The sequence below is a fragment of the Belliella alkalica genome, assembly GCF_022549785.1.
GTDB classification, from domain to species: domain Bacteria; phylum Bacteroidota; class Bacteroidia; order Cytophagales; family Cyclobacteriaceae; genus Belliella; species Belliella alkalica.
Genome location: NZ_JAKZGO010000025.1, coordinates 1 through 51818, shown reverse-complemented (window position 1 = coordinate 51818; position 51818 = coordinate 1). Strand labels below are relative to the sequence as shown.

The window sequence follows — 51818 nt, the reverse complement described above, 5'->3', positions numbered from 1 at the left end:
AGACAACATTCGGTACAAATTTTTTGACGAAGAAAAGTGGGCTACGCCCCCAAGAGTAACCCAAATGTATTTATGAGTATTTTTGGTTTTTTTAAATTCAGCAAGAAAACATACAGTTTTTTAAAAATCAATAACCTGCGTATCCAAATTAAGGGGCGTAGCCCTTTAATCTTCGTAGCAAAACGGAGCCATCCTCTTCCAGGAGGGGCGTTAGCCCTGAAATCTCAATTCAAATCATGATGCTTTCATAAATCAGGGCTACGCCCCTCGGGATATCAATCGGTGCAAATTTTTCTACGAAGAAAAGTGGGCTATGCCCCCGATGGTATCATATAACATTAATTTTTCTACGAAGAAATAATGGCTACACCCCCAAAGGTCAGTCGCAGGATAATTATTGACAGGTTAGAATCTGAGTTCAGGATTGAAACTAAAACTTATTGCTTTTATCTTATTTACCTCTAACTTTTTATAAAATGGCAAATCTCAAACATTTTAATCCTTTTAAAAAATCTTGCCATCCAAATAGGGGCATAGCCCTGCGATCTTCGTAGTAAAATGAGATTCCCGTACACCACGAGGGGCGTTAGCCCTGAAATCTCAATTCAAATCATGATGCTTTCATAAATCAGGGCTACGCCCCTCAGGATATCAATCGGTCCAAATTTTTCTACGAAGAAAAGTAGGCTACGCCCCCGATGGTATCATTTAACATTAATTTTTTTACTAAGAAATAATGGCTACGCCCCCAAAGGTCAGTCACAGGATAATTATTGACTGGTTAGAACCTGAGTTCAGGATTAAAACTAAAACCTTATTGCTTTTATCTTATTTACCTCTAACTTTTTAAAAAATGGCAAATCTCAAACATTTTCATCCTTTCAAAAAATCTTGCCATCCAAATAGGGGCGTAGCCCTGCAATCTTCGTAGTAAAATGAGATTCCCGTACACCACGAGAGGCGTTAGCCCTGATTTCTTATCTTTTTTGCCTTTTATTAATTGTTTTGAAAAAATCTTAAAAATTCTTAAAAAATAGAGGTGTCATTTTTGACTTTTTTGCCTTTACTATTTGTAAGACAACTCAAAGCCTATTTATAAATGTATACGAAAGAAAGTTTTTTAATGAATCCCGAATTTGTTAAGTGGGTCAAATCACCTAATGAAGAGCTAGAGATTTATTGGAAAAATTGGTTGGAATCTAATCCAGAAGCATTACCTGCTTTTAAAGAAGCGAGGGAATTAATAAGTGGGTTGAAGTTTGAAGATAAAATCCCTAATGAAGCATTAAAGAAAGATATTCTAACAAAAATACTAAAAGAGACCGCAATACACGATGCCGATTTAGTTGAGAAAAAAAGCATATTTAGATGGTTTAATCTCAAGCAGTTTTCTAGGGTTGCAGCCATTTTCATTTTCGCAGTATTGATTTCTTGGTCCTTTTATTCTTGGAATTATTCTTTACCAGAAGCAAAAGAGATCCTGTTCATTGAAAAGAAGGCTGGAGTAGGAGAAAAACTGAGTTTTACGCTGCCTGATGGGACAAGGGTATGGTTAAATACCAATAGTAAATTGATTTTTCCGGAGATTTTTTCTGATACTACTAGAGTAGTAGAGCTCATTGGAGAAGGTTTTTTTGATGTAGCCAAAGACGAAGAAAAGCCCTTCAAAGTGATTTCTAAGAATAGTATTACAACTGCCCTTGGGACTTCATTTAATATCAATACCAAAGAGGAGGGATATGTAAAGATATCGCTCTTGACAGGAAAAGTAGAAGTGGATGATTTGAAAATAGAGATTGAAAAAATGATTTTATATCCAAGTGAAGAAATAATCATCAATTGGGTTGATAATATTTATGAAGTAAAAAACTTTGATTCTTTGGCAGTTTTATCATGGAAAGAAGGGAGGTTAATATTTTACAACAACTCGCTGGAGGAAGTGAAAGAAAAACTGGAAGAATGGTATGGAGTAAATATCAAATTGATCAATTCTACCGGTGTAGTTTGGGGGTTTTCTGGCGAGTATCAGAATCAATCCTTGGAAGTTGTACTCAAAAGCATGTCTTATGTAGAGCATTTTGATTTTAAAATAAAAGATAAACAAGTGGAAATCAAATTTTAGTACTATGAAAAGATAAGAAAATACAAAAAAGAAGGTCAGCAGATACAGGTATCTACTGACCGGAATTGGGTTTGGCAGATAAGCAACATTGGGGAATGGAATTATCTGCAAACCGAGTTATCGAATCGTTCAATTCAATAAACCATTAAAATATGAAAATAAATTTAACAAAAGTCATTTATATGTTTTCCAAATATTTTATATATGGATTTGCATTTCAATTGTTGACGCTCAATTTTGTTCTTGCCACAGCTGCCAATGGACAATATAAGTCTATAGACAAAGTGAGCATCGAACTCAAAAATGGAGGTCAAAGCCTTGGTCAATTCTTCAATCAAGTTGAAAGTCTCACGCCTTATAATTTTTCTTTTGACAGGAAGGATATCAAACTTGATACAGAAATTACCATTTCGAAGCGTGCAGGCACAGTAGAATCATTTCTTGTAGAAGTAGCTAAGCAAACTTCACTTTCATTCCGACAAGTCAACAATAGTATTGATGTCAGAAAGGACAGGAAAAATTCAAGTTCTGTTATTCCAATTTTAGAAAAAATAACTGTAAAAGGAACTGTTATTGATGGTACCGGCGAACCTCTTCCAGGTGTGACGATAGTTATTGAAGGGACTACCAATGGAACTGTTACAGATATAGATGGGAATTATTCCATTGAAGTAGAGGAGGGTCAGGCATTGGTGTTTTCATTTGTAGGTTTCGAAAAGCAACGATTTGTAGTAGGTAATTCAGATACTATCAATGTAGAGATGCTTGAAGATCAAACTTCCTTGGATGAAGTGGTAGTGATCGGGTATGGTACCATCAAAGAAAGGGATTTGACTTCATCTATATCTACTGTAAAGACAGAGGATATTGTGAAAACGCCAAATGCTCAAGCCATGCAATCTTTGCAAGGTAGGGTAGCAGGTGTTCAGATAGTTTCCAATGGTGCACCTGGTGCTTCTCCAACAGTTCGTGTCAGAGGTGTAGGTTCATTCGAAGGGGGTGGAGCACCTCTTTATGTTGTAGATGGGATGTTTTTTGACAATATTGATTTCCTTAACCCAGGAGATATTGAGACTATCAATATATTAAAAGATGCTTCTGCTGCTGCGATTTATGGGGTAAGAGCTGCCAATGGTGTAGTTTTGATCGAAACCAAGTCTGGAAAATATAACCAAAAACCAGAGATAATCTATGATGGTTATGTTGGGATTCAGAATCCTCAGAATGTATTGAAAATGGCTAATGCACAACAATATGTTGGGTATGTTAATGAGACTGGCAGTGCAGCAGATATTGCTTTTGTAAACAATGCAATCCAACGATATGGAAGAAGCAGGATTGATCCAAGTCTGCCAGATGTAAATACAGATTGGTATTCTGAGGTCATGAGTCCGGCATCTATTCAAAATCATTCATTGACTTTTAATGGAGGTGGTGAAAAAACCAGATACTCGATTGGAGGTAGTTATTTCGAACAGCAGGGATTGTTGAATGAAACAAGAAATGAATATAAAAGGCTGAATTTCAGAGTGAAATTAGATTCTGATTTAAGAGATTGGCTATCTGTGGGAGGTAATGTAAACATCAGTACTGCTAGACAATTCAATGCAGATAATGGTGCTTGGTTTAGATCATATTTTGCAGTGCCTATACTTCCGGTATATGATCAGTTGAATACTGCAGCCGAACCTTTTGGTCTATCCAATGCCCAACAAATAGGCTATAGAAATAACCAAAACCCATACTACAGCTTGTTATACACTGACAGAAGAAATCATGTTGCAAAAGTAATGGGTAATTTCTTTGCAGATTTTGAAATTATTCCAAACAAATTGAAATTCAGGACTGCTTATAATTATAACATTGAAGTGGTTAATGCAAGAAATATGAGTTTTGCATATAATGATGGTGTTACTGAAAATCAGTCAGGAATGAGCAGAAGAAATTTTGCTGCATATAACCAAATAATAGATAACTTCTTCACTTATACAGATGGGTTTGGAAAGCATGATTTTACTGTAGTCCTTGGACAATCATTTCGATCTGAATACAACGAGGTTTTATTTGCAGCAGGCCAAGGTCTAAATCCTGAGCCTAATAGAGACCAAGAAGAGTTTTGGTATCTTTCAAATTCCACCAACTTCAATCTAAATGGAATAGGTGATGGAGGTGCTAGTCTAAACTTTATGTCATACTTCGGTAGGGTGGCCTACAATTATGACGATAGATATTTGCTCTATGCGACATTAAGAAGAGATGGAAACAACAAGTTCCAAGAGAAATGGGGAAATTTCGCAACTTTTGGTGCTGGATGGGTTTTGACCTCAGAGAGTTTTTTCAATGTCAGAGGGATAGATTTCTTGAAGCTGAGAGGTTCTTGGGGGCAATTAGGTAATGATGCTATCAACCCGGCTGTAGGGCGTCCTACTTACGGTCAGAATAGTGTAGCACTCAATAATGCATTGGTTTTTGGAAGAAGACTCAATCCTACCTTTGATTTGATTGACAGATGGGAGACTACCGTTGAAACCAATATCGGGATCAATGCAAGATTCTTAAATGACAAATTAACCTTGGATGCAGATTACTTTATCAGAGATACTAGAAATCTTGCAGTGAATATTATTCCTCCGGTATTTAGGGCAACGGAAAGAAGAAGTGTTGGAGAAATCCGTAACAAAGGTCTTGAAGTTACTTTAGGATGGAATGACCAAGTGACAGAAAACTTCTCCTATTATGTCTCAGGTAACTTAGCTACTTTGAAAAACTCAGTTTTGAGCCTTGGTGGACCTCAATATTTGGATGGTGGATCAGCTGAGTTTCGTCAGAGATCCATTGTTGGACAGCCATTCGAAGCTTTTTTCGGATATGAAGTAGATGGAGTTTTCCAAAATCAAGCTGAAATAAACAACAGTGGATACACACAGGAATTTATTGCAGAGAATAACATTCAACCTGGAGATTTTAGGTTTAAGGATTTGAATGGTGATGGGATTATCAATGATTTGGATAGAACAGTGTTGGGTTCTTTCCTTCCAGAATTGACGTATGGTTTCAATGCTGGCTTTAGATACAAGAATTGGGACTTTTCTGCATTGTTTCAGGGTCAGTCAGGATTTAGTATTCTTAACAGAAAAAGAGGGGAAATGATCTTTACAAATGATACCAATATCGATGCGAATTTGGCAGACAATCTTTGGAGAGGTGAAGGCACATCAAATTTATATCCTTCAGCAGCAGGATTGAGAAAAGGTTGGAATCAAAATATGAGCAGTTATTTTGTTGAAGATGGGTCATATTTTAGAATCCAAAATGTAAGGGTTTCCTATTCTATAATTGACAAACCTCTTTTCGGATTGCAGATGCCTGAAACAAGAATTTCCTTTACTGCAGAAAGACCATTGACTTTGTTTAATTACAATGGTTTCAATCCAGAAGTTGCCAATGGTATAGATAGAGAAGTTTATCCAATCCCTGCAGTTTATACAGTAGGATTAAATGTTAAATTTTAAGAAGGGAGACATATCATGAAAAATATTAAATATATAAAAAGTGGAATGGCAATCATTTTTGCAGGAATTTTGAGTTTATCCTCCTGCTCTGATAAATTGGATCAGCCTTTACAAAATCAAGTTATTGCAGAAGAGACAGATTATTCACAGTCTGAAAACATGATTCTGTTATTATATGGAGCTTATGCCGAATTGTACGATTTACAATGGGAAACATTTCCAACATTAAGTGTAAGGGGAGATGATGTGACACCTGCGGGCGATCAGTTTCCTCTTACCGAAACAGATATGTTCAGATATGACAGGAATTTCTGGATGTACAATTCTTCTTGGCTGAACCTTTACACGGATATTCTTTATTGGAATGGCGCAATGGAAGAAATCAGAAAGTACCAAGAAGCAGGTGCAAGTTCCGCTACTGCTGAGCAGTATATTGCCGAAATCAAAGTGATGAAAGCTTTTGAGTTGCTCCAATTGGCCAAACTTTGGGGAACGATATTGATTCCTGAAAGCTCTCAGCCTACAGCTTTGTTTGACGTGGAGTTATCTAATTTTGAAGAGGTAATGACTTATATCTCGACACAGATGGATCAAGCAATTCCTTTGTTGCCAAATGTACATCCTAACCAGAGATCTGATATCAGAGGTGGAATGACAAGAGCAACTGCATTGGCGATAAAGGCACAAGCAAATTTGGAAATGAAAAACTGGCAGGGAGTAGCAGATGCCACCAGTCAAATTATCAGTTCAAACCAGTTTGCCTTAGAGTCTGACTATTATGAATTGTTCAAAATACCGGGAAAGTTAAACAGAGAAAATGTTCTAGAATTCCAGTATTCTGATTTTGGTACAGCAACAGGTACAGTTACTGAATATAATTTCTCATTTTTTGGACCTTCTAGTTGGACTCCGGCAAGAGCAGGGGCTTCTACAGGATGGGGTTTCTGGGCACCCACTTCAAAATACGTCAAGTTTATGCTAGATAGAAATGAAAGAACCCGATTGGAAACGACTGTGATCTTTACCCCAGATGGAATTGCTGAAATCGAATCAGATCCAAACTATGCAAATTTACCTTCTTGGATTTCCAATGTTACTCCTGACGGAGATGTATTCAACAACCACCCAAGGTATAACTTCATGAGCGGAAAGCATTATCTTCCAAGTAACCAGCTTACCCCAGGAAGATTTACTTATGGAACAAATAAAAACTTGACTGTGATCAGGTATTCTGAGATTCTTCTCATGCATGCTGAAGCTATTGTCAATGGAGCCAACTCATCATCCTTGTCAGCAGCTGAGGCGGTTAATCTTGTAAGAAGTAGAGCTGGTTTGGGACCTGTAAGTACTGTTACACTCGATGTAGTTCTGGATGAGAAATTTGCAGAGTTTGGTATGGAATGGGGTATCAGATTCTATGATCTGATGAGATATGATAGAGGAAGTGAATTGAATTTTGGTGGCAGAAATTTCCAGCAGAGTATCCATAAATACTTGCCATATCCATTGGAGCAAGTAGATATATTACCTCAATTGACTGGTGATACTCCTCAAGGTTAAGTGTTGATTGAAAAACCTAAAGAAACTAAAAATGAAAAAATTAAATATATATCTAATTGCATTGGGTTTGATAGCCTTTGGATGCGATGGAACATACACAGATGATATCGTACCCGTAGCTCCTGGTTCTGATGAGGCAGCTCCTACAGTAGTGATAAATTTCCCTCTAGAAGGAACCCAGATCAGAGTTCCTGATGAAACAACTACATTAAATATCAATTTTGTGGTGTCTGACGATATCGAAATAGAATCAGTAGTAGTAAGATTAAATGGAACAGAAATCCTTCAGGTTAGTGAATTTCTTGATTATAGAAGATTTGTAAAAACTTTTGTCCATGAGCAATTGGGAAATGGGAATCATGTACTTGTGATCGAAGCAAAAGATCTTTCAGGGAAATCCACCACAGAAACTGTTAACTTCGAAAAAGTAGAGCCATATTCGCCAGTTTATGACAATGAAGTTTTCTACCTTCCATTTGATGGTGATTACCTTGAGCTAGTAAGTGTAGAAGAAGCAACGATCGTCGGGTCTCCAGGTTTTGCTACAGCTGGTGTCGTAGGAAGAGCGTATCAAGGTAGTAGCAGTGGTTATTTGACACTTCCTACCACTGGTCTTACTAATGACGAGTTCTCAGCTGTGTTTTGGTACAAAGTTAATCCTAGTCCTGATAGAGCAGGTATTTTGGTGATGGGGCCACCAGATCCAAATAATCCTACCAACCAAAATTTTAGAAATCATGGATTTAGATTGTTTAGGGAAGCAGCAGGGTCTATGCAAAGGATAAAATTGAATGTTGGAAATGGTTCTGGCGACAACTGGTTTGACGGTGGAGCGGCAGCAGATATTGACCCAAGCAAAAATGAATGGGTACACATCGCTTTTTCAATTTCAGGTTCAAATGTAGCTGTCTACTTAGATGGTGAGGTCGTAAGCCAAGGTTCTTTTTCAGGAATTGATTGGACAGGATGTGATCTTTTGTCGGTAGGTTCAGGGGCTCCGAGATTTTCAGAGTGGGGACACCTTTCTACACAAAGTTTGATAGATGAATTGAGAATATTCAATAAGGCATTGACACAAACTGAGATTCAAACTATAATTGAAGCTGAGAAGCCATAATGAATAATTAATTCTCTAATTTTGACATACAGGGAGGGTTTGGTGTGTCCAGATCCTCCCTTAATTAATTGCAAATCACCTCACCCTTAATATGTCATGAATATTTCAAAATTTTACCTGCCATTATTTATTCTTCTTCTTTTTTCATGTAAAGAAAATAAGGAATTACCAAATATTATCCTTACCGACTTTCTAATCGATAATAGTACTCCAATAGTAAACAGTTTAGTTTACCAAGATATTCCACTTGATAAACCTTTAGTTTTTCGTTTTTCAGGGGCAATAGATGCTGCTTCGACACAAAACAACATCAAATTGTCTGTAATGGGTCAATCTGCTTTTGAAGATGTAAATTTTTCATTAAGCCTTGTATCAAATAATAGAGAAATCATTATATATCCAGACGGCTTATTGCAGCAAAACTCTATTTATAGAATTGAATTTGTGGGATTAAAAGGTACTAATGGAGAGCTTGTTTCTCATACTGAGATAACTTTTCAAACGATAAAAAGTGGAGTGGAAATAGAGTCTATTGATCTTTTTGGATCAAAAAGGACTAGCTCAGGTAAGTATATAGATGCATATACGTCTTCTATAATAGTAGCAAGGTTTTCAAGTGTTATAGACAAGAATCAAAATTTTGAAAACATCTTTAAAATAGAAGGTAACTCAAGTGTTAAGTTAGAGGTTGAATCAATAAATGAGGTTTTTGTTTTTTTAAAGCCTACAACACCTCTAGATTATTTTGCAAAATATCAATTCATCATTGAACCTGGGCTGAAAAGTGAAGATGGAGATTTAAAAGAAAGGGTAGTAATTGATTTTTATACAAGAGCGTCGGAGGAGGATGTTTTTCCAAGATTACCTATAGATGATTTGTTGACTAAAGTCCAAGAGCAAACTTTTAGGTATTTTTGGGATTTTGCTCATCCAAATAGTGGCATGGCTCGAGAGAGAAATACTTCTGGCAATTTGGTGACTGTAGGTGGTTCAGGGTTTGGTGTGATGGCTATTTTGGTGGGTATTGAGAGAGGTTTTATTAGCAGGCAGCAAGGGATAGAAAGGATTTCCAAGATTGTAAACTTTTTGGATAATGCCGATAGATTTCATGGAGCATGGTCACATTGGATAGATGGAAATACAGGCAGAGCTTTACCCTTCTCGGAATTCGATAATGGAGGAGATTTGGTAGAAACAGCATTGATGATTCAAGGCTTACTCACAGCAAGGCAGTATTTGGACGATTCGAACCCTTTGGAAAAAGCAATACAAGAAAAGATTACAAAAATATGGGAAGAAGTGGAGTGGAGCTGGTATACTAGAGGAAATCAAGATGTGCTTTATTGGCATTGGTCTCCAGAGCATCAATGGGCGATGGACCTGAGGATTTCTGGATATAATGAATCACTTATTACCTACGTCCTTGCAGCTGCTTCACCTACATATCCAATTAGCAAACGAGTTTATGATTCAGGTTGGGCTAGAAATGGCTCAATGCGAAACGGAAATAGATTTTACAATGTAGAATTACCACTGGGGGAAGATTTTGGAGGCCCAATGTTCTTTTCTCATTATTCATTTTTAGGGCTAGATCCAAGGAATCTATCAGATCAGTATGCTGATTATTGGAAACAAAGCAAGCATCATACATACATCAACAGAATGTATTCCATAACTAATCCTTTGGATTATGCTGGGTATAATGAAAACTCTTGGGGACTCACGGCTAGTGATAATCATGAAGGATATTCTGCACATTCACCATTGAACGACAGAGGAGTGATTACCCCAACTGCTGCACTTTCTTCTATGCCATACCTACCTACGGAATCCATTAAAGCACTCGAGTTTTTTTACTACAAAGTAGGAAATAAGCTTTGGGGTGATTATGGTTTTTATGATGCCTTTAACCTGACAGAAAATTGGTTTGCAGATTCTTACCTGGCAATAGATCAAGGGCCAATTATATTGATGATAGAAAATTATAGGACAGCCTTGCTTTGGGATTTGTTCATGAAAGATGAAGAAGTCAAAGCAGGTTTAGATAAATTGAATTTTAGTTATTAAATCACCCAAACAAAATGAAGAAATTAAGTTTAGCAATACTATCAATTTTATTTTTTGCGGCTTCTTGCAATCAAAAGAATAAAAAGCAAGAAATGACTGACCTTGAATCAACAAGAATTTCCGATGATTCATTAATGACTTTAGTTCAATACCGTACTTTCCAATATTTCTGGGAAGGTGCAGAGCCAACATCTGGTTTGGCAAGGGAAAGGATTCACATGGATGGGGAGTATCCTGAAAACGATCAAAATGTAGTGACTACAGGTGGTTCTGGATTTGGTATCATGGCTATTTTGGTTGGTATTGAGAGAGGTTTTATCACTCGAAAAGAAGGATTTGATAGATTAAATCATATCGTAGATTATTTGGGAAAAGCCGATAGGTTTCACGGAATTTGGTCTCACTGGATACATGGTGAGACAGGTAAAGTCAAGCCTTTTGGAGCGAATGATGATGGAGGGGATGTTGTAGAATCTGCATTTTTGATTCAGGGATTGTTGACAGTTAGGCAGTATTTCCAAGATGGAAATGAAGAAGAAAAGACAATGGCCAATAAAATTACGCAACTCTACGAGGAGATGGAGTGGTCATGGTACAAAGCCAAAGATGAAAATGTTTTGCTATGGCATTGGTCTCCAAATATTGAATTCAAAATGAATCATGGATTGCGAGGATATGATGAAACGATGATAGCCTATGTTCTTGCAGCTTCTTCACCAACATACACAATCGACTCAATATTGTATCATGAAGGATGGGCGAGAAAAGGAGCTATTAAAAAAGAAACAGAGCCCTATGGACATCTATTGGAATTGAAGCATAATGGTGCTGAAGAGTTGGGTGGTCCGATGTTCTGGGCACATTATTCTTTTTTGGCTTTGGATCCTAGAGGACTAAAAGATCAATATGCAGACTATTGGAGGCATAATGTAAACCACACTTTGGCAAATCGTGCATGGTGCATCGAGAATCCAAATGGTTATGAAGGCTATGGTTCAAATTCTTGGGGATTGACAGCGAGCTATTCTGTCAATGGATATGCTGCACATGCACCCGGAGAAAATAAAGACAAAGGGGTTATTTCTCCTACAGCTGCACTTTCTTCATTTCCATATACACCTGAGCCCAGTATGGAAGCGATGCGGTTTTGGTATGAAGAATATGGAGAAAAGTTGTTTGGAAAATATGGTTTCTATGATGCATTTAGCGAAACAGAAGATTGGTTTCCTCAAAGGTATCTGGCTATTGACCAAGGACCAATAGTGGTAATGATAGAGAACCACCGTACTGGTTTGCTTTGGGATTTGTTTATGTCGTCACCTGAAATCAAAGTTGGATTGGGAAAATTAGGGTTTGAAAGTCCAAACCTGAAATGACCGAGTAAAAATGCGAAAGGATAAAATTGAGGATCTCAGAAAAATAATACAATTATGATGAAAAAATATGCAGTGTTCCTTTTAGTACTTGGAGGTATATTCAGTTCTTGTTCGAATGTTGCCAATAATCAGGAAGATTACTATTCCTCGAGAGCAGATTCCGTTCTATCACTGATGACCTTGGAAGAAAAGTTGGGTCAATTGAATTTACCAGCAGCTGGAGATATTACCACAGGACAAGCAGAAAGCTCCAATATAGCCGAAAAGATCAAACAGGGTAAAGTAGGAGGATTATTCAACTTGAAATCCGCTTCAAAAATCAGAGAAGTGCAAAGAATAGCAGTTGAGGAAAGTAGATTGAAGATTCCATTGCTATTTGGGATGGATGTGATCCATGGATATGAGACGTTGTTTCCAATCCCTTTGGGTTTATCAAGTTCTTGGGATATGGAATTGGTAGAGAAAAGTGCTAGAATAGCTGCTATAGAAGCAAGTGCGGATGGGATCAATTGGACATTTTCACCTATGGTAGATGTATCTAGAGATCCACGATGGGGGCGAGTATCTGAAGGAAATGGTGAAGATCCCTTTCTTGGTGCCCAAATAGCCAAAGCAATGATTAAAGGTTACCAAGGTGATGACTTGACTTTAGAGAATACCATCATGGCATGTGTGAAGCATTTCGCTTTGTATGGAGCTCCAGAAGCTGGCAGAGATTATAACTCAGTAGACATGAGCAGACAGCGGATGTTCAATGAATATTTTTTGCCATACAAAGCTGCTGTAGAAGCTGGTGTTGGTACTGTGATGACTTCTTTCAACGATATAGATGGTATTCCAGCCAGTGGCAACAAATGGTTGATGACAGACTTACTAAGAGATCAGTGGGGCTTCAATGGATTTGTAGTCACAGACTACACTGCAATCAATGAAATGATAGATCATGGTATGGGAAATCTGAAGGAAGTATCAGCGATGGCTCTAAAAGCCGGGGTTGAAATGGATATGGTTGGGGAAGGATTTTTGACGACTTTGGAGAAATCACTGGAAGAAGGCAAGGTCTCTCAAAACCAAATTGATGAAGCGGTGCGGAGAATTTTGATAGCAAAGTTCAAACTTGGGCTTTTTGAAGATCCTTACAAGTATGCCGATCCAGAAAGATCAAAAAGAGATGTGTTCAATGCTGAACATAGAAAAACAGCAAGGGAAATTGCTTCTCAAACATTCGTATTACTAAAAAATGAGAATAATATTCTTCCTATCAAAAGAGAAAGTACCATTGCTCTCATTGGTCCTATGGCCGACAATAAAGAAAATATGGCAGGAACTTGGAGTGTAGCAGGGAATTTTGAAAAAGCGATTTCCCTGAGAGAAGGACTTGAGAATGCAGTTGAAGACAAAGCAAAAGTAGTCTATGCAAGGGGTTCAAATATTACTTCTGATTCTGTTTTGGAATCTAGGGTAAGTATTTTTGGGAAACCTACCTATCGCGACGATAGGCCAGAAGAAGAAATGATCAAAGAAGCTCTTGCAGCAGCAAAGAACGCAGATGTTATAATTGCTGCTATGGGCGAGTCTGCCGAAATGAGCGGTGAGGCATCAAGTCGATCGGATATAGAAATTCCTGAAAACCAAAGAAATCTTATGAAAGCTTTGTTGAAAACGGGTAAGCCAGTGATCATGGTGATGTTTACAGGTAGGCCTTTGGCGATCAAATGGGAATCTGAAAATGTACCGGCTATCTTGAATGTATGGTTTGCAGGAAGTGAAGCAGGTGATGCGATTGCTGATGTCCTCTTTGGAGATGTAAACCCATCTGGGAAATTGACTGCCACATTTCCGCAGAATGTAGGTCAAGTACCTATTTTTTATAACCACAAAAATACTGGTCGTCCATTGCCGGAAGGAGAGTGGTTCCAAAAGTTTAGGTCAAATTATCTAGATGTTTCCAATGACCCTCTATATCCATTTGGTTTTGGATTGAGCTATACCTCATTCGATTATAGTGATATCAAATTAAGCGCAGCAGATCTTGAAGGTGAGCAAAAGTTAACTGCTAGTATTGAATTGAAGAATACTGGAGAATTTGATGGTGCAGAAGTAGTGCAGCTCTATGTGCGCGACTTGGTGGGCTCAATAACACGCCCAGTAAAAGAATTGAAGGGATTCCAAAAAGTCAAGTTAAAGGCAGGAGAATCAAAAACCATTACTTTTGAGCTGACAAAAGAAGATTTAAAATTCTATAATTACGATATAGATTTTGTCTTTGAACCAGGTGAATTTGAGATCATGATTGGTGGAAATTCTAGAGACGTCAAATCTGCAAAGATAAATTGGAAATAGGGTTTAAAACTAAAAAAGGTGGATCAAGCTTGATCCACCTTTTTTAGTTTTTCCTCTTCAATTTCAAATATTGGAAACCTTCTTATCCTTTTATCCAAAATTGGTTTTATCATTGAATTCAACATCAAGTGTATTTTCCAACAATCTCCTTGGCCATTTTTTTCGTTCCCACAGAAGCAAGACCTTCAATAGGATAGAGCTTATGGATGTTACCAACATCTGGGATTTTTACATCAATGATATATTTTATGCTTGATTTTGGAGCATATTGAAGCAAGCCAGCAGCTGGATACACAAGAAGCGATGTTCCTATCACCGCAAAAATATCAGCATCGCTTACGATGTCGATGGCTGGCTCTATCATCGGTACCATCTCCCCAAACCAAACTATAAAAGGTCTCAATTGGCTTCCTTTCTCACATTTATCTCCAATCTTTAATTCCCAACTATCCATTTCATATACCAATGAAGGATCCATACTACTTTGGGATTTGAACAACTCCCCGTGGAGGTGGATTACTTTGCTTGAGCCAGCTTTCTCGTGTAAATTGTCTACGTTTTGAGTGATGATCGTGACATCAAAGTATTTCTCCAGCATGGCCAATTCCAAATGGGCTTCATTCGGCGTTGCATTCAGTGCCTGCTTTCTTCTTTGGTTATAAAAATCCAAGACTAATCCCCGATCTTTCCTCCAGCCTTCTGGGGAAGCTACATCCATGACATTATGACCCTCCCAAAGACCATTACTGTCGCGAAAGGTTGCTATTCCACTTTCAGCAGATATTCCGGCACCTGTAAGTACCACTAATTTCTTTTTCATTTTGAATCGTTTGGATAATAGTCTAATGGTAGCATATCACCAATTTTAACCCATCCCATATACCCTTCAAACAAGAGGTCATAAGGAGGCGAAAAGCTCCCGTTTTCGTAAATTTCTATTTTCCCATTTATAAAATGGATCAAACTTTCTTGGTTGGTTAATTTGTTTGCATTAGGATAATTTTGGTCCGGCTTAGCTTTTTGATAGATAACTTGAAGATAATCCTCAAACTTCAAAATCTTTTTTCCATCTTCAGATTCTTCTATGAAGTTACTCAAATCAATGGGCTTTTCATCTAAGGTATCAATTGTCTTGGGTAATTTTTTCAGTCTTGCATATTCCTCAAAAGTATAAGGAGTCGGACGTCCTAGCCTGAAGTTCTCTGCCACAGCGTTCAGCTCCTCTTCATCAGGTCTGTTAATATTTGGTATCTTCCTTAGCCTTCTTACCAAGAAGCCTTCTTCTTCAACCTTATTTTGATAAACAGCTCTCAGAAAGTGCATCGAGCTCCCAAAGTACGCGGTTTCTCTATTTTTTTCTACTTGTTTTTGTTTTCTCCGAGAAAGGGTAGAGTCAGATGTAAAAAGGGCATAACCTCCATAAAAAACCCTAAAATTTGATTTTGAATATTCAAAACTCTGCAAAATGTATTTAATCCTGTAGCCCAAGTTGATATTTTCAATCTCTATAGCTTCATTAGCTTTTGCTAATAGCGTTCTCGGAATAGATTGGTCATCCAAAATAAGCTTGGTAGGGTTTTTAAGAGTTGTCTTGAATGAATTCGAACTTGTACCAATAAAATACCTTTTGAAGATTTCTAGATTACTGTACCAAGCTTTGTCTCTAACTGAATTTACTTCCAATTCAGATAACTCCATATCATCTGCTACTAATTGAAACCGATATAATCTTTTTTGAATATCATTGTGGTCAAACTCAAAATTCAAAGTCAAAAAACCCAATGTTTTGATAATCAATTCATGCTTTCCATCAGGGATATCCAGTGTAAACTTTCCAACAGAATCACTTACAGTACCAATACTCGTATTTGTCAAAAATACCATTGCATAAGGAATTGGTGTTAGGTTTTCAGCATTTTCAACAATTCCTTTCAACGTTATTTGGCAATAGGAAATCGAAAAATTAAAGAAAAATAGGACAGTAAGTAATGCTCTTGTAAATTTCATAAGCCGAAATGGATTGACTTTCTAATTGTTTACGAAATCTCTTTTGCCAAAGATGATAAAATGTAGCACTTAGTTCCAATCAATTCAAAAAAAAAGCAGGAAATAAATCCTGCTTTCAATTACTTTTTCTTGGTAAACCTACCTTTTTTCTTTTCAGGTTGATTTTCTATAATTTCAATAGTTTCGGCATAGCTCAATTCAGCAGCTTCTTTATCCTTAGGGATTTTGAAGTTGTTTTTACCAAACTTGATATAGGGACCCCATCGACCATTGAGAATTTGGATTTCATCATTTTCTTCAAAGGTTTTGATATGTTTCTCTGCATCAGCTTTCCTTTTGTCTTTGATAAGTTGAATAGCTTCGTCCTCAGTAATACTCAAAGGATCGTATTCTTTTCCTAGTGATACAAATTTACTGTCATGTCTTAGATAAGGTCCAAATCTTCCTATTGCGGCTACAATTTTCTTTTCTTCAAATTGACCAACATCTCTGGGTAACTTGAACAATTCCAATGCATCTTCTAAAGTGATATTCTCTATAAACTGTCCTTTCTTAAGACTGGCAAATTGTTTTTCTTCATCCTCTTGATCACCAATCTGTACCAATGGTCCAAATTTCCCGAGCCTTGCAATGATCATTTTTCCAGTTTTTGGATCGATACCAATTTCCCTAGAACTATTGACATCAGCTCTTGCCACATTTGCTGTTTCTTCTACTCTTGTATGAAATGCTCCGTAGAAGTTTTGGATCATATCTTCCCAATTCTGATTTCCATGGGCGATTTCATCAAATTCTTTTTCTACTCTTGCTGTGAAGGTAAAATCAATCACATTTGGGAAATGTTCTACCAAGAAGTCATTTACGACCATAGCGATATTGGTCGGAAATAATTTATTCTTGTCAGCCCCTGCAATTTCAATTTTGTTTTCCTTCTTAAATTCGCCCTTTGCAATTTTCATTTCTACATACTTCCGTTCATTTCCATCACGTGATTCTTTGATCACATAATTTCTCTTTTGAATAGTAGATATGGTTGGAGCATAAGTAGATGGTCTACCGATACCCATTTCTTCTAATTTCTTCACCAAGGAAGCTTCTGTATATCTTGGAGCGGGTCTTGTAAATGTCTCCCTTCCTTTCATTTCGATCAATCCCAGATTCTGACCAACAGTCAATGGAGGCAATAGGCCTTTTTCCGTGCTTTCTTCATCATCCGGCTCTTCGTCGGTACTTTCAAGGTATACTTTAAGAAATCCTTCAAACTTGATCACTTCACCGCTTGCAGACAGTGTCTGAGGCATTGTAGAAATGGCAATGCTTACATTGGTTTTTTCAAGGATTGCATCGGCCATTTGGGAGGCAATAGCTCTTTTCCAGATGAGTTCATATAGACGCTGTTCGTTTCTATCTCCGGATGTGTCGTGCTTAGAGAAATCCGTTGGTCGAATAGCTTCGTGAGCTTCTTGCGCACCTTCGGATTTTGTGGTGTATTTTCTCGATTTATGGAATTCCGAACCATATGCCGAAGTGATTTCATTTTTGGCGGCTGTCATTGCATCATCCGAAAGGTTGGTGCTATCAGTCCTCATGTAAGTAATCTTTCCAGCCTCATAGAGCTTCTGTGCTACAGACATGGTTTGTGCCACAGAAAAACTCAATTTTCTACTTGCCTCTTGTTGTAGGGTAGAGGTAGTAAATGGTGCTGCAGGGGTCTTTTTACCTGGCTTTTTCTCTAAACTATTGATGCTAAAGTCTGCACCAATACATTTCTTTAGAAATTCTTCAGCCTCCTCTTGGGTGTCAAATTTTTTGGGAAGTTCTGCAGAAAGCGTTTTTCCTTCCACATCAAAAAGCGCAGTGATTTTGAAGGAAGATTTCGTGCTGAATTTCTCTACTTCTCTTTCTCTTTCTACAATCAGCCTAACGGCTACTGATTGAACTCTACCAGCAGATAGACCTGCTTTGATTTTCTTCCAAAGAATAGGTGATAATTCAAAACCAACCAACCTGTCCAAAATTCTCCTTGCTTGCTGTGCATTGACCAAGTCATAATCAATAGTCCTCGGGTTTTCAATGGCTTTTGTAATTGCATTTTTGGTGATTTCTCTGAACACAATCCTCTTGCTGTTGTCATCTTTCAACTTGAGAACTTCTTTTAAGTGCCAGCTAATGGCTTCTCCTTCGCGGTCATCATCACTTGCTAGGTAAATCATTTCTGATTCCTTCACAAGTTTTTTCAATTGTTTGATCACTTCCTTTTTATCGGCAGTGACCTCATAAGTTGGTTTGAATTTATTTTGAATGTCTATTGCTTTGTCACCTTTTGGTAAATCTCGTACGTGACCATAACTGGAAGCTACCTTGAAATCTTTTCCCAAGTAGCCTTCTATCGTCTTTGCTTTGGCAGGTGACTCTACTATCACTAAATTTTTTGACATATTTTCTATATATTTATGAATAGAGTCTTTTCAAAAGATCCATTTAAATCCTAAAAATAGATGTGATTACATTCTATTCCAAATTATGAAAGATACTATCTTAGAATTGGCATGATTATTTCAAGTGTTTTGATAGCTAAAAAAGTAATTAATTTATGCGTAAAAGTAAAATTTTAGTTGTCTTAAGGCACGGAGAGGCCGATTTTACTTTTGGAAATGGTACTGATTTCCAAAGAGAATTAAATCAAAATGGGGTGGATCAATTATCCCGTATCAAGAAGCTTTTTGGTAAAGCATCTATCAAATTGGATAAAATCATCGCAAGTGCTTCTGTAAGGACCACACAAACTGCTGAGATTATGGCCGCTGAATTAGATAAAGATATCATTGAGTATTCTGGCGAAATCTATGAAGCAGAATCATCGATTTTGTTAGATGTAATTTCAAAAGTAAGTGATGATGTGGAAAATCTGATGATCATTGGACATAACCCTGGAGTGAGTGCTTTGGTCTCTTCCATTGCGGATCAAGGCTACTTAAATATGCAGCCAGGAATGTTGGTTATTATTGAGCTGTCGGTCAGTCAATGGAAGCATGTAGGGATTGGTACTGGGATTGTTAGAGAAGTAATGCAATAAAAAGACAGGTATCATTGATTGTATGAACTCAATTTTTGTTTTTTTCCATTTATAGACATAATGGAACAATTACTTATAAAAACTACTTATATATAAAGTATTCTTTAATTCTCAATGATCATAAACTTATCTTAACATTCCTGAATTGTTGCAAAAAGTAGGGAAATCATAAGTGTTATCTTTAAAAATAAATATAAAAATTATAATATGTCTATTAAACATCAGATCATCGATAGTTTTGATCCAAATGGAGTGAGTTCACACAATTCACTTTTTGGATTACCTTTTGATGAAAACACCGCAGAATTGATCATTATTCCAGTTCCATGGGAAGTAACAGTATCATATTCTTCCGGTACAGCAGCAGGTCCAGAAGCAGTGTTCGATGCTTCCCTTCAAGTTGATCTTTTTCAAGATGATATAAAGGATGCTTGGAAAATGGGTATTCACATGCTTCCAATTCCTCAGGAAATGATTAATACCAGTTCTAATTATAGAATCTTGGCTAAAAATTATATCGACTGGTTGGAAAAAGGATCTCCAGAAGAGGATCTAGAACGATTTGCTGCCGTTCCTGACTTGATAAACAAGGCTTGTGCCGAAATGAATGAATGGGTATATGAACAAGCAAAAAAATATAGAGCACTTGGGAAAATGGTTGCTTTGTTGGGTGGTGATCATAGTACACCTTTAGGTTTGATTAAAGCGCTGGCTGAAGATCATGTTAATTTTGGGGTTCTCCAAATTGATGCACATGCAGACCTAAGGGTGGCTTATGAAAATTTTGAATACTCACATGCTTCCATTGCTTACAATGCCTTGAAGCTGCCTCAAATAAGCAAATTAGTACAAGTAGGGATTAGAGATTATTGCGAATCCGAATATATAATGGCCAAGGAAAATAATAGGATCACTACTTTTTACGATAAAGAACTTAAAAAGGAATCTTATGAAGGTAAAGCATGGAAAATTATTTGTGATGAAATAGTGGATCAGTTACCCGATGAAGTATATGTTACCATCGATATAGATGGATTTGATCCGAAGCTTTGTCCTCATACAGGTACACCAGTGGCTGGAGGTTTTGAACTTGAGCAAGTGATGTATTTGATGAAAGAGTTGGTGAAATCTGGTAAGAAAATTATTGGTTTTGACTTAGTGGAAGTGGCACCTGGTCCAGAAGGAGATGAATGGGATGGGAACGTAGGCGCTAGAATTCTTTATAGAATGGCCAATCTTTATGGTGCATCGCAGGGAAGATTAGACTTGAAATAAAAAGTTTTAATTATTCTTAATCACATTGTTATGCATATTTGTTGTAAATGATCACGCTGATAATCGTTATTTACCACATACGGAACAAGGGTTATTAGTCGATTAGTTATTAGTGCATCAATTGCCTTCAAAGACACAACTTTGATTGCCTATTGATGTGGAAGCTGATAAACATATAAAAAAAGTCCTCACTTTTTTGTGAGGACTTTTACTTTTAGAAATCAGCGGGTTTAAGTTATTTTTCTTTAGTTTCTATATAAACAATCCCTTTTTTTGAATCTTCACCAAACTTTATCAATTCATCATAACTTGGAGATTTCACGATATTCATTTTCTTAATACTAGAAACCTCTAGCTTATTCAAATATTCCATATCTCTTATTTTGCCATCCAGAACATAGATTGGATTGAATTTTTTGTTAGTTGGGACTGTACTTAATTTTGCAAAAGTGGTCGAACGCATCTTATCATACTCAAAGTCATTGATCACTTTTTGAGCGTTAGCTTTTCCTGTATTGCCATAACCTACTACGACAATTTCATTTTTCATCCCTGCTCGAGACCTAGATTCACTATTTACATCACCAAGTCTAAATGTTATAGGAAGGATTGTTTTGAAGCTATTGCCATTCGAAGGAACATTCCAAGATGGGGAAGAAGTATTGACAACTCTATTAACTTCTTCGTCTATTTCTTTACTTACTCCTTTTACTATCTCTGTTTTTGAGATTTTCCCTTTTGAATCTAATTCTAGTTGAACAAGCACAGTTCCTGTATTCCCATTTTTTCTTGCTTCTGTTGGGAATTTAATATTTTTGGTGACATGTGTGTTAAAAGCATTAGTAGGCGCAACTTCTTTTGATACTGCGGAAGATTTGCCCAGGTTAAAGCGAATAGGAAGTCTCATCCTAACATCAACTAATTTCCCATCTTGCATTCCAGGGTTCCACTTTGGTGCATTTTTAACAACTCTTATTGCTTCTTCATCACAACCAGCACCAATTCCTCTCAAAACTTCTACTTCTCCAATTGAGCCATCTTTTCCAACCACAAAAACCAAATAAACAGTACCTTCTACACCTTGCTCTTTAGCGTAATTTGGGTATTTTAAGTTTTCTGATAAATACTGATTCCAACCTTCCATTTGACCTTGGGGTGATGGAGGCGTATCTACTTTATCATATGCACCATCTTTAAAAACAACGACCTCACCAACTTGATCTTTTGAAGGTGTCGTAGCATTTTTACCTTCATTTTTAAATCGAATCGGAAGTCTCATTCTTACATTGACTTCTTTACCTCTTTGTTTGCCAGGCTCCCAAGCTGGTGATGCTTTGACTACTCTTACTGCTTCTGCATCTATTGTTGGACTTACTCCTCTCAAAACATCCACTTCACTTATAGATCCATCTTTATTTACTTCGAATACAACATAAACTGTCCCTTCTTCACCATTTGCTTTGGCTACTTCTGGATACTTTAGATTCGATTTCAAATATTCATTCCAGCCCTCCATGCCTCCTTGAGGATTAGGTGCCGTCTCTACTACGTCAAAAACAGTATCATCATTGATGATTCTATTTCTCACCATTTGATTGGGAATTTCAATCACTTGAGGAAAAAAATATAAGTCTTCTTTGTTTTCAGCTAGTTTTGGTGGGATAGACATTTTGATCTGTGTACTGTGTACCACATCTACTTTCTCTCCTTTGTATTCACCCGCAGACCATGTAGGCATATCTTCACTTGTCAACATATCAATAACCTTTTTGTCCACGCCACCACCGATGCTCTTTCTGATTATCGGGTTGATTAACTTGCCTTCTGATGTGATAATATATTCCACTTCAAAAGAAGATACTAAGCCAAGTTCTTTTTCCTTCTCCGGCAAAAATCCTGAAATAGCTTTTGATAAGTCTTCATACCAGTTTTCTTCCCCTTTTGATGGTGCAGGTTTTACAGAAACCTGATCATAGGTTTTAACAGGTCCATAGTTTTTGGTGATTCTAGAATTCCCTCTTAATGAATTGATCAGACTCCTTACTTTAATGTATTCTTCATCTGAGGATATATCTGAAAATTCATACATCAATTCACCTAATTGTGCAGTCAGTTTGTCACCTTCAAGTGCACCAATAAGCTCATAATGTGTAGGGTTCTTGATTTTTTTAACTTTTATTGCTACTTCTAATGAATCTTGTGATGCTGTGAGCTGCTCTTTTATAAATTCTATTTTTTGTGTGTTTGTGCTAAACAGCTCGTTTAATCCCACTTTGGTTTTCATTGAAACCAATGCCAATAACATCAAGGTTAGTGGTAAAATCATTACCATTTTAAACCTATTTGGTTTTTTTGAGTTTTTCATCATTAAAATTCTTTTAAGGGTTGTTGATCTAATAAAATAGTTACCAATAGGAAGATCCATTCCCTTAAATGCAATTTTCACGATTAATTTCGGGTAGTTTTCTTTGTTTGCAGTTTGTTTTAAAACGTTTTCATCAGCTAGGTATTCGTGCACATCGACAAGTGCTGAGCGCATCAAGTGTATTGCTGGATTGAACCAAAATACAACACTCATGATTTGGTAATATAAAATATCCCAAGAGTGCCCTTGCCTTATATGTTCTATTTCATGTTTGATTATTTGATCTTTTTCTTCATGACTCAAATCTTGTGTTTCATCCCAGTACAATTCATTGAAATAGGAGAAAATTGGAGCGAGACCAAATGTCGGAATCAGAAAATATTTTTCTTTAAGTTTAAAAATTGTCTGATACCAACCTTTCTCTTTTAAGAGTCTTAGTTGTATAAATTGCCAGAATAACTTAATAGCCAGAAAAGAAAAGATCATTAAGTAAAAAATAATAAAATAATCCTTGAATTCTAAAAGCATAGGAAGCTTAGTACTTTGGACAGTAACCTCTGGCAATCCATAAAAACCAGCAACGTCTTCGGACACTTGCTCTAAAGAAAGTGCCCGAAAAAGTTGTGATTGCTCTAATGATATATCTGGTTTGTAAAAACTTACTGGTATTGTTACTAAAGGAAACAGCAGTCCCAAAATAGGGGTGATCAATAAATAGACCCTAGTAAAAACAAAGACCTTTTCATTTCTAAGAAATACCCAATATATTCCAAAGAAAAAGAAAAGACAGAAAGTACTTTGCCAGATATAATCAAGTAGAACGGCCATAGGAAGGTTACTTTACATCTTCTTTGACCTCATTCATTATTTTTTCAAGTTCCTTGATATTTAAGTTTTCATCTTTAGCAAAGAAAGATGCCATTTTTGTAAATGATCCACCGAAATAACCTGAAAGCAAATTCTTGATTGAGTGACTTCTGTACTCGTCTTTCGTCACGATTGGATAGTATTCATGCGACTTCCCATAAGCTTTGTGTTGTACAAAACCTTTTCTTTCAAGGATACGGATAATTGTGGAAACTGTGTTGTATGCTGGCTTAGGCTCAGTCATTCTTTCTAATAGATCTTTTACGAATCCTTTTTCGGCTTCCCACAGAATTTGCATCACTTGCTCTTCTGCTCTTGTTAGATTTCTCATAATATGTGTTTAAGTTTAAATTACGCTTCAAATTATTCACTTAGTTTCGAAAAAGCAAATATTAGAGAACGAATCTTTTCTATTGGTATCTATAAAATTAGTAATAAAAACTTAGGTAAAAAACAAAAATATTAGTTATTTTGGTATTACCACAAAAAAAGAGTCATTTTTCATGACTCTTTCTATTTAAGCATATATTAATTATGATAATCGTCAAAAGACACTATTAAATGAATTCTCACTTGAAATCATTCGGATAATCTGCGACTGTTGACTTTCGACTGCCAATAGCGCCTGAATTCAAGGTATGTACCTAATGATACATTGGTACTTTGTGATTGCTGATATACAATGGGATTAAATGATTGTTATGTAGTTCTTAGCTTTATAATCCCACTTGCATGCAAAAGTTTTACAATAGGATAGGTTGGATCAAACTCGTACCATTTTACAGCAAAATTTGGTCTGTTTGGTAATTTATGATGATTATTTTGGAACAACTCACCTAACATCAAAACATCAAGCAATAAGCTATTTTTGGATTTGTCATTATTATCAAAGTTTGCGTAGCCATACTTATGACCACTCCAATTGACAATTGCACCATGTACTGGTCCCATCATCAAGTGTATTGGTAATAAGAAGTACATCCACCAATGTGTTCCTGCAAGTTCAAACACGGAAATTGAAAGGACATAAATTAGGATATAAACCAAAGCCCAGCCAACTCTTGCAATCATGGAATCTGCAAATAAATCAAACTTGTTCCAATCTGGAACATCTTTGGAAAATCTTTCTTCAGGTTTTAGTTTGAAACTGAAATAGTCATTGTAGATATTCTTTGTTTTCCACATCATTGTGAACAAGTTCTCAGTATGATGGGGACTATGTGGATCTTTAGGAGTGTCACTGTATGCATGATGCATTCTGTGAAGGATGGCATAAGCTCTTGGAGAAAGATAGCTGCTACCTTGAGTGATCCAAGTAAACATGTAGAAGAATTTTTCCCAATATTTAGACATAGAAAACATCTGATGGGCAGCATATCTGTGAAGAAAGAAACTTTGGCAAAACAAAGAGAAATACCAGTGCAATAGGAAGAATATTATTAAAATCACTTTTTATGGTTATTTTGATTATTGCCGTAAAGATAAAGCCTAATTTTTACAATTATATTTAGAATGTTATTTTTCTTCATTTATTGCCAAAAATCAATTTCTTAATTACCTTCATTGTAATCAGGTAGGTTTGGGTACAATTCATCTTGCTTTGGTTAATTATTAATTTTCGACCAGCCAAAGTCAACAGTTTGAAAAAAATTACTTTGAGATAGAATTATTAATGCTAGCAGCAGTCAGTATATTTCTTTTATCAAATTTAGGCTATATTAGTGTTGTTATATTTTAAAATTATAAATCTATTTACTATGAGCAAAGCTTCTGAAACTTGGGGTATCTTAGTTCAAATATTATTGGGAGGACTAGCTGTGTTGATTACAAGTTATTTACTTCCTGGTGTGAGCGTAGATGACTTTCTTACGGGGATTGTCATCGCAGCACTTATAGCACTCTTGAATATTACAGTGAAACCTATTCTAATTATCCTCACAATTCCCATTACAATCGTCACTTTGGGACTGTTCTTGATCGTAATAAATGCTCTTTTGATTTTGCTTGCAGCCAAAATAGTCCCAGGTTTTGTAGTAGATGGTTTTTGGTGGGCAGTTTTATTCGGGTTAATTCTCGGTTTGATCAACTCACTTCTTGGTGTTTCTTTAGGGGCCAAGCAAGCTTAAGTTATTCAAAAGATACATCAGGAAAGTTACTGTCGCCTTGCCTGATGTATTTTATCTTTTTCCCAGTTTTTGATTTTAAAAAATGTGTCATCTTGGACTTTTTAATTTTGATTAGGAGTATATATAAAGATTCATCTAGTTTTTCGTCCTCCAAAAAATCCACCTCATATACTTGACTTTCGAAATTAACCTTTGGTTCACAATATTCATTGGCAGCCTTTTCTACCATATACAATTCCTCTTCGGGATCTATTCCCCGTATTAGCTTTTGATCATTTATTCCAATTGCTATGTTTCCCCCTTTTGTATTAGCAAAAGCAACTAGTGTTTTGGCAAATTTCAAACTGTCTGAAATGTTCAATTTAAAATCAAATTCATCAGTTTCTTTTTGTTTATTAAGACTTTTGACAAAATCAGGATCATTTAATGGAAAAAGCATTTTTTTTTTCGATTATATGGTTGTATTTTAAATACTTAAATTTATATTGAATTACGATATCAAAAAAATACTTTCAAATTACCCCTTAAGATTGTAAGTTGTCAAAAATAAATAAAGATTTTTAAAAACATGAATTATCTAAACGAAGGATTTGATCCAGAAATAATAGAGGCACTCAAAAAGGAGCTTGAATCTTCCAAAAAATCATTTAAAATGATAGAAGGAGAGGAGGAGAACACAGAAGATTTTGTAAACTTTCTATTTGTAGGCTTTTTTGAAGGCAAAGAAGTTATTTATGATGCTGCACTTTATACCTTGAGACTGCATCACTCTTCTGAGGTATACGAACTTGCAGAGCATGAAGCAGCCAAAAAATTTCCAAATTTTAAAGGGATTAAGTATGAAGAGGATGAAAATGGGAATTTGAAACCACTTTCAAGTGAAGAAGAAGAAATAGGATGGTTTATAACAGAAATCATCATGGACATCGAGGAGGAGGAGACTGTAAAAGTTCAAGAATTTATCGACATAGATACTCATCATGACTACGGTATCGGGCTGGATGCTGCTTTGAATGTAGAATACATTGATGAAGCTGTAATTGAAAAATTTATCCGCGAATTCAATGATGATAGTATCAAGCTTGATGATACTCATTATTCATTTCAATCTGCCGAAGAGGATTATGAAGAGGAAGATTAATTCTGATTATATTTCTAACAAAATTTTAATTCGCTTGTTATATGACAAGCGTTTTTTATTATGTTGAAAATTGCCCATTCTCCTATATATGCACACCCACTTCCACAAGGCCACAGGTTTCCGATGGAAAAGTATGAACTGCTTCCTGAGCAATTACTTTATGAAGGTACGGTAAATACAAGTAATTTTTTTGAACCTGGTATTCTGGATGAAAAATGGATCATCAATACCCACGATTACAACTATTTCACCAAGCTGAAAGATCTTTCTCTTACAAAATCCGAGATCAGAAAAACAGGTTTTCCATTAAGTTCTGAACTGGTAAATCGAGAAATCCATATTATGGATGGTTCAGTTCAAGCAGCGTTGTTTGCTTTAGATTTTGGTATTGCAATGAACATTGCGGGGGGAACACACCATTCATTTGTAGACAGGGGTGAAGGTTTTTGCCTATTGAATGATATTGCAATTTCAGCAAATTATCTCCTTGAAAATGAACTGGCAAAAAAAGTTTTGGTGGTTGATTTGGATGTGCATCAAGGAAATGGAACCGCTCAGATTTTTGAAAACAATGAAAAGGTTTTTACTTTCAGTATGCATGGAGCTTCTAATTACCCAATGCATAAAGAGAAGTCAGATTTGGATATAGGGTTACCAGATAAGATTGATGATGCTACATATTTAAAAATTCTAGTTGATAATTTATATCCTTTGCTAGATACAGTTCAGCCTGATTATATTATTTATCAATGCGGTGTAGATGTGTTGGAGTCTGATAAGTTGGGAAGATTGGCTTTGACAATACAAGGATGTAAAGAACGTGATAGAATGGTTTTGGAATTGGCAAAATTGAATAAAATACCAATCATGTGTTGTATGGGAGGAGGGTATTCTCCGAAAATTTCTGATATAATCGAAGCGCATGCAAATACTTATAGGTTGGCTCAGGAAGTGTTTTTTTGAAGTATAAAAACAAATACAAAGTTCTATTTATGAAATTTTCCCCAAAAAAAATTCTATAGTACGGAGAATATGGACTACCACTATTTGTCAATAAGTTACAGGGTTTTGTGTAATTGATCTCACATAGATTTAACTCAAATTAACAATTAGAGATTCGATAATAATTTGAACAAACAATACTTTGTTTATATTTGCGCCAAGTACAAATTATAAGCAAACAAACGTGAAAAAATTATCGAAAGTATTGGGTGTTCTAGGATTTGCAACAATTGTATTCTCCTCCTGCAATAATTCAGGTACCACCCCGGAATCAAACCCGAGTACAGAAGAAAGCTCTGAAGTAAGTATTTCAGACCTTAAAATCGCATATATCCTTACAGATAGTGTTATAGCCAATTATGATTTCTTCAAAGAGCAATCTGGCCAAATCACCGAAAAAGGTAAAAAATTCGAAACTGAATTGGGAAGTAGAGCTAGAGGGTTCGAACAAGAAGTTGCTAATTTTGAGCAAACTGCAGGTTCAATGACTCCAAATCAAGCTCGAGCAAAGCAGGAAGATTTGATGAAAAAAGAAAGAAACCTTGTGTCTTACAGAGATAATTTGATGCAAGAACTTCAGACTGACGAATCAAAACTATACAGCGATGTAATCGACGAGATCCAAGAATATTTGACTGAATATGCTGAAGCAAATGATCTTGAAATGATCCTGTCTTATACAAGAGGTGGTGCTGTGTGGTATTCAAAAAAATCCCTGGATATTACAGATAAGGTTACAAAAGGATTGAATGAGAAATTCATTGCTAAAAAGAACCAACCAGCGACTCCAGCTAAATAATAAGTCAAATTAAGCACATTATAAAAAAAGCCCAGTCGACTGGGCTTTTTTTGTGTCGTTTAAATTGATAATTTTGTGATCTGAAAAAATCAGAGTCAAAATTGATGAATTCTAGCATTTATTGAGACTTTCATTTTAAGATACACCAAATTACTATCGGAAGGGGGCTTTTAATGCAAGAGACTTCATTCATTACGGAAAAACAAAACATTTACTTATGAAAATAACTGAGTTTTTAAAACATAATTACAGGCACTTCAATGCTGCTGCATTAATTGACGCTGCGGAAGGTTACAAAACCCACCTTGATAATAATGGGAAAATGATGATCACTTTAGCTGGAGCAATGTCAACAGCTGAATTAGGGATATCTTTGGCAGAAATGATTCGTCAAGACAAGGTACAAATTATCACTTGTACAGGTGCTAACTTGGAAGAAGATGTTTTCAATCTTGTTGCCCATGATTATTATGAGAGAATTCCAAATTATAGGGATCTATCTCCAGAGCAGGAGAATGACTTGCTCGCTAGACATATGAATAGAGTGACTGACACTTGTATTCCTGAGATGGAAGCTATGAGAAGGATAGAAGATGTTATTTTGGAAGAATGGGTCAAAGCTGATCAAGCTGGAGAAGCGTTTTTTCCACATGAGTTTTTTTACAAAATTCTTCTTTCAGGAAAATTGGATAAATCATTCCAAATAGATCCAAAAAACAGCTGGCTTTTGGAAGCAGCTAAGAAAAACCTTCCTATCATTGTTCCAGGATGGGAAGATTCTACACTAGGCAACATGTATGCGGGTCATGTAATTTCAGGTGATATAAAAGATGTACACACTGTCAAAGGTGGTATTCAATACATGATGTATTTGGCAGATTGGTACACCAATAACGCTAAGGAAGATAGTACTGTAGGTTTCTTCCAAATTGGCGGTGGGATCGCAGGAGATTTTCCAATTTGTGTTGTTCCTATGCTTCATCAGGATCTTCAAAGAGACAGTATTCCACTTTGGGGTTACTTCTGTCAAATCTCAGATTCGACAACTTCTTATGGGTCTTATTCTGGCGCCGTTCCAAATGAAAAGATTACCTGGGGTAAACTTGGGATCGATACACCAAAATATATCATAGAATCTGATGCCACTATCGTCGCACCATTGGTGTTTGCGATAGTTTTGGATCAATAATTGATAAAAATCAATTATGATGAATATTGATTTTAAGTATAATATAATAAAGGCAAGTGGGTTTCTCCTGCTTGCTTTTTCATTTACCTCAATTGCTAATTCTCAAAGTATTTCTTCTTTGAAGAATCTTAATTCTCCTTATGATGAGCAACATCCCGTTATCTCTCCAACAGAGGAGATTTTTTATTCAGTAGGCTATCATCCTGCTAATTTGGGAGGAGAAACAGACTTTGGAGATATATGGATGACAAAAAAATCACCTAATGGGGGCTGGGGAGAACCTATTCATGTCAAAAGTTTATCCACTACTGGAAATGATGTGGTTGTAGGTTTCCCGGATGCCCTGACAGTCTATGTTTACCATAGCGGAAGCGGAAATGGGAAAAGGCAAGGAATTCACCAATATTCAAGATTTGGATCTGAGTGGAATTATGTCAGACCTTTGGAAATGGGCAATTTCAGAAATCAAGGTTCCCATTTTAGCGGGAGACTCAGCCAAGACCATTCGGTAATCATCATGTCAATGAATTCATTTGGTACATATGGAAATGAAGATATTTATGTTTCCAAACAAATTCGGGAAGGAAATTGGACATCTCCACAGAATTTGGGAACTGACATAAATACCTTTTCACAAGAATTGACGCCTTCTCTTTCTAAGGATTTGAAGACTTTATATTTTTCCACAAATTCGAACACGTCCAATTCTGGAAGAAATATATATACTTCCCGAAGATTGGATGATAGTTGGGAGAATTGGTCTAAACCTATTCAAGTGGAAAAAGTGAATTCATCTGGTGCCGAATTGAGTTATGTTGTGTTTGAGGATTTGGGGAATATAGCTTTTTATACATCAACCCAAAATTCCGAAGGTTTTGGAGACCTAATGATGGTAGTTCACCAAGAAGAAGAGAAATCTGTAGAAGAAGCACTTGCAATTATCGAAACGAATGAAGATGCTCAAAATGAAATAGTAGAGGTAGTCGAAGAAACAAAAGTTGAAATCAAAAATGAGAATTCTGTTTCTATTTCTGCTGAAGTAGTAAAAGAAGCTCCCGTAGAAGTGATAGAAGAGATGATTGATTCTGCATTGGTCAATGCTAACAAAACTAATGCGACCGAATACATTGTTTTGGATGCGAATACCCAAGAGGCAATTCCTTTCTTGATCACTTATGCTAACAAACAAGGTGTCAAAAAAACAACAGAAGATATCTATATACTTCAAAATGCCATTGATGACAATTCACTAGATAGATTTGTAGTTTCTGCAAATGGCTACATTCCAAAAGATTTTGGTTTTGAAGAATGGTTGAAATACGATTCTGAATCAATTTTACTGATGCCGGTAAAAGCTGGCGCAAGTATCGTTTTGAACAATATCCAATTTAATAGGGGGACTTCGGACTTTGCTGATGCTAGGTCAATACAATTATTGGATGATTTGGTAGATTTTATGAAATTAAATTCAAGTGTTCGTGTGAGATTAGAAGGGCATACTGATAATGTCGGTGATCCTCAATTGAACAAAGAATTGTCAATGAATAGAGCTTCAAAAATCCGAGGTTATATGACACTCAAAGGAATTGATTTTGAAAGAATCAGGATAGCTGGTTGGGGAGGTTCCAAGCCAATAGCGGATACATCTACCGAAGAAGGAAGAGCCCTGAACAGAAGAGTAGAATTAGTAATAGATAGATTACAATAATTAAGAATTGATATGTTTGAATTGAATCCAGATAAGCATTATCCAAAAGAAACCGAAAGTAGAGTAGTCATTCGCTTCCAAGATTGTGATCCTTTACAGCATTTGAATAACGCCAAATACTTTGATTATTTTTTCAATGCCAGAGAAGATCAAGTACCTAAGTTATATGGTGTAGAAATGATCGATTTTATTCAAAAGTATAAGTCTGCATGGGTAGTTTACAACCACAATATAGCTTATGTTAAGCCCGCAAAGGTTGGGGAATGGGTGAGAATAATGAGTAGAGTTCTTTGGTATAACCAAAATACTGTAGTAGTGGAGTATTACATGACTGACGACAACAAGAATGAATTGAAAACTGTCCTATGGACTACCATGAGATATGTCACTATCAAAGATGGTGTTTCGACAGATCATGCCGGAAGTGTGGCAGATTTCCTAAAAGCCACATCAGAAAATCTGGAAATTTCAAATATGTCTATTGCTGAGCGGGTAAAATTCCTCAAAAAGAAGCTTAAAGAAGATTAAGTTTACCTTACATATGTTCGATTTGATTCAAAACCTGTACGCTACTGTACAGGTTTTTTTTGTCTATTTACTAAAACAATTATTGATGAAATATTTTAAAAATATATTTTTAAAATATTATTAGTTTGATGCAACCTTCATTTAGCTTACTTCCAAGTATTTTTAATAAGTATATGTTCATTTTTGAGACAGTCGAACAGTGTTTTGATTGTTAATGATACAGTTTTTGCAGGATTTTAACCTTTTGGTTTTTAGATAAATAAGTAATTTTTATTCAGGGTTTTTAAAGGAAATTTTTCTTCAATATTCTTGGTACAAATCATGAATAAATCCTGACAGACAACAAAACCAATAAACATATAAAATTATGAAAACTCTCTTAACATTCGCATTAGCATTGAGCCTAAGTACAAGTACTTTCGCAAAAGAAGGAACATCAAATGTAGCTGCATCTTCATATGTAAAAACTGAAGGTAAAATAGTAAAACTTTCACTTGGAGAAGATCTCGGTAAAGTAAGGATGACCATCAAAGATGTGAAAGGAAAAACGCTGTATAGATCTACAATTTTTGTAAAATCTAATGTCATCGTTCCTTTTAATTTATCTGAATTTCCTACTGGCACTTTCAATATAGAAGTCGAAAGCATGGATAAGAGGGATGTGGTTGGAAAAGCGAATTTTGACGTTGAAACAAAAGAGCCAAAAAGAGAAATGGTTCTACCTTTGATGGCATCAGGGAAAATTGTAGATCAAAATAAAGTCAGACTTTCCGTTTATGGCCTAGAAAAACCTGGACTAAAAGTTATGATCAAAGATGAAAATGGAAAATTGATTTTCAAGGAAACTATCAATGAAGAAAATGGATTTATAAAATTCTATAATTTCAAAAATACTTCGGTAAAAGGTAAAGTTATGTTGCTTGAGGATATCAAAGGAAGGCAAAAGACTATCTTGCTTTAAATCTAGTAACGAAAAAAAGTCCCGGTAAAAACTGGGACTTTTTTGCGCGTTAAAATTACACTAGCGGTTCTTTAAACTTAATTATTTTTCACATTTTTGATTATTCAATAACACGTTTTTGCAACTTTAGAAAAAATAATTAAACCAAAAAAGATGATACACAAATATCAATTTTCATTAGTCCTTTTTGTTCTATTCTTGTTTTCCGCCCCATCATTTGGTCAGGAAAACACTGATCTTGAAATGATCTACAAAATCAAAACAGAAGGTACTAGAAATTCACAAATTCAAGATTTGGCTCACAACCTTACTGATTTGATGGGACCAAGATTGTCTGGATCTACCAATTTGAGAAGAGCGAGACAATGGACAGCTGATAAATTTAAGGAATGGGGTTTAAAGAATGTGAAAATTGATTCCTATGGTGAATTTGGTAGAGGTTGGGATGTCAAGAAGTCTTACATAGCCATGAAAGATCCTTACTATGCACCTTTGATTGGTTATCCAAAAGCTTGGACTGATGGGACTGGCGGTCTGATAAATAGTGAAGTCATCCTTTTGGATATTCAATCTGAAGCAGATTTTGAAAAACTCAAAGGTACCCTTAGAGGCAAAGTGATCATGGTACCAACACCTTTATCTACTTCTCCTGCTTTTGAACCTGAAGCTAGAAGATTGACTGAGGATGATTTGGCAAATAGAAAAGAAATGTCTATCGGCAACGGTGGTGGTGGTGCTAGGTATTCTCCAGCACAGCTTCAGCAGATGAGAGATCAGCGAGCTTTGGACCAAAAAGTCAATGAATTTTTAATGGAAGAAGGAATAGCAATGCGTATTTCTGGTACTAGAGGTAATTTTGGTACAGTATTCCATACTAGGGCAGGATCTTATAGCACTGCAAAAAATAAGACTATTCCAGAAATGGAAATTGCATTGGAGCACTTTGGTAGAATCGAAAGGCTTCTAAAAAGTGGACAAACTGTTACTATCGACGCAGAGATTGAAGTAGAATGGTTGGATGATGATTATAAAGGTTACAATGTATTGGCTGAAATTCCTGGTACAGACAGTTCCTTAAAACCAGAACTAGTATTGCTAGGTGCGCATTTGGATTCATGGCATGCTGGAACAGGCGCAAATGACAATGCTGCTGGCGTGGTAGTAATGATGGAAGCAATCAGAATTTTGAAAGCTTTGGGAGTTCAACCTAAGAGAACTATCAGGATTGCTTTATGGGGTGAAGAGGAGCAAGGACTTTTTGGTTCAAGAGGTTATGTTCAGAAATATGTAGCAGATAGACAGACACAAGATAAGAAAGGGGAGTGGGATAAAATTTCCGCATATTATAATGTAGACAACGGATCCGGTAAAATCAGAGGGATTTATCTGGAAGGAAATGATCAACTAGTTCCAATTTTCGAAAAATGGTTTGAGCCATTTCATGAAATGGGAGCAAAAACAATCACAAGAAGAAATACTGGTTCTACAGACCATGTAGCATTTGATGCAGTAGGTGTACCTGGTTTTCAATTTATCCAAGACCCTATCGATTATGGAAGAGGTTATCACACAAATATGGATCTTTACGAAAGGATGCAACAGGGTGATATGACCCAAGCAGCTATCATCGTGGCAGCCATGGTTTACAACACAGCACAAAGAGATCAAAAACTCCCAAGAAAACCTTGGGGCAAATAAAAGAGTTTAAAAAAGAGCTGGTATATAATCAGCTCTTTTTTATTTATGTTATTCTACAAAATAAAAATGTTGAGAAATTTACCCAATAAATCAAAATTATGGTTGGTAAATGTTCAGAATGCAGTTATATTTAATTGTTCAATTTCAAAAATAAAATAAAAACACAATTTAATTCTGATAATTAAAATAGACCCAAATAAACAAATATGAACGGAATTCCGAGAACGATTTTTACTGAAGAACACGAGATGTTTAGGCAATCGGTAAGAGATTATATTGCCAAAGAGATTAGTCCAAAAAATGCCGAATGGGAAAAAAATAAAATGGTGTCGAGAGAATCGTGGACAGACCTTGGTAACAATGGTTTTTTGTGCATCCAAGCCCCAGAAGAATTTGGTGGAATGGGAATTGATGATTTTAGATACAATGCACTTTTTATTGAAGAGTTGGGACTGAGCGGATGCTCTGGACCGGCAATAGGCTACCCACTGCATAGCGATATCGTATTTCCTTATATCCTGCATTACGGTACAGAAGCGGCCAAAGCCAAATACATTCCCGGAATGGTGTCTGGAGAGATGATTTCAGCGGTAGCGATGACCGAGCCAGGAGCTGGAAGTGATCTCCAAAATATCAAAGCGAGCGCCATTGATAAGGGAGATCATTATCTCATCAATGGCTCTAAAACATTTATCACAAATGGATATTTGTGCAATTTGGTAGTGGTAGCGGCAAAAACTGACCCAAGCCTTGGGGCAAAAGGAATCAGTCTTTTCATTGTAGATACAGAAATGGAAGGATTTACCAAAGGGGTTCCATTCGAAAAAGTTGGGCTTCATGCACAAGATACCTGTGAGCTTTTCTTTGAAGATGTCAAAGTGCCCAAAGAAAATCTCTTGGGAAATGAAGGAGAAGGATTCAAGTATTTAATGACTGAATTGGCCCAAGAGCGTCTTGTTGTTGCCCTTGCTGCATTAGCTCTTGCAGAAGGTACATTTCTTTCCACAGTGAACTATGTCAAAGAAAGGCCAGCTTTTGGCAAGACAGTTTCTGACTTCCAAAACACAAGGTTCAAAATAGCTGAAATGTCAGCAAAACTTGAAATGGCCAGGATTTATTGTGATCAACTTGTATTACTTCACAATGACAAAAAAGTGGATTCAGCCATGGCTTCTGCTGCCAAATACAGCATGACTGAACTTCAATGCGATGTAGCCGATGAATGCGTTCAGCTTCATGGTGGATATGGATACATGTGGGAATACCCCGTGGCAAGAGCTTATGCTGATGCCAGAGTTCAGAGAATCTATGCAGGGACAAATGAAATCATGAAAGAACTTATAGCAAGGAAAATCCTTAAAAAAGATTGATTTGGTTTTGGGTATTTAGATTGTAGATTTTAGATATTAAATTTAAAATCTACAATTTAAGCTGTGAAATATTCTCTGCTAAATGAGCTTTCTTTTTTTAAAAATGCAGATTTCTTTTATATTTAACCGTATTAAAATTAAAATCAATTCTTAACCCAAAATATTTAGATTTTCATGCAAGACTTTCCTTGGTATAAATTTTATCCACAATCAGTAGAGAAAAACATCGATGTGGAAGCTTATTCTTCCTTAGTCGATCTTTTTGAAGAAAGTGTAAAAAAATATGGTGATTCGATAGCATATGAATGTATGGGCAAAACACTTTCATTTAATGAAGTGGACCATTTTTCGAGAATTTTCGCATCGTATCTTCAGAATGAATTGAAAATGAAAAAAGGGGATCGTGTGGCCATACAAATGCCTAATTGTCTCCAATACCCTGTTGCAATGTTCGGTGTGTTGAGAGCTGGAATGGTTGTAGTTAATACCAATCCACTCTATACTTCTAGTGAAATGAAGCATCAGTTCAATGACTCAGGTGCCGATGCAATCGTGATTTTAGCCAATTTTGCCGTAAATCTCGAAAAAATAAAGAAAGATATTTCTGCAAAACATATCATCATAACTGAGTTGGGAGATATGTTAGGAGGCCTGAAAGGTGGGATAGTAAACTTTGTGGTGAAATACATCAAAAACATGGTTCCATCATATAACCTCCCCTCTGCTATCAAATGGAAATCTGTTATGTCAGGTGGTAATTCCAGAGAATTTAAGCGTGAAAATATGACTTTGGGTGAACCGGCATATTTGCAATATACAGGTGGTACAACCGGTGTTTCTAAAGGAGCAGAATTGACACACGGAAACATTGTTGCTAACATGCAGCAGATTTCTGCTTGGATGAAACCAAAGTTGAAGGAGAGAGAGGAAGTGGTGATAACAGCTTTACCACTTTATCATATTTTCGCTCTTACGGTAAACTGTCTCGCTATGATGAAAATAGGTGCGCATAACGTCTTGATAACCAACCCTAGAGATATGCCAGGTTTTATTAAAGAATTATCAAAGCATAAGTTTACGGTCTTCACAGGTGTGAATACACTTTTCAATGGCTTACTGAATCAGGAAAACTTCCAAAAACTTGATTTTTCTTCCTTGAAAATCGCTGTAGGTGGCGGTATGGCTGTGCAGAAAGCGACTGCCGAAAAATGGGTAAAAGTAACCAAAACACCATTGGCAGAAGGATATGGTTTGACAGAAACTTCCCCAGTTGCGACCTGTAATCCAATAGATGGAACAGAAAGAAATGGTACTATTGGTGTTCCTTTGCCTATGACGGATGTTAAGGTTATTGATGATGATGGAAACCAACTTGCAGTAGGTGAAAAGGGTGAATTATGTATCAAGGGACCACAAGTCATGAAGGGATACTGGAACAGACCAGATGAGACCGAAAAGGTGATGGAAGGGGATTGGTTCAAAACTGGAGATATTGCAGTCATTGACGAAGATGGTTTTGTGAAAATTGTAGATAGGAAAAAAGAAATGATTTTAGTTTCTGGATTCAATGTCTATCCCAATGAAGTAGAGAACACCCTTGCGTCCCATCCTAAAGTACTAGAAGTAGGTGTGATAGGTATGCCTGATCCAAGGTCTACTGAAAAAGTAGTAGCATATGTTGTGCCTAAAGACAAGTCAGTTACCGAGGAAGAACTAATCGCTTACACAAAAGAAAACTTGACTAATTACAAAATTCCAAAGGAGATTTATTTCTCCGATGAATTGCCAAAAACAAACGTTGGGAAGATTTTGAGAAGGAAAATCAAAGAAATGCACGAGAAAAATGTAGGTGCTTAAATCCTCGTTTGTTTTGGATTCACTCACGAGATTCAATACCTTCGCATATTCATGAAAAATAAGATTAATCGATGGATTTAAACAAACTTGATCAAGAACTAACTGCAATCGTTGAAAAGAGAATCGCTCTGAGTAAGATCACTTATGCTGACGAGAGATATGATGATATTGAAGAAGAGCTACATGATCTTGAAGATGATTTTAATGAAGAATATGGCGATGAATTGGAATCTGAATTAGAAAAAATATACGCCAAACTCAAGTCTGATAATGACGTGTTGCTTCCTTCAGCTTATCTTGCCAATGCTTATACTCCTATGTTGCCTGATGCAAATGGAATCATTTCTTATGAAGTAAAAGGAGCAGAGGGTGTGCCAATTGAATCTGAGCAGTTTGATAAGCAGGACGTAAGAATTGTTCTGATCCCTAATCCAACGAGATTTGTGATGCAAATCAATGGAAGATCTTTAAAAGACCTATGGAGATCGAGATAATAGTTTGTAATTAGTTATTGGATGATTTGGGATCGGCTTTCCGAAAGTGAATTATAATATGATAACATAAGTAATAAAAAACGCCTGAATCTAATTCAGGCGTTTTTGTTTTAGAATCCCAATTTTTCTCTGATTTTATCAAGCATTTCTTTGGCTACTACTCTGGCTTTTGCTTCCCCTTCGGCAAGTTTTTGCTCTAATTCTGATTGGTTAGTCATATAATAATCGAAAAGCTTTCTTTCCTCTGCATATTTTTCTAAAATCAAACTTAGAAACTCTTTTTTAGCATGACCATAGCCAAAATTACCAGCCAAATATTTACTCCTCAATACCTGTGTCTGTTCTTGATTTGCCACTAACGAATATAATTTGAAAACATTGCAAGTGTCAGGATCCTTTGGTTCTTCAAGAGGAGTACTATCCGTCACGATGCTATTGATGTTCTTTTTCAGTTCTTTTTCAGGAAGGAATATATCGATAAAATTGTTGTAAGACTTACTCATCTTCTGACCATCTGTACCGGGAATTATCTTCACAGATTCGCTTATTCTCGGTTCGGGTAAAGTCAATATTTCCTCCTCAATTCTTCTATTAAATGTGGAAGCAATGTCTCTTGATATTTCAAGATGTTGAAGCTGATCTTTACCAACAGGAACTAGATCGGCACTATACAACAAAATATCTGCAGCCATCAATACCGGATATGTAAACAATCCCGCATTGACATCTGACAGTCTGTCAGACTTGTCCTTAAAACTATGCGCATTTGCCAGCATAGGATAAGGAGTGAAGCAACTCAAATACCATGTAAGTTCTGAAACTTCGGGGATTTGTGATTGTCTGTAGAAAATCGTTTTTTCGATATCAAGACCAAAAGCAAGCCATGCAGCAGCAACTGCTAGCGTATTCTCACGCCTTACATTGCCATCTTTGATGGTGGTGAGAGAATGCATATCTGCGATAAAAATAAAAGACTCGTTTTTGTCTTTTTTGGTTAATTCGATTGCAGGGACTATTGCACCAAGGATATTACCAAGATGAGGTCGTCCAGAACTTTGAATACCTGTTAATACTCTTGCCATTATTTAGAATTTTGGTGCAAATTAATTAAATATGGGTACAATTCGATTGATTTTTGACGTTATTTGCCATTATGAACAAATTGAATTTTAGCTTATTTCTTTTCCTAATCACCTTCTTTCATCTTAGACTTGCTGACGCTCAAGAGATTGAGAGGCAATTGCTGTTCTGGGAGAATCGTACAATAAATATTGGGACAATTTTAGAAGAAAATGGAGTCGTTGAAGTTGAGTTTTTTGGCTTAAATCAGACAGACTCTGTTATTTTTATTAGAGATATAGTTACTGACTGTGGTTGTACTACTGCGGATTATAGTCAAGATACCATCTATCAAAGCAAAATCGGAAGTGTAAAAGTTAATTTTGACCCTGACCATAGGGGTGGGGCTTTTACTAAAATGATTATTGTGAGAACCAATCAGGATATATATGGAGATACCCTTTATCTACAAGGTTTTAATATTCCTTTTCCTGATGACCTGGGAAATGCCTACCCACATAGGATTCAGGATGTAGGTTTTAGACTTTCAGCTGTAAATATGGGGAATGTTTACACGAATGAACCCAAGAGTAAGTTTATAGAAATATTTAATTTTAGCTATGAAAAACTCATGCTGCCAGACAGCATTAATAATCATCCCGAATTTCTCAATGTCAGTTTAATTCCCCAAACTGTAGAACCAAATCAACGTGGATTGATAGAATTAAAATATGATGGGCACCACAGAAATGATTTTGGCTATGTGGAAGATGTCTTGATGTTGAATTTTGAAAGTAAACCAGAACCAGTTGCATTGAGGTTGATGGCTAATATATTTGAACATTTTGAACCTGTTCCAAAATCATTGGAAAAGGTAGTGCCAAGATTGGGTATAAATGATGTTGAGATAGATTTAAAAGATATCAATGCAAATAATGTTGTTAACCGAAAAATAAAGCTTTCAAATCAGGGACAAGAGGAGCTTATTATCAGAAAAATGATTTCAAACTGTGAATGTATGAAAGTGGTTGCAGACAAAGCAGTACTGCAAAGTGGTGAATCTACAGATTTGGAAATCACATTTGATCCAAAAGGAAGAAGAGGTATTGACCACAAGCATATCAATATTTTTTCCAATGATCCGGTCAATCCAATTAGAACGATAGTAATTAGAAGTATGATAAAATAACAAAAATATACCTGCTTTATAAACTTTGTGGCACAGTTTTCGTTTGTTTAAGGGTAGTTTGATATTGGATTATAAGAATTCGGTATTTGATAAATTTTATTTTATTTCCACTCAAAACCAAAATTATATGAGTTCTACAAAATTTCTTTTAGGTGCACTTCTTGGTGCAGCAGTCGGTGTACAAGTAGGTATCTTAATAGCTCCAGATAAAGGTGCTAATACAAGAAAAAATATTGGTAAAAAAGGCAACGAGTACTTAGACGAGGTGAATGGAAAAGTAAGCACTTTTTTAGATGGCCTTAATAAGAAAGTTTCTGAAGCTTCAAGTGAGGTTGATAAATTGACCAAAAAAGCGAAAGCTGAAGCAGATAAATTGATCAAGTAATTATGTTTGCTCAATTTACAAAAAGCGTGATAGTTATTTGACTATCACGCTTTTTGCTTTTAAGGATCTTTTTAATTTAATCCCTCTGATTTTATGGACTATTTAAAAGCAGGGATTCCTGTGATTTCATGGCCTAATATAAGCAAATGTATATCATGCGTTCCTTCATAAGTCACTACAGATTCTAAATTCATCATATGGCGCATCAAAGAATATTCACCAGTGATTCCCATACCACCATGAATTTGTCTCGCTTCACGAGCGATATCCAAAGCCATCGCTACATTATTTCTTTTTGCCAAAGATATATGGGCTGTTGTGGCTTTGCCTTCATCCATCATTTTTCCAAGTTTCCAGACCAGTAACTGAGCCTTTGTGATTTCTGAAAGCATTTCTGCCAATTTTTTCTGTACCAACTGAAATGATCCTATTGGTTTGTCAAATTGGATTCTCTCTAAAGCATACCTCCTTGCAGAATCATAGCAATCCATTGCTGCACCAAGTGTTCCCCAAGCGATACCATATCTAGCAGAATCCAAGCACATCATCGGAGCACCAAGACCAGATTTGCCAGGGAGTAGATTCTCCTTTGGTACTTTCACGTTGTCAAACACCAACTCGCCTGTACATGATGCTCTTAGTGACCATTTGTTGTGTGTCTCAGGAGTTGAAAAACCTTCCATACCTCTTTCAACTATCAAGCCATGGATCCTGCCTGCTTCATTTTTAGCCCATACGACAGCTACATCAGCCTTTGGTGAATTTGAAATCCACATTTTTGCTCCATTCAAAAGATAGTGATCTCCCATATCTTTGAAATTGGTGGTCATGCCACTAGGATTGGATCCATGGTCAGGCTCTGTCAAACCAAAGCAACCAAGCATCTCTCCTGATGCCAGTTTAGGTAGAAACTTTTTCTTTTGCTCCTCTGAGCCAAATTTGAAAATTGGATACATAACCAGTGACCCTTGAACAGACGCGGTAGATCGCATACCAGAATCCCCTCTCTCTATTTCCTGCATGATCAACCCATAGGAAATATAGTCAAGACCCCCACCACCATATTCAGAAGGGATTTGTGGTCCAAAAGCACCAACATCACCAAACTTTCTTACTATTTCGTATGGAAAATGTGCGTTTTGTGCCCACTCTTCTATATATGGACTGATTTCTTTTTTTACAAAATCTCTAACTGATGATCTAATCAACTTATGCTCTTCCGTCAAAAGATCATCAATACCATAAAAATCTACACCTTCAAACATATCTTTTTTGGTGGATTTGGTCATTGTTTCATTATGATTCATAACTGTTTTGGTTTATTGCCAATTAAAATAGATTTTTGTGCTGTCATCACTTTGGATTAATGCCTTCAAGTAAATAAGAACTAGGTAAAAATACTACCTATTTCATAAAATAATATTACATGAGCCCAGCGCACACTCAAAAAGAAATTTTAAATAAAATAGAATTGCTCCAAGAGAAGTTTAAAGCATCTGGACAAGACCTTTCTTCTTATTTAGAAGGACTACTTTATGCCGATTATCTTAATTATTGGGATTATATCAATTTGGATATTTTGCTGTCATTACAGCAACCCAAAACTTCAATGAAAGATGAGAAAATTTTTATTATTTACCATCAGATTACAGAACTCTATTTCAAATTAATAATTTGGGAACTCGAGCAAATAGCAGAACAAGAAGATATCAAAGCTGAATTTTTCAAAGCCAGGATTGAAAGGGTTATTATGTATTTTGACCATTTGATTTCCTCATTTGCAGTGATGTGGAAAGGTATGGAAAGAGAACAGTTCCTGAAATTCAGAATGTCTCTTCTGCCATCAAGTGGCTTCCAAAGTGCCCAATACAGAATTATTGAGATATTGTCCACTGACGTGAAGAACTTAGTACACATTGACAAAAGAGCTTCACAGAATGATAACGCTATTACGGAAGACTTGTTTGATAACCTTTATTGGCAGCAAGGAGCTATTGAATTGGCTACAGGAGAAAAAACACTCACACTTAAAACCTTTGAAGCTAAATACGGTAAACAGCTCAAAGAATTGATAGAAAATTATAAGTCCAACAATATTTGGAAAAAGTACCAATCATGCAAAGATAAAGATCAAGATCTTAAAGAATTGATGCGTTCGCTAGATTTGAAAGCCAACGTTTTTTGGCCACTCGCACACTATAAATCTGCCGTTCGCTATCTTCAAAAAGACCCAGTCGATATCTCCGCTACAGGCGGCACTAATTGGCAAAAATACTTACCTCCAAGATTTCAAAAAGTAATTTTCTATCCCGAACTTTGGACAGACTCAGAAAAAGAAGAATGGGGCAAAGGCTGGGTAGTGGAGGAGATATTTGGAGAAGAGTGAGATACTAGAAGCGAGATGCGAGATGCGAGATGCGAGACACAAGACGTGAGATATAAGACGTGATATTTGAGTTATGAGAAGTAAGAACCAAGAACAGCCTGTCATCTCGATCCCGAAAGCATTCGGGAGAAGCTTGTCCCGCAGAATTAAAGTAACACAATTAAAAAACCAAAAAAAACACCTATCAGATACCAATATCCTAATCCGCCGCGACTAAAAAGCTCTTATAATCTTAAAATTTTAAAATCTTATAATCTTAAAATATTATAATCCACCACGGCAGACAAGTTCTTTCAATCTGAAAAAACCTTCTAACTTTCCAATTTAAAACATACCAACCATTACCCCTCAATCTTCCAATTTTCAAATCTTTTAATTCACAAACCTTTAAGGATAAAAACCTTACACCAAAATGAAAAAAGAAATCCAATTACAACTCACCCCTCAACAAGCTTATGATGAGGAAGTTTTTCAACAAACAGTCAGCAAAAAACTGGGGGTATCTTTACAAGATTCCAAAATCCAAGCAAGGCAAATCAAGCGATCTATAGATGCTAGAGGAAGGCAAGTGAAGGTAAATGTAACCGCTGAAGTTTTTATCGATGAGCAGGTGCCACCCATGTTGGATGCCTCAAAACCTTATCAAAATGTCAGTAATGCAGAACAAATCATCATTGTTGGTGCAGGTCCTGCTGGGATGTTTGCAGCATTGAGGGCAATAGAACTTGGAGTGAAACCTATTTTGATTGAAAGAGGAAGTGATGTCCGTGCCAGAAGAAGAGACTTGGCAGCGATCAATAAAGATCATATCGTCAATCCAGAATCAAATTATTGCTTTGGAGAAGGTGGAGCAGGAACGTATTCTGATGGAAAACTTTATACCAGATCCAAGAAGAGAGGTGATATCCGAAGGATCATGGAAATATTTGTTGCCCACGGTGCTACTGAGGAGATTTTGGTGGATGCACACCCACATATTGGTACTAACAAGCTTCCAAAAATCGTCACCGAACTTAGAGAATCCATCATTCGAGCAGGAGGAGAAGTCTTGTTCAATACCAAAGTTGTGGATTTTATTTTGGAAGACAACGAAATGAAAGGCGTAGTCACCCATGGTGGGGAGAGAATTTTAGGATTGGGAGTCATCTTGGCTACAGGGCATTCTGCAAGGGATATTTACCATTTGCTCCATCAGAAGAAGATTTTGATTGAAGCAAAACCTTTTGCACTTGGTGTTAGAATAGAGCATAGTCAAAATTTGATAGACAAGATTCAATACCATTGCGAGGTTGATAGAGGGCCATATTTGCCAGCATCAAGTTATTCTTTGGTGCATCAGAGTAAATTCAAAGGACAACAAAGAGGGGTTTTTTCGTTTTGCATGTGTCCAGGTGGGTTTATCGTTCCTTCGGCTACAGCTCCAGGAGAATTGGTGGTGAATGGCATGAGTCCAAGCAGAAGAGATAGTAAATTTGCCAATTCGGGGATTGTAGTGTCTGTAGAGCTTGAAGATCTTCCACAATATGCCAAACATGGGCCTTTGGCTGCGATGATGTTTCAGGCAGAGGTAGAGAAGAAAGCATGGATTGCAGGAGGAAGTACACAAACGGCACCCGCTCAGAGAATGGTTGATTTTGTCAATAGAAAGCAAAGCCAATCGCTTTTGGATACTTCATATCAGCCTGGTTTGAATTCAGTCAATATGCATGAAGTACTTCCTGATTTTATCTCCAATAGATTGGCAGATGGTTTCAGGGCTTTTGGAAATAAGATGAAAGGTTATTTTACCAACGAATCTCAATTGATAGGGGTAGAAAGTAGAACCTCATCTCCAGTGAGAATTCCAAGGGATAAAGAGTCATTTGAACATCCAATTGTAAAAAGGCTCTATCCTTGTGCGGAAGGTGCAGGCTATGCAGGAGGCATCGTTTCTGCTGCCATGGATGGGGAAAGATGTGCAGAAAGATTGATTGGAGAATATTTGAAAAAATAAATGTAAAAAATACACTTAATAAAATTTTACTTGCTTATATTTATGATCATAAGAGCTTGTTTAAATTTTGTTTTTGAAGCCGAGATTGATGCATGTTTTGTTCAATCGAGGCTCGTTTTCGGGGTCGTAGCTTTGCTACATCTCCGAAAATAGCCGAAGAGTGAGCGAAAGAGGCGCAATCGTAGGCCAAAGGATAAAGTTTAAACCAGCTCTAAGCAGGTTGAGTGATTAACCAAACTAATTTAGCCCAAAATGAAAGTTATTGCAATAGGTAGAAATTATGTTGAGCATATAGAAGAGCTTCAAAATGAAAGACCAACGGAGCCAGTTGTTTTTTTGAAGCCAGATACAGCGGTTTTGAAAAATAACATGCCGTTTTTTCATCCTGATTTCTCAGAAAATGTCCATCATGAAGTGGAGCTTGTATTAAAGATCAACAGAGAAGGGAAATATATCAAGAGAGAATTTGCCCATAGATATTTTGAAGAAATAGGGATCGGAATAGATTTTACAGCAAGAGACCTTCAAGACAAATGTAAGGCAAAAGGCCTTCCTTGGGAAATCGCCAAAGCCTTCAATGGCTCAGCCCCGATTGGTGAGTTTTTGCCAACCAGTGAAATCAAAGACATGAAAAACATCAATTTTCATCTTGAAATCAACGGCGAACAAAGACAAAAAGGAAATACTTCAATGATGCTATTTGATTTTGGGGTAATTATAGAATATGTGTCCCAGTTTTTCACTTTGAAAAAAGGAGACCTTATATTTACAGGCACTCCGGCAGGAGTAGGTAAGGTAATTATAGGGGATCGTTTGGAAGCTTATATTGAGGATCAAAAACTATTGGATTTTGAAGTTAAATAAAGCTGTAATCGTTTTTATCTATTTTTTGAGCATTCAGGTTTCCGCTCAAGATTATCTTTTCCCAGTAAAGCCTGGGCAGAGGAATTTTCTTTCGGGGAATTTTGCCGAAATCCGACCCAATCATTTTCACAGTGGAATAGATGTGAAAATAGGTGGGGTAGATGGAGAACCGATCAGAGTAATCGCTGACGGTTATGTCTACAGGGCAAAGGTTTCTTCTTATGGATACGGAAATGTTTTGTACATCAAGCATTACAATGGACAATCATCCGTGTATGCACATTTGCAGAAATTTTCCCCTACGATTTCGGAGCGAATGCGACAGGAAATGTACCAAGCTCAAAAAAATGAACTGGAAGTATATTTTGACGAAGATGCCCTTCCAGTCAAGAGAGGGGATATCATCGGAAATGGAGGAAATACCGGTAGCTCAGGTGGACCGCATTTGCACTTTGAAATCAGGGATAGTCTCGATAGGGCTATAGATCCATTCCAATTCAATTTCCGCAAAGAGATAGTTGATAACACACCACCGATCTTATACAAAGTCGCACTAAGACCTTTGGATTATGAATCTAGGGTCAACGGGAAATTTGAAAGGCAGGAGTTTACGCCAATCTTGGAGGGAGGAAATTATGTGATTCCCCAAACTGTAAAAATCTCAGGAAACGTAGGTGTTGAAGTCTATGGGGTTGACAAGCAAGATGGTGTGAATAATATCTTTGGGATCCCAGTTTATGAATTGCTAGAAGATGATAAACCGCTTTACCGAATTAATGTCGATAACATAGACTTCAACAAAGGGCGATTTTTGTTGAGCCATACTTATTTGAATAGGTTTACTAGGCTTTATGACTATCCAAACAACCAATTTAAACTCTATGAAGCAGATTCTATCAGCAAAGGTAAAATCACCGCGATGATTGGTAGGAAGAAAAAGCTTCAAGTGAATTTGAAGGATTATTTTGGAAATACGAGGGTATTGAATTTGGAAGTGGAAGGAGAGGCGCAAGCATATCAGCAGGGTGGAGCGTTTTCAAAAGACCAAAAGACAAAGGTTTCCTACCAACGGGAAGTCATGGTCATAGAGACGAAGCAATCCAATGAAGGGAATTTGGCAAAAATATATACCGATGCCAGGGTTATGGAAATCCCTCCAGCTTATGAAGAAAACGGAAAGAGGATATATCTTTGGGATATGGATTTCGGTGTTCCTGATTCAATAGATGTATGTACAGAGGTGATTGTATCGGAAGTCTTGAAGAAGATTCCTTTTGGTCAGGAACTTTCTTTTAGCAATAAGGATGTAAGAATAGATTTTGAAGAAAACACCTTATTGGATGATTTATTTCTCAGAATGACAAGAAAAAATACCAGTGGAAATGTAGCTATTACCATCAATCCATCGGGTGACTACCTTCAGAATAATATGACTGTTTACGTAAATAATACGGACTATAAAGGTGATAAAAGTAAGAGTCACATCTATTCCTTAGCGAACAACGGTAGAAAAAGTTTTGTAGGAGGTGAATGGGAAGGTGAAGATATTCGTTTTAAAACCAGAAATTTTGGTACTTTTGTAATCGACAGCGATTTTGTCTCCCCTAATATTTATCCAATTCAAGTAAATGCCAATGAAATCAAATTCAAAATATCGGATGACAAATCTGGTATCAGGGATTTTGAAGCTTTTGTTGATGGCAAATGGATATTGATGCGCTATGAGCATAAGCAAGCTACTATATGGTCCGAAAAATCAGATAAACAACCTTTCAAGGGAGAGGTTTTATTGAAAGTCCGAGATATGGCTGGTAATGAAGCTGTATGGTCTGGCACTATAAAATAATTAACCTTAAATATTAAATTATGTCGTTAGAAGTTGGAAATTCCGCTCCACAGTTTGAGTCAAAAGACCAAAATGGGAACACTATCAAACTTTCAGATTTCAAAGGAAAGAAAGTAGTACTCTACTTTTATCCAAAAGACAATACGCCGGGCTGCACTGCCCAAGCTTGCAATTTGAGAGATAATTATGAAGCCTTGCAAAAAGCAGGATACGTGGTATTGGGAGTCAGCACAGACTCTGAAAAATCCCATCAGAAATTTATCGAAAAACAAGAGCTTCCTTTTTCATTGATTGCCGATGAAGACAAGACAGTCCATGAAGCTTACGGCACATGGGTAGAAAAGTCTATGTATGGAAGAAAATACATGGGTACTGCACGTACGACCTTTATCATCGATGAAGAAGGCAAGATCGAAGAGATCATAGAAAAAGTAAAAACAAAAGAACACACGAATCAAATTCTCAAATAACAATATTCCAACAAATGGATAAGCAACCTTTAGCACAACTTACTAAAATTTCGAGCCAAGTCAGACGAGACATTCTCCGCATGGTTCATGCCGTTCAGTCTGGACACCCAGGAGCCTCTTTAGGCTGTACAGAGTTTTTCGTAGCGCTATACTTCAATCAAATGAAGCATGATAGCAACTTCAACATGAATGGCGCTGGTGAAGATCTTTTCTTCCTTTCGAATGGCCACATTTCTCCAGTATGGTATTCTGTATTGGCAAGAAGTGGTTATTTCCCAGCAGAAGAATTGAAGACTTTCAGAAAACTGAATAGCCGTCTTCAAGGACATCCGGCAACTGAGGAAAACCTACCGGGAATCAGAATTGCATCCGGTTCTTTGGGTCAGGGACTTTCTGCAGCGATCGGTGCTGCACAAGCAAAAAAAATCGATAAAGACGATAGCACAGTCTATGTATTGATGGGAGATGGAGAGCAGCAAGAAGGTCAGGTATGGGAAGCTTGTATGTATGCAGCGCACCACAAAGTGGACAACTTGATCGCGACGATTGACTTCAACAGACAGCAAATCGATGGACCAACCAAAGATGTGATGGACTTGAAAGACTTGAAGGCAAAATGGGAAGCTTTTGGCTGGGAAGTGATCGAAACCTTCAAAGGCAACGACATGGAAGCTGTACTTGAAGGATTGGAAAAAGCAAAATCTCTGACTGGAAAAGGAAAGCCTGTATTGAATCTTTTACACACCGAGATGGGATATGGAGTTGATTTTATGGTGGGTACACACAAGTGGCACGGAATCGCCCCAAGCGACGAGCAACTTGAAAATGCACTAGGTCAATTAGAAGAAACTTTAGGGGATTATTAATAACAGGAACAATGGATAAGACATTAGATTTAAAATATACATATACAGAGAAAAAAGATACGCGTTCTGGATTTGGAGACGGATTGCTTGAAGCAGGAAGAAAAAATCCAAATGTAGTAGGTCTTTGTGCAGATTTGATCGGTTCCCTAAAGATGGGCGCTTTTCAGAAAGAATTTCCTGAAAGATTCTTCCAAGTAGGTATCGCTGAGGCAAACATGATTGGTTTGGCAGCAGGGATGACGATTGGAGGAAAGATTCCATTTACAGGAACATTCGCTAACTTTTCTACAGGTCGTGTTTATGATCAGATCAGACAGTCAGTAGCTTATTCTGACAAGAATGTGAAAATCTGTGCTTCTCACGCAGGTTTGACATTGGGAGAAGATGGTGCTACGCATCAGATCTTGGAAGATGTGGGCATGATGAAAATGCTTCCACACATGACAGTGATCAACCCATGTGACTACAACCAAACAAAAGCAGCCACGATGGCGATCGCTGAGTTCGAAGGACCAGTTTACCTAAGATTCGGACGTCCTAGCTGGCCGATATTTACACCAGCTGACCAGAAGTTCGAGATCGGAAAAGCATGGCACATGATCGAAGGAACAGACGTGACCATCTTCGCTACAGGCCACTTGGTATGGGAAGCAGTAGTAGCTGAGGCAATGCTTAGAGAAGAAGGCATTTCTGCAGAAGTGATCAATATCCATACAATCAAGCCTTTGGATGAAGCAGCGATCATCGCTTCAGTGAAGAAAACAGGCTGTGCAGTATCCGCCGAAGAGCATCAACTGAATGGTGGGCTAGGGGATAGCATCGCACAAACCCTTATCAGAAACAATCCAGCGCCATTGGAATATGTAGGTGTAAATGATTCCTTCGGAGAATCAGGAACTCCAACCGAACTCCTAGAAAAATACGGCCTCAACGCTGAGAACATTGTAAAAGCAGCTAAAAAAGCTATTGCAAGGAAGTGAGGTTTAGATTTTAGATTTTAGATTGTAGATTGTAGATTGTAGATTTTAGATCTAAAATCTACAATCTCTTTAAAAACAAGCCACAGTTTAGAGATAAGCTGTGGTTTTTTTTTGTGGAAAATACTTATGTCATTCTAATCAGTTTAGGGAGGTTTTTAGTATTTTTAAAATAATCAATTAAGGGACAAGATTTTGTATGAAATTCAAGACGAAGATTTAGGAACACAAGCACTGAAAGTAGCAGAGATAAAAGCAAATCAACAAAATCAATCTACTATTCATCGAAACACAAAAATTAGTACAGGAGAAGTTACCTAGAATCTATTCGAAAGATTTGATAGAGCAGCTATTAATCCATCCTTACTGCAAGATTGAGTTTTTGGTAGAAAATCTAAAGATGAATAGAAAAACCGCGGGAAGTTATTTGAAAAGCCTTGAAGAATTGGAGGTTTTAACAGCAGAGATAAAGGGAAAAGAAGTGATTTACATGAATATCAAGCTATATAAATTGCTAAAAAGAGGATCTTGAGAATATGGGTAAACATTACCCATGTTTCAATAACATGGGTAACAAAGTTCAAAAAACGGACACGTTTTAATAAGGTTCGACATTTTGGAATATATAATAATCATCTATAGCTACACAAGATTTATCAAAACCTAGAAGGCAATATCAAAGTAGATGTTCGATTGGAGGTAGAAACCGTTTGGCTTACAAAATCACAGATGGCGGATTTATTATAAGAAAAAAGCCATTCTAAAAGAACTGGAAGCAGACATCGAGAGACTTGAAATCTTGAAATAATAGATTTAGCAATGTTCACTAAATTTTTAAAAAATACCCTGTAGTTGGTATTTTTTCTAAGGTGGTGATTGAGTAAGTTTGGGGGGGGAATAATTAGAAAATAGCTTCAATATAATTGAAAGCATGTAAATGTAAGGTGATATCGACTATATTGATGATAGTAAAAAGTTGAACTAAACCTCCTTCGTCGGTAGTATTTACATTATCTTCAAGTGGTTGATTTTTTGGTATTTATCGTAAATTTACACCATGTTAAATCATTAATTTATATCATCATGGAAAAAAAAGTTTGCGTCAAAGGATGTATGAAGAGATGTCTTATCGGCATTACTCTCCAAGAAGTATCAAGACATATCTAAGTCTTGTAAGTGTTGTTTCAGGTCACTTCGGAAAGAGTCCCGATTTGATCAGTATT

At 36.6% G+C, this 51818-nt stretch carries 40 protein-coding genes and 2 pseudogenes; 31 read left to right on the top strand and 11 right to left on the bottom strand.

Annotated elements, in window-relative coordinates; all coding sequences use genetic code 11:
• The first annotated feature begins 1099 nt into the window (after window positions 1–1099).
• The 7 genes from MM213_RS18970 to bglX all read left to right on the top strand — a co-directional run bounded on the left by MM213_RS18970 (window position 1100) and on the right by bglX (window position 14097).
• Window positions 1100–2122, top strand: coding sequence for a FecR family protein (locus tag MM213_RS18970; RefSeq protein ID WP_241414468.1), 1023 nt, complete (start codon window positions 1100–1102; stop codon window positions 2120–2122).
• A gap of 152 nt (window positions 2123–2274) precedes the next feature.
• On the top strand, window positions 2275–5634 hold the full coding sequence (locus MM213_RS18965; RefSeq protein WP_241414467.1) for a SusC/RagA family TonB-linked outer membrane protein: 3360 nt from the start codon (window positions 2275–2277) through the stop codon (window positions 5632–5634).
• Window positions 5635–5649: 15 nt separating this feature from the next.
• Window positions 5650–7194 carry a RagB/SusD family nutrient uptake outer membrane protein gene (locus MM213_RS18960; RefSeq protein WP_241414466.1) on the top strand — a complete coding sequence of 515 codons (1545 nt, stop codon included), beginning with the start codon at window positions 5650–5652 and terminating at the stop codon, window positions 7192–7194.
• A gap of 31 nt (window positions 7195–7225) precedes the next feature.
• Window positions 7226–8311 carry a LamG domain-containing protein gene (locus MM213_RS18955; RefSeq protein WP_241414465.1) on the top strand — a complete coding sequence of 362 codons (1086 nt, stop codon included), beginning with the start codon at window positions 7226–7228 and terminating at the stop codon, window positions 8309–8311.
• Between the two features lie 96 nt (window positions 8312–8407).
• The gene (locus tag MM213_RS18950) at window positions 8408–10378 is read left to right on the top strand and encodes a glucoamylase family protein (RefSeq protein WP_241414464.1); all 1971 of its coding nucleotides are present in this window, start codon (window positions 8408–8410) and stop codon (window positions 10376–10378) included.
• A 14-nt stretch (window positions 10379–10392) separates the two neighbouring features.
• Complete coding sequence (locus tag MM213_RS18945) at window positions 10393–11754, top strand: glucoamylase family protein (protein ID WP_241414463.1); 1362 nt, start codon at window positions 10393–10395, stop codon at window positions 11752–11754.
• Window positions 11755–11808: 54 nt separating this feature from the next.
• A complete protein-coding gene (bglX, locus tag MM213_RS18940) occupies window positions 11809–14097 on the top strand; it encodes a beta-glucosidase BglX (RefSeq protein ID WP_369413968.1) in 2289 nt (762 codons plus the stop codon).
• A 124-nt stretch (window positions 14098–14221) separates the two neighbouring features.
• Here the strand turns inward: bglX and MM213_RS18935 are convergent, their stop codons facing one another.
• From MM213_RS18935 to topA, 3 genes are all read right to left on the bottom strand, one after another.
• The gene (locus tag MM213_RS18935) at window positions 14222–14917 is read right to left on the bottom strand and encodes an SIR2 family NAD-dependent protein deacylase (RefSeq protein ID WP_241414462.1); all 696 of its coding nucleotides are present in this window, start codon (window positions 14915–14917) and stop codon (window positions 14222–14224) included.
• Window positions 14914–16104, bottom strand: coding sequence for a carboxypeptidase-like regulatory domain-containing protein (locus MM213_RS18930; RefSeq protein ID WP_241414461.1), 1191 nt, complete (start codon window positions 16102–16104; stop codon window positions 14914–14916). Before MM213_RS18930 ends, MM213_RS18935 begins: the two co-directional genes overlap by 4 nt.
• Window positions 16105–16223: 119 nt before the next feature.
• Window positions 16224–18542 carry a type I DNA topoisomerase gene (topA, locus tag MM213_RS18925; protein ID WP_241414460.1) on the bottom strand — a complete coding sequence of 773 codons (2319 nt, stop codon included), beginning with the start codon at window positions 18540–18542 and terminating at the stop codon, window positions 16224–16226.
• Window positions 18543–18697: 155 nt separating this feature from the next.
• Between topA and MM213_RS18920 the strand changes: the two genes are divergently transcribed.
• Together MM213_RS18920 and MM213_RS18915 are read left to right on the top strand one after the other, a co-directional pair.
• A complete protein-coding gene (locus MM213_RS18920) occupies window positions 18698–19180 on the top strand; it encodes a SixA phosphatase family protein (RefSeq protein ID WP_241414459.1) in 483 nt (160 codons plus the stop codon).
• A gap of 207 nt (window positions 19181–19387) precedes the next feature.
• A complete protein-coding gene (locus tag MM213_RS18915; RefSeq protein WP_255807028.1) occupies window positions 19388–20455 on the top strand; it encodes an agmatinase family protein in 1068 nt (355 codons plus the stop codon).
• A gap of 235 nt (window positions 20456–20690) precedes the next feature.
• Here the strand turns inward: MM213_RS18915 and MM213_RS21085 are convergent, their stop codons facing one another.
• The 5 genes and pseudogenes from MM213_RS21085 to MM213_RS18900 all read right to left on the bottom strand — a co-directional run bounded on the left by MM213_RS21085 (window position 20691) and on the right by MM213_RS18900 (window position 25136).
• Window positions 20691–21266 carry a TonB family protein gene (locus tag MM213_RS21085; protein WP_439647571.1) on the bottom strand — a complete coding sequence of 192 codons (576 nt, stop codon included), beginning with the start codon at window positions 21264–21266 and terminating at the stop codon, window positions 20691–20693.
• 66 nt (window positions 21267–21332) lie between these two features.
• Window positions 21333–21647 (bottom strand): annotated as a pseudogene (locus MM213_RS21080) (energy transducer TonB); the annotation flags it as partial.
• Between the two features lie 75 nt (window positions 21648–21722).
• A pseudogene (locus MM213_RS21075) lies at window positions 21723–23306 on the bottom strand (TonB family protein); the annotation flags it as partial.
• A 349-nt stretch (window positions 23307–23655) separates the two neighbouring features.
• The gene (locus tag MM213_RS18905; RefSeq protein WP_241414457.1) at window positions 23656–24018 is read right to left on the bottom strand and encodes a BlaI/MecI/CopY family transcriptional regulator; all 363 of its coding nucleotides are present in this window, start codon (window positions 24016–24018) and stop codon (window positions 23656–23658) included.
• A 368-nt stretch (window positions 24019–24386) separates the two neighbouring features.
• Complete coding sequence (locus MM213_RS18900) at window positions 24387–25136, bottom strand: acyl-CoA desaturase (protein WP_241414456.1); 750 nt, start codon at window positions 25134–25136, stop codon at window positions 24387–24389.
• Between the two features lie 308 nt (window positions 25137–25444).
• Between MM213_RS18900 and MM213_RS18895 the strand changes: the two genes are divergently transcribed.
• Window positions 25445–25813 carry a phage holin family protein gene (locus MM213_RS18895; protein ID WP_241414455.1) on the top strand — a complete coding sequence of 123 codons (369 nt, stop codon included), beginning with the start codon at window positions 25445–25447 and terminating at the stop codon, window positions 25811–25813.
• 1 nt (window position 25814) lies between these two features.
• On the opposite strand, the gene MM213_RS18890 is transcribed toward MM213_RS18895, so the two are convergent.
• Window positions 25815–26252, bottom strand: coding sequence for an AlbA family DNA-binding domain-containing protein (locus MM213_RS18890; RefSeq protein WP_241414454.1), 438 nt, complete (start codon window positions 26250–26252; stop codon window positions 25815–25817).
• A 129-nt stretch (window positions 26253–26381) separates the two neighbouring features.
• On the opposite strand from MM213_RS18890, the gene MM213_RS18885 reads away from it, so the two are divergent.
• The 11 genes from MM213_RS18885 (at window position 26382) to MM213_RS18835 (ending at window position 38560) form a co-directional block, all read left to right on the top strand.
• On the top strand, window positions 26382–26954 hold the full coding sequence (locus MM213_RS18885; protein WP_241414453.1) for a hypothetical protein: 573 nt from the start codon (window positions 26382–26384) through the stop codon (window positions 26952–26954).
• Between the two features lie 60 nt (window positions 26955–27014).
• The gene (locus MM213_RS18880) at window positions 27015–27917 is read left to right on the top strand and encodes a histone deacetylase family protein (RefSeq protein ID WP_241414452.1); all 903 of its coding nucleotides are present in this window, start codon (window positions 27015–27017) and stop codon (window positions 27915–27917) included.
• A 223-nt stretch (window positions 27918–28140) separates the two neighbouring features.
• Window positions 28141–28755 (top strand): OmpH/Skp family outer membrane protein, encoded by a 615-nt coding sequence (locus MM213_RS18875; protein ID WP_241414451.1) that lies wholly within the window; start codon window positions 28141–28143, stop codon window positions 28753–28755.
• A gap of 217 nt (window positions 28756–28972) precedes the next feature.
• Window positions 28973–29944 carry a deoxyhypusine synthase family protein gene (locus tag MM213_RS18870; RefSeq protein WP_241414450.1) on the top strand — a complete coding sequence of 324 codons (972 nt, stop codon included), beginning with the start codon at window positions 28973–28975 and terminating at the stop codon, window positions 29942–29944.
• Between the two features lie 16 nt (window positions 29945–29960).
• Complete coding sequence (locus MM213_RS18865; protein WP_241414449.1) at window positions 29961–31652, top strand: OmpA family protein; 1692 nt, start codon at window positions 29961–29963, stop codon at window positions 31650–31652.
• A 12-nt stretch (window positions 31653–31664) separates the two neighbouring features.
• Window positions 31665–32180, top strand: coding sequence for an acyl-CoA thioesterase (locus MM213_RS18860; RefSeq protein WP_241414448.1), 516 nt, complete (start codon window positions 31665–31667; stop codon window positions 32178–32180).
• Between the two features lie 367 nt (window positions 32181–32547).
• Window positions 32548–33141 (top strand): DUF3244 domain-containing protein, encoded by a 594-nt coding sequence (locus MM213_RS18855; RefSeq protein WP_241414447.1) that lies wholly within the window; start codon window positions 32548–32550, stop codon window positions 33139–33141.
• Between the two features lie 153 nt (window positions 33142–33294).
• On the top strand, window positions 33295–34839 hold the full coding sequence (locus tag MM213_RS18850) for a M20/M25/M40 family metallo-hydrolase (RefSeq protein WP_241414446.1): 1545 nt from the start codon (window positions 33295–33297) through the stop codon (window positions 34837–34839).
• 206 nt (window positions 34840–35045) lie between these two features.
• The gene (locus tag MM213_RS18845; RefSeq protein ID WP_241414445.1) at window positions 35046–36209 is read left to right on the top strand and encodes an acyl-CoA dehydrogenase family protein; all 1164 of its coding nucleotides are present in this window, start codon (window positions 35046–35048) and stop codon (window positions 36207–36209) included.
• A 174-nt stretch (window positions 36210–36383) separates the two neighbouring features.
• Entirely contained in the window at window positions 36384–38066 is a 1683-nt protein-coding gene (locus MM213_RS18840; RefSeq protein ID WP_241414444.1) for an AMP-binding protein, read from the top strand.
• A gap of 71 nt (window positions 38067–38137) precedes the next feature.
• Window positions 38138–38560 (top strand): hypothetical protein, encoded by a 423-nt coding sequence (locus tag MM213_RS18835; protein WP_241414443.1) that lies wholly within the window; start codon window positions 38138–38140, stop codon window positions 38558–38560.
• Between the two features lie 110 nt (window positions 38561–38670).
• Here the strand turns inward: MM213_RS18835 and trpS are convergent, their stop codons facing one another.
• Window positions 38671–39642, bottom strand: a complete 972-nt coding sequence (gene trpS, locus MM213_RS18830) for a tryptophan--tRNA ligase (RefSeq protein WP_241414442.1) — start codon at window positions 39640–39642, stop codon at window positions 38671–38673.
• A gap of 71 nt (window positions 39643–39713) precedes the next feature.
• Between trpS and MM213_RS18825 the strand changes: the two genes are divergently transcribed.
• Both MM213_RS18825 and MM213_RS18820 read left to right on the top strand, forming a co-directional pair.
• On the top strand, window positions 39714–40808 hold the full coding sequence (locus MM213_RS18825; protein ID WP_241414441.1) for a DUF1573 domain-containing protein: 1095 nt from the start codon (window positions 39714–39716) through the stop codon (window positions 40806–40808).
• A gap of 127 nt (window positions 40809–40935) precedes the next feature.
• Window positions 40936–41193: a YtxH domain-containing protein gene (locus tag MM213_RS18820; protein WP_241414440.1), complete on the top strand. Its 258-nt coding sequence runs from the start codon at window positions 40936–40938 to the stop codon at window positions 41191–41193.
• A gap of 98 nt (window positions 41194–41291) precedes the next feature.
• Here the strand turns inward: MM213_RS18820 and MM213_RS18815 are convergent, their stop codons facing one another.
• Window positions 41292–42500, bottom strand: coding sequence for an acyl-CoA dehydrogenase family protein (locus MM213_RS18815; RefSeq protein ID WP_241414439.1), 1209 nt, complete (start codon window positions 42498–42500; stop codon window positions 41292–41294).
• Between the two features lie 119 nt (window positions 42501–42619).
• Here MM213_RS18815 and MM213_RS18810 point away from each other — a divergent pair, with 119 nt between their 5' ends.
• The 8 genes from MM213_RS18810 to MM213_RS21010 all read left to right on the top strand — a co-directional run bounded on the left by MM213_RS18810 (window position 42620) and on the right by MM213_RS21010 (window position 51127).
• The gene (locus MM213_RS18810) at window positions 42620–43579 is read left to right on the top strand and encodes a tryptophan 2,3-dioxygenase family protein (RefSeq protein WP_241414438.1); all 960 of its coding nucleotides are present in this window, start codon (window positions 42620–42622) and stop codon (window positions 43577–43579) included.
• Window positions 43580–43991: 412 nt separating this feature from the next.
• The gene (locus MM213_RS18805) at window positions 43992–45572 is read left to right on the top strand and encodes an NAD(P)/FAD-dependent oxidoreductase (protein ID WP_241414437.1); all 1581 of its coding nucleotides are present in this window, start codon (window positions 43992–43994) and stop codon (window positions 45570–45572) included.
• Window positions 45573–45824: 252 nt separating this feature from the next.
• Entirely contained in the window at window positions 45825–46436 is a 612-nt protein-coding gene (locus MM213_RS18800; RefSeq protein ID WP_241414436.1) for a fumarylacetoacetate hydrolase family protein, read from the top strand.
• A complete protein-coding gene (locus MM213_RS18795) occupies window positions 46423–48282 on the top strand; it encodes a M23 family metallopeptidase (RefSeq protein ID WP_241414435.1) in 1860 nt (619 codons plus the stop codon). The genes MM213_RS18800 and MM213_RS18795 overlap by 14 nt, the downstream gene beginning before the upstream one ends.
• A 20-nt stretch (window positions 48283–48302) precedes the next feature.
• Window positions 48303–48752: a thioredoxin-dependent thiol peroxidase gene (gene bcp / locus MM213_RS18790; protein ID WP_241274566.1), complete on the top strand. Its 450-nt coding sequence runs from the start codon at window positions 48303–48305 to the stop codon at window positions 48750–48752.
• A 14-nt stretch (window positions 48753–48766) separates the two neighbouring features.
• A complete protein-coding gene (locus MM213_RS18785; protein ID WP_241274565.1) occupies window positions 48767–49618 on the top strand; it encodes a transketolase in 852 nt (283 codons plus the stop codon).
• An 11-nt stretch (window positions 49619–49629) separates the two neighbouring features.
• On the top strand, window positions 49630–50598 hold the full coding sequence (locus MM213_RS18780) for a transketolase family protein (protein WP_241414434.1): 969 nt from the start codon (window positions 49630–49632) through the stop codon (window positions 50596–50598).
• A gap of 256 nt (window positions 50599–50854) precedes the next feature.
• Window positions 50855–51127: a Fic family protein gene (locus MM213_RS21010; protein WP_369413970.1), complete on the top strand. Its 273-nt coding sequence runs from the start codon at window positions 50855–50857 to the stop codon at window positions 51125–51127.
• Window positions 51128–51818 lie beyond the last annotated feature (691 nt).

Coding starts and splice junctions, on each gene's coding strand:
- MM213_RS18970 (WP_241414468.1), top strand. CDS start 1,100: ATGTATACGAAAGAAAGTTTTTTAATGAATCCCGAATTTGTTAAGTGG.
- MM213_RS18965 (WP_241414467.1), top strand. CDS start 2,275: ATGAAAATAAATTTAACAAAAGTCATTTATATGTTTTCCAAATATTTT.
- MM213_RS18960 (WP_241414466.1), top strand. CDS start 5,650: ATGAAAAATATTAAATATATAAAAAGTGGAATGGCAATCATTTTTGCA.
- MM213_RS18955 (WP_241414465.1), top strand. CDS start 7,226: ATGAAAAAATTAAATATATATCTAATTGCATTGGGTTTGATAGCCTTT.
- MM213_RS18950 (WP_241414464.1), top strand. CDS start 8,408: ATGAATATTTCAAAATTTTACCTGCCATTATTTATTCTTCTTCTTTTT.
- MM213_RS18945 (WP_241414463.1), top strand. CDS start 10,393: ATGAAGAAATTAAGTTTAGCAATACTATCAATTTTATTTTTTGCGGCT.
- bglX (WP_369413968.1), top strand. CDS start 11,809: ATGATGAAAAAATATGCAGTGTTCCTTTTAGTACTTGGAGGTATATTC.
- MM213_RS18935 (WP_241414462.1), bottom strand. CDS start 14,917: ATGAAAAAGAAATTAGTGGTACTTACAGGTGCCGGAATATCTGCTGAA.
- MM213_RS18930 (WP_241414461.1), bottom strand. CDS start 16,104: ATGAAATTTACAAGAGCATTACTTACTGTCCTATTTTTCTTTAATTTT.
- topA (WP_241414460.1), bottom strand. CDS start 18,542: ATGTCAAAAAATTTAGTGATAGTAGAGTCACCTGCCAAAGCAAAGACG.
- MM213_RS18920 (WP_241414459.1), top strand. CDS start 18,698: ATGCGTAAAAGTAAAATTTTAGTTGTCTTAAGGCACGGAGAGGCCGAT.
- MM213_RS18915 (WP_255807028.1), top strand. CDS start 19,388: ATGTCTATTAAACATCAGATCATCGATAGTTTTGATCCAAATGGAGTG.
- MM213_RS18905 (WP_241414457.1), bottom strand. CDS start 24,018: ATGAGAAATCTAACAAGAGCAGAAGAGCAAGTGATGCAAATTCTGTGG.
- MM213_RS18895 (WP_241414455.1), top strand. CDS start 25,445: ATGAGCAAAGCTTCTGAAACTTGGGGTATCTTAGTTCAAATATTATTG.
- MM213_RS18890 (WP_241414454.1), bottom strand. CDS start 26,252: ATGCTTTTTCCATTAAATGATCCTGATTTTGTCAAAAGTCTTAATAAA.
- MM213_RS18885 (WP_241414453.1), top strand. CDS start 26,382: ATGAATTATCTAAACGAAGGATTTGATCCAGAAATAATAGAGGCACTC.
- MM213_RS18880 (WP_241414452.1), top strand. CDS start 27,015: ATGTTGAAAATTGCCCATTCTCCTATATATGCACACCCACTTCCACAA.
- MM213_RS18870 (WP_241414450.1), top strand. CDS start 28,973: ATGAAAATAACTGAGTTTTTAAAACATAATTACAGGCACTTCAATGCT.
- MM213_RS18865 (WP_241414449.1), top strand. CDS start 29,961: ATGATGAATATTGATTTTAAGTATAATATAATAAAGGCAAGTGGGTTT.
- MM213_RS18860 (WP_241414448.1), top strand. CDS start 31,665: ATGTTTGAATTGAATCCAGATAAGCATTATCCAAAAGAAACCGAAAGT.
- MM213_RS18855 (WP_241414447.1), top strand. CDS start 32,548: ATGAAAACTCTCTTAACATTCGCATTAGCATTGAGCCTAAGTACAAGT.
- MM213_RS18850 (WP_241414446.1), top strand. CDS start 33,295: ATGATACACAAATATCAATTTTCATTAGTCCTTTTTGTTCTATTCTTG.
- MM213_RS18845 (WP_241414445.1), top strand. CDS start 35,046: ATGAACGGAATTCCGAGAACGATTTTTACTGAAGAACACGAGATGTTT.
- MM213_RS18840 (WP_241414444.1), top strand. CDS start 36,384: ATGCAAGACTTTCCTTGGTATAAATTTTATCCACAATCAGTAGAGAAA.
- MM213_RS18835 (WP_241414443.1), top strand. CDS start 38,138: ATGGATTTAAACAAACTTGATCAAGAACTAACTGCAATCGTTGAAAAG.
- trpS (WP_241414442.1), bottom strand. CDS start 39,642: ATGGCAAGAGTATTAACAGGTATTCAAAGTTCTGGACGACCTCATCTT.
- MM213_RS18825 (WP_241414441.1), top strand. CDS start 39,714: ATGAACAAATTGAATTTTAGCTTATTTCTTTTCCTAATCACCTTCTTT.
- MM213_RS18820 (WP_241414440.1), top strand. CDS start 40,936: ATGAGTTCTACAAAATTTCTTTTAGGTGCACTTCTTGGTGCAGCAGTC.
- MM213_RS18815 (WP_241414439.1), bottom strand. CDS start 42,500: ATGAATCATAATGAAACAATGACCAAATCCACCAAAAAAGATATGTTT.
- MM213_RS18810 (WP_241414438.1), top strand. CDS start 42,620: ATGAGCCCAGCGCACACTCAAAAAGAAATTTTAAATAAAATAGAATTG.
- MM213_RS18805 (WP_241414437.1), top strand. CDS start 43,992: ATGAAAAAAGAAATCCAATTACAACTCACCCCTCAACAAGCTTATGAT.
- MM213_RS18800 (WP_241414436.1), top strand. CDS start 45,825: ATGAAAGTTATTGCAATAGGTAGAAATTATGTTGAGCATATAGAAGAG.
- bcp (WP_241274566.1), top strand. CDS start 48,303: ATGTCGTTAGAAGTTGGAAATTCCGCTCCACAGTTTGAGTCAAAAGAC.
- MM213_RS18785 (WP_241274565.1), top strand. CDS start 48,767: ATGGATAAGCAACCTTTAGCACAACTTACTAAAATTTCGAGCCAAGTC.
- MM213_RS18780 (WP_241414434.1), top strand. CDS start 49,630: ATGGATAAGACATTAGATTTAAAATATACATATACAGAGAAAAAAGAT.